The 56,830-nt window shown below is 65.9% G+C and carries 52 protein-coding genes (2 of these 52 only partly in view); 27 read left to right on the plus strand and 25 right to left on the minus strand.

Annotated elements, in window-relative coordinates; translation table 11 throughout:
* On the minus strand, positions 1-1,546 hold the 5' portion of the coding sequence (locus tag ABR323_RS19875; RefSeq protein WP_439450534.1) for an OPT family oligopeptide transporter. It extends 419 nt beyond the left edge of the window; 1,546 of the gene's 1,965 nt are visible here — the first part of the coding sequence; it begins with the start codon at positions 1,544-1,546; its stop codon lies off the left edge, out of view.
* Positions 1,547-1,746: 200 nt separating this feature from the next.
* On the opposite strand from ABR323_RS19875, the gene ABR323_RS19880 reads away from it, so the two are divergent.
* Positions 1,747-2,895: a DUF1624 domain-containing protein gene (locus tag ABR323_RS19880; protein ID WP_439450535.1), complete on the plus strand. Its 1,149-nt coding sequence runs from the start codon at positions 1,747-1,749 to the stop codon at positions 2,893-2,895.
* 71 nt (positions 2,896-2,966) lie between these two features.
* The gene (locus ABR323_RS19885) at positions 2,967-4,721 is read left to right on the plus strand and encodes a peptide MFS transporter (protein ID WP_439450536.1); all 1,755 of its coding nucleotides are present in this window, start codon (positions 2,967-2,969) and stop codon (positions 4,719-4,721) included.
* A gap of 56 nt (positions 4,722-4,777) precedes the next feature.
* Here the strand turns inward: ABR323_RS19885 and ABR323_RS19890 are convergent, their stop codons facing one another.
* Positions 4,778-6,766 (minus strand): alpha/beta hydrolase family protein, encoded by a 1,989-nt coding sequence (locus tag ABR323_RS19890; protein WP_439450537.1) that lies wholly within the window; start codon positions 6,764-6,766, stop codon positions 4,778-4,780.
* A 178-nt stretch (positions 6,767-6,944) separates the two neighbouring features.
* On the minus strand, positions 6,945-7,580 hold the full coding sequence (locus ABR323_RS19895; protein ID WP_308309163.1) for a LysE/ArgO family amino acid transporter: 636 nt from the start codon (positions 7,578-7,580) through the stop codon (positions 6,945-6,947).
* A gap of 137 nt (positions 7,581-7,717) precedes the next feature.
* Between ABR323_RS19895 and ABR323_RS19900 the strand changes: the two genes are divergently transcribed.
* From ABR323_RS19900 to ABR323_RS19960, 13 genes are all read left to right on the plus strand, one after another.
* Positions 7,718-8,623: a LysR family transcriptional regulator ArgP gene (locus ABR323_RS19900; protein ID WP_135272702.1), complete on the plus strand. Its 906-nt coding sequence runs from the start codon at positions 7,718-7,720 to the stop codon at positions 8,621-8,623.
* A gap of 169 nt (positions 8,624-8,792) precedes the next feature.
* Positions 8,793-9,239, plus strand: coding sequence for a GNAT family N-acetyltransferase (locus ABR323_RS19905; RefSeq protein ID WP_439450538.1), 447 nt, complete (start codon positions 8,793-8,795; stop codon positions 9,237-9,239).
* A gap of 267 nt (positions 9,240-9,506) precedes the next feature.
* Complete coding sequence (gene mqo, locus ABR323_RS19910) at positions 9,507-11,207, plus strand: malate dehydrogenase (quinone) (RefSeq protein WP_439450539.1); 1,701 nt, start codon at positions 9,507-9,509, stop codon at positions 11,205-11,207.
* 356 nt (positions 11,208-11,563) lie between these two features.
* Positions 11,564-13,756 (plus strand): TonB-dependent siderophore receptor, encoded by a 2,193-nt coding sequence (locus tag ABR323_RS19915; protein WP_439450540.1) that lies wholly within the window; start codon positions 11,564-11,566, stop codon positions 13,754-13,756.
* A gap of 258 nt (positions 13,757-14,014) precedes the next feature.
* The gene (gene mdcA, locus ABR323_RS19920) at positions 14,015-15,658 is read left to right on the plus strand and encodes a malonate decarboxylase subunit alpha (RefSeq protein WP_439450541.1); all 1,644 of its coding nucleotides are present in this window, start codon (positions 14,015-14,017) and stop codon (positions 15,656-15,658) included.
* A gap of 10 nt (positions 15,659-15,668) precedes the next feature.
* Entirely contained in the window at positions 15,669-15,989 is a 321-nt protein-coding gene (gene mdcC, locus ABR323_RS19925) for a malonate decarboxylase acyl carrier protein (RefSeq protein ID WP_439450542.1), read from the plus strand.
* Positions 15,986-16,894, plus strand: coding sequence for a biotin-independent malonate decarboxylase subunit beta (locus ABR323_RS19930; protein WP_135272696.1), 909 nt, complete (start codon positions 15,986-15,988; stop codon positions 16,892-16,894). Before mdcC ends, ABR323_RS19930 begins: the two co-directional genes overlap by 4 nt.
* Entirely contained in the window at positions 16,891-17,601 is a 711-nt protein-coding gene (gene mdcE / locus ABR323_RS19935; protein WP_135272695.1) for a biotin-independent malonate decarboxylase subunit gamma, read from the plus strand. Before ABR323_RS19930 ends, mdcE begins: the two co-directional genes overlap by 4 nt.
* Positions 17,594-18,244: a malonate decarboxylase holo-[acyl-carrier-protein] synthase gene (gene mdcG / locus ABR323_RS19940; RefSeq protein ID WP_135272694.1), complete on the plus strand. Its 651-nt coding sequence runs from the start codon at positions 17,594-17,596 to the stop codon at positions 18,242-18,244. Before mdcE ends, mdcG begins: the two co-directional genes overlap by 8 nt.
* Positions 18,241-19,098, plus strand: coding sequence for a triphosphoribosyl-dephospho-CoA synthase MdcB (gene mdcB, locus ABR323_RS19945; protein ID WP_135272693.1), 858 nt, complete (start codon positions 18,241-18,243; stop codon positions 19,096-19,098). The genes mdcG and mdcB overlap by 4 nt, the downstream gene beginning before the upstream one ends.
* On the plus strand, positions 19,095-20,015 hold the full coding sequence (mdcH, locus tag ABR323_RS19950; RefSeq protein WP_439450543.1) for a malonate decarboxylase subunit epsilon: 921 nt from the start codon (positions 19,095-19,097) through the stop codon (positions 20,013-20,015). The genes mdcB and mdcH overlap by 4 nt, the downstream gene beginning before the upstream one ends.
* Before the next feature lie 101 nt (positions 20,016-20,116).
* On the plus strand, positions 20,117-21,484 hold the full coding sequence (locus ABR323_RS19955; RefSeq protein ID WP_439450544.1) for an SLC13 family permease: 1,368 nt from the start codon (positions 20,117-20,119) through the stop codon (positions 21,482-21,484).
* A 56-nt stretch (positions 21,485-21,540) separates the two neighbouring features.
* Positions 21,541-22,260, plus strand: coding sequence for a GntR family transcriptional regulator (locus ABR323_RS19960; RefSeq protein WP_439450545.1), 720 nt, complete (start codon positions 21,541-21,543; stop codon positions 22,258-22,260).
* A gap of 70 nt (positions 22,261-22,330) precedes the next feature.
* Here ABR323_RS19960 and ABR323_RS19965 read toward each other — a convergent pair whose 3' ends face one another.
* Both ABR323_RS19965 and ABR323_RS19970 read right to left on the minus strand, forming a co-directional pair.
* Entirely contained in the window at positions 22,331-22,666 is a 336-nt protein-coding gene (locus ABR323_RS19965; RefSeq protein ID WP_439450546.1) for a hypothetical protein, read from the minus strand.
* Between the two features lie 408 nt (positions 22,667-23,074).
* Positions 23,075-23,473, minus strand: a complete 399-nt coding sequence (locus tag ABR323_RS19970; protein WP_439450547.1) for an SMI1/KNR4 family protein — start codon at positions 23,471-23,473, stop codon at positions 23,075-23,077.
* A gap of 342 nt (positions 23,474-23,815) precedes the next feature.
* On the opposite strand from ABR323_RS19970, the gene ABR323_RS19975 reads away from it, so the two are divergent.
* Positions 23,816-24,763 carry a nucleoside hydrolase gene (locus ABR323_RS19975; protein WP_439450548.1) on the plus strand — a complete coding sequence of 316 codons (948 nt, stop codon included), beginning with the start codon at positions 23,816-23,818 and terminating at the stop codon, positions 24,761-24,763.
* 4 nt (positions 24,764-24,767) lie between these two features.
* On the opposite strand, the gene ABR323_RS19980 is transcribed toward ABR323_RS19975, so the two are convergent.
* From ABR323_RS19980 to ABR323_RS20005, 6 genes are all read right to left on the minus strand, one after another.
* A complete protein-coding gene (locus ABR323_RS19980) occupies positions 24,768-26,027 on the minus strand; it encodes an MFS transporter (protein WP_439450549.1) in 1,260 nt (419 codons plus the stop codon).
* A 177-nt stretch (positions 26,028-26,204) separates the two neighbouring features.
* On the minus strand, positions 26,205-27,341 hold the full coding sequence (locus tag ABR323_RS19985; protein WP_439450550.1) for a metallophosphoesterase: 1,137 nt from the start codon (positions 27,339-27,341) through the stop codon (positions 26,205-26,207).
* A gap of 121 nt (positions 27,342-27,462) precedes the next feature.
* On the minus strand, positions 27,463-29,004 hold the full coding sequence (locus ABR323_RS19990; protein WP_439450551.1) for a TerC family protein: 1,542 nt from the start codon (positions 29,002-29,004) through the stop codon (positions 27,463-27,465).
* A gap of 43 nt (positions 29,005-29,047) precedes the next feature.
* Complete coding sequence (locus ABR323_RS19995) at positions 29,048-29,272, minus strand: helix-turn-helix domain-containing protein (RefSeq protein ID WP_094002110.1); 225 nt, start codon at positions 29,270-29,272, stop codon at positions 29,048-29,050.
* Positions 29,273-29,285: 13 nt separating this feature from the next.
* Positions 29,286-29,753 carry a DUF2975 domain-containing protein gene (locus tag ABR323_RS20000; protein ID WP_439450584.1) on the minus strand — a complete coding sequence of 156 codons (468 nt, stop codon included), beginning with the start codon at positions 29,751-29,753 and terminating at the stop codon, positions 29,286-29,288.
* Positions 29,754-29,937: 184 nt separating this feature from the next.
* Complete coding sequence (locus ABR323_RS20005) at positions 29,938-30,519, minus strand: NMCC_0638 family (lipo)protein (protein ID WP_439450552.1); 582 nt, start codon at positions 30,517-30,519, stop codon at positions 29,938-29,940.
* A 122-nt stretch (positions 30,520-30,641) separates the two neighbouring features.
* Here ABR323_RS20005 and ABR323_RS20010 point away from each other — a divergent pair, with 122 nt between their 5' ends.
* Both ABR323_RS20010 and ABR323_RS20015 read left to right on the plus strand, forming a co-directional pair.
* A complete protein-coding gene (locus ABR323_RS20010) occupies positions 30,642-30,959 on the plus strand; it encodes a metalloregulator ArsR/SmtB family transcription factor (protein ID WP_204373517.1) in 318 nt (105 codons plus the stop codon).
* A gap of 24 nt (positions 30,960-30,983) precedes the next feature.
* Complete coding sequence (locus ABR323_RS20015) at positions 30,984-32,378, plus strand: DUF2867 domain-containing protein (protein WP_439450553.1); 1,395 nt, start codon at positions 30,984-30,986, stop codon at positions 32,376-32,378.
* Between the two features lie 19 nt (positions 32,379-32,397).
* Here the strand turns inward: ABR323_RS20015 and ABR323_RS20020 are convergent, their stop codons facing one another.
* From ABR323_RS20020 to ABR323_RS20040, 5 genes are all read right to left on the minus strand, one after another.
* A complete protein-coding gene (locus tag ABR323_RS20020) occupies positions 32,398-32,901 on the minus strand; it encodes a GNAT family N-acetyltransferase (protein WP_439450554.1) in 504 nt (167 codons plus the stop codon).
* A 12-nt stretch (positions 32,902-32,913) separates the two neighbouring features.
* The gene (locus ABR323_RS20025; protein ID WP_439450555.1) at positions 32,914-33,351 is read right to left on the minus strand and encodes a hypothetical protein; all 438 of its coding nucleotides are present in this window, start codon (positions 33,349-33,351) and stop codon (positions 32,914-32,916) included.
* Between the two features lie 69 nt (positions 33,352-33,420).
* Positions 33,421-35,163, minus strand: a complete 1,743-nt coding sequence (locus ABR323_RS20030) for a diguanylate cyclase (RefSeq protein WP_439450556.1) — start codon at positions 35,161-35,163, stop codon at positions 33,421-33,423.
* A gap of 162 nt (positions 35,164-35,325) precedes the next feature.
* Positions 35,326-36,351 (minus strand): AI-2E family transporter, encoded by a 1,026-nt coding sequence (locus tag ABR323_RS20035; RefSeq protein WP_135272676.1) that lies wholly within the window; start codon positions 36,349-36,351, stop codon positions 35,326-35,328.
* A 126-nt stretch (positions 36,352-36,477) separates the two neighbouring features.
* Positions 36,478-37,326 (minus strand): isocitrate lyase/PEP mutase family protein, encoded by an 849-nt coding sequence (locus ABR323_RS20040; protein WP_439450557.1) that lies wholly within the window; start codon positions 37,324-37,326, stop codon positions 36,478-36,480.
* A gap of 108 nt (positions 37,327-37,434) precedes the next feature.
* Between ABR323_RS20040 and ABR323_RS20045 the strand changes: the two genes are divergently transcribed.
* Both ABR323_RS20045 and ABR323_RS20050 read left to right on the plus strand, forming a co-directional pair.
* Entirely contained in the window at positions 37,435-38,328 is an 894-nt protein-coding gene (locus tag ABR323_RS20045; protein WP_439450558.1) for a LysR family transcriptional regulator, read from the plus strand.
* Positions 38,329-38,381: 53 nt separating this feature from the next.
* Positions 38,382-39,302, plus strand: a complete 921-nt coding sequence (locus ABR323_RS20050) for a bifunctional helix-turn-helix transcriptional regulator/GNAT family N-acetyltransferase (RefSeq protein ID WP_135272673.1) — start codon at positions 38,382-38,384, stop codon at positions 39,300-39,302.
* Between the two features lie 36 nt (positions 39,303-39,338).
* On the opposite strand, the gene ABR323_RS20055 is transcribed toward ABR323_RS20050, so the two are convergent.
* Together ABR323_RS20055 and ABR323_RS20060 are read right to left on the minus strand one after the other, a co-directional pair.
* Positions 39,339-40,391, minus strand: a complete 1,053-nt coding sequence (locus tag ABR323_RS20055; protein ID WP_135272672.1) for a sensor domain-containing diguanylate cyclase — start codon at positions 40,389-40,391, stop codon at positions 39,339-39,341.
* 147 nt (positions 40,392-40,538) lie between these two features.
* Entirely contained in the window at positions 40,539-41,546 is a 1,008-nt protein-coding gene (locus tag ABR323_RS20060; RefSeq protein WP_439450585.1) for a LacI family DNA-binding transcriptional regulator, read from the minus strand.
* Positions 41,547-41,641: 95 nt separating this feature from the next.
* Between ABR323_RS20060 and ABR323_RS20065 the strand changes: the two genes are divergently transcribed.
* The 5 genes from ABR323_RS20065 to ABR323_RS20085 are packed head-to-tail and all read left to right on the plus strand — an operon-like array spanning position 41,642 to position 46,289.
* The gene (locus ABR323_RS20065; RefSeq protein ID WP_439450559.1) at positions 41,642-42,694 is read left to right on the plus strand and encodes a sugar phosphate isomerase/epimerase family protein; all 1,053 of its coding nucleotides are present in this window, start codon (positions 41,642-41,644) and stop codon (positions 42,692-42,694) included.
* Positions 42,695-42,721: 27 nt separating this feature from the next.
* Positions 42,722-43,939 (plus strand): nucleoside permease, encoded by a 1,218-nt coding sequence (locus ABR323_RS20070; protein WP_439450560.1) that lies wholly within the window; start codon positions 42,722-42,724, stop codon positions 43,937-43,939.
* Positions 43,940-43,951: 12 nt separating this feature from the next.
* Complete coding sequence (locus ABR323_RS20075; protein WP_439450561.1) at positions 43,952-45,076, plus strand: Gfo/Idh/MocA family protein; 1,125 nt, start codon at positions 43,952-43,954, stop codon at positions 45,074-45,076.
* Between the two features lie 19 nt (positions 45,077-45,095).
* Complete coding sequence (locus tag ABR323_RS20080; RefSeq protein WP_439450562.1) at positions 45,096-45,962, plus strand: sugar phosphate isomerase/epimerase family protein; 867 nt, start codon at positions 45,096-45,098, stop codon at positions 45,960-45,962.
* An 18-nt stretch (positions 45,963-45,980) separates the two neighbouring features.
* Complete coding sequence (locus ABR323_RS20085) at positions 45,981-46,289, plus strand: c-type cytochrome (RefSeq protein ID WP_439450563.1); 309 nt, start codon at positions 45,981-45,983, stop codon at positions 46,287-46,289.
* 30 nt (positions 46,290-46,319) lie between these two features.
* Here ABR323_RS20085 and ABR323_RS20090 read toward each other — a convergent pair whose 3' ends face one another.
* The 5 genes from ABR323_RS20090 to ABR323_RS20110 form a co-directional block, all read right to left on the minus strand.
* Complete coding sequence (locus ABR323_RS20090; RefSeq protein ID WP_439450564.1) at positions 46,320-47,078, minus strand: 3-keto-disaccharide hydrolase; 759 nt, start codon at positions 47,076-47,078, stop codon at positions 46,320-46,322.
* Entirely contained in the window at positions 47,078-47,653 is a 576-nt protein-coding gene (locus tag ABR323_RS20095; RefSeq protein WP_439450565.1) for a gluconate 2-dehydrogenase subunit 3 family protein, read from the minus strand. Before ABR323_RS20095 ends, ABR323_RS20090 begins: the two co-directional genes overlap by 1 nt.
* Positions 47,653-49,338 carry a GMC oxidoreductase gene (locus tag ABR323_RS20100; RefSeq protein WP_439450566.1) on the minus strand — a complete coding sequence of 562 codons (1,686 nt, stop codon included), beginning with the start codon at positions 49,336-49,338 and terminating at the stop codon, positions 47,653-47,655. The genes ABR323_RS20095 and ABR323_RS20100 overlap by 1 nt, the downstream gene beginning before the upstream one ends.
* Positions 49,339-49,365: 27 nt before the next feature.
* On the minus strand, positions 49,366-50,271 hold the full coding sequence (locus ABR323_RS20105; protein ID WP_439450567.1) for a hydroxypyruvate isomerase family protein: 906 nt from the start codon (positions 50,269-50,271) through the stop codon (positions 49,366-49,368).
* Positions 50,272-50,472: 201 nt separating this feature from the next.
* Positions 50,473-51,024 (minus strand): single-stranded DNA-binding protein, encoded by a 552-nt coding sequence (locus ABR323_RS20110; RefSeq protein ID WP_439450568.1) that lies wholly within the window; start codon positions 51,022-51,024, stop codon positions 50,473-50,475.
* A gap of 294 nt (positions 51,025-51,318) precedes the next feature.
* Between ABR323_RS20110 and ABR323_RS20115 the strand changes: the two genes are divergently transcribed.
* On the plus strand, positions 51,319-52,350 hold the full coding sequence (locus ABR323_RS20115; protein WP_439450569.1) for a LacI family DNA-binding transcriptional regulator: 1,032 nt from the start codon (positions 51,319-51,321) through the stop codon (positions 52,348-52,350).
* 93 nt (positions 52,351-52,443) lie between these two features.
* Here the strand turns inward: ABR323_RS20115 and ABR323_RS20120 are convergent, their stop codons facing one another.
* Positions 52,444-54,501: a PAS domain-containing protein gene (locus ABR323_RS20120; RefSeq protein ID WP_439450570.1), complete on the minus strand. Its 2,058-nt coding sequence runs from the start codon at positions 54,499-54,501 to the stop codon at positions 52,444-52,446.
* Complete coding sequence (locus ABR323_RS20125; RefSeq protein WP_439450571.1) at positions 54,491-55,987, minus strand: ATPase domain-containing protein; 1,497 nt, start codon at positions 55,985-55,987, stop codon at positions 54,491-54,493. The genes ABR323_RS20120 and ABR323_RS20125 overlap by 11 nt, the downstream gene beginning before the upstream one ends.
* Before the next feature lie 207 nt (positions 55,988-56,194).
* Here ABR323_RS20125 and ABR323_RS20130 point away from each other — a divergent pair, with 207 nt between their 5' ends.
* Positions 56,195-56,830, plus strand: the 5' portion of a protein-coding gene (locus ABR323_RS20130) for an ABC transporter ATP-binding protein (RefSeq protein WP_439450572.1). 267 nt of this gene lie beyond the right edge of the window; 636 of the gene's 903 nt are visible here — the first part of the coding sequence; it begins with the start codon at positions 56,195-56,197; its stop codon lies off the right edge, out of view.

Genomic DNA, 56,830 nt, shown 5'->3' on the forward strand with positions numbered 1-56,830 from the left:
TGCCGATGAAGGTCCACGGCAGTTCGCCACCGAACAGGCCCTTGGCGACCGAGGCCATCAGGTTGGCCTGCGGTGCGGCCAGCGCGTTCGGGTGCAGCTCGGACTTCACGCCGATGCCGTAGGCGGTAGCCAGCAGGTTCAGCACCGGGGCCATGATCAGCGCGCACGAGAACGCACCGATGCCCAGCATCAGCTGCTGCTTCCACGGGGTGGCACCAACGATGTAACCGGCCTTGAGGTCCTGCAGGTTGTCACCGCCGACCGCGGCAGCACAGCACACCACCGCGCCGATCATGATCGCCGCCACCGCACCCAGCGGTGCGCCGCCGGCACCGACCGGCTTGAGGCCGTCGGCACCCAGCAGCACGACCAGCACGGCCGAGGCGAACAGGATGGTGGAGATGGTGATGCCCGATACCGGGTTGTTGGACGAGCCGATCAGGCCGGCCAGATAGGCCGAGACCGACACGAACAGGAAGCCGGCGACGATCATGATGATGGTCATCGGGATCGACACGTGCCACTGGCCAACGATGGCCTGGTACAGGGCCAGCAGCGGCAGCACGAAGACCACCAGGGCCACCAGCATCCACTTCATCGGCAGGTCGCGCTCGGTGTGCGCCAGCACCGGGCCACCGCTCTTGCGGGCGGCGGCAAAGCCGCTCTTGACGCCGTTGAGCAACGACTTGCGCAACGAGATCAGGGTCCAGATGCCGCCGATCAGCATCGCGCCGACGCCCAGGTAACGCATTTTCACGTTCCAGATGGCTCCCGCGGCGTCGGTGGCCGAGGCCGTGGCGATCGACGCGGCCAGGCCCGGATCGGTATTCATGAAGAACGCCTGGTACACCGGAATGGCGATGTGCCAGGTCAGGATCGAGCCGGATACCACCACGATGCCGACGTTGAGGCCGACGATGTAACCCACGCCCAGCAGCGCCGGCGACAGATTGGTGCCGATGAAGGCTGTGACCTTGGAACTGCCGATGTAGGCCGAGGTCGACCACGCATCCGGAATCAGGTTCATGCCGCTTTTCGCGGCCAGCTTGACGAAGGCACCGATCACCGCCGACAGGCCGAGGATCTTCAGGCCCGGGCCGGGGTTTTCACCGGCCTTGAGCACTTCGGCCGCGGCCTTGCCTTCCGGGAACGGAAGCGGATCTTCGACGATCATCGAACGGCGCAGCGGCACCGAGAACAGCACGCCCAGCAGGCCGCCGAGACCGGCGATGCCCAGTACCCACCAGTACTTGAAGTCCGGCCAGTAGCCCATGATCACCAGCGCCGGGATGGTGAAGATGACACCGGCGGCGATCGAGGAGCCGGCCGAAGCGCCGGTCTGCACGATGTTGTTTTCAAGGATGGAGCCACCGCCCAGCAGGCGCAGCACGCCCATGGATATCACCGCGGCGGGAATGGCGGTGGCGATGGTCAGGCCTGCGAACAGACCGAGGTAGGCGTTTGCGGCCGACAGCACCACCGCCAGCACGATGGCAAGGACCACCGCGCGGAAAGTGAGCTGCTTGGGCGCAGCGTCATGGTTCATGAAAGCCCCTGCTGGCAAAAAATCCCTGCCACGCTAGCGTTCAGGGCAGATCAAGTCCAGCGTGCCAAAGGATGGGGGCGTGTGCTGCAGCGCAATGGACCCGTCCGCGAACCGGCAACCGACCGACCCGGCAAAGTCCGGCTGGGCGCACCGCAAATGATATGTTATATCTTAATGCTACCTTGTTGTTACTGCATCGCATGCCTTCTTCCCCCTCCCCCCGCCTGGCCTCCATCGACCAGCTGCGCGGCACTGTGATGCTGTTGATGTTGCTCGACCACGTGCGCGAGACGTTCTTCCTGCAGTACCAGGTGAGCGACCCGATGGATGCATCCACGGTCTCGCCGGCCCTGTTCGCCTGCCGCCTGCTGGCGCATCTGTGCGCGCCGGCCTTCGTGCTGCTCACCGGTCTGTCGGCCTGGCTGTACGGTCAGCGCCAGGCGGATCCGCGCCGGGCCACCGCCGCGTTCCTGCTCAAGCGCGGCCTGTTCCTGGTCGTGCTGGAACTGACCCTGGTGAACTTCGCCTGGACCTTCCAGTTTCCACCGGACACGGTGTACCTGCAGGTGATCTGGGCCATCGGCCTGAGCATGATCGCGCTGGCCGGCCTGCTGTGGCTGCCGCGCCCGGCGCTGGCAGTGCTGGCGGTGCTGCTGGTGGCCGGCCACAACCTGTTCGACGGCGTTCGCGTGGAAGGCAATGGCCTGTTGGCGGTGCTGTGGAAGGTGCTGCACCAGCGCGACTGGATCGAGGCCGGCGTGCTGCGCCTGCGCACCTCCTACCCGGTGCTGCCGTGGATAGGGGTGATCGCCCTGGGCTACCTGATGGGACCGTGGTTCGCCCGCGAGCGCGACCCGGCGCAGCGCCAGCGTTGGCTGCTGTGGGCAGGCGTCGGCGCGCTGGTCCTGTTCGCCCTGCTGCGCTTCGCCAACCAGTATGGCGACGCACCCTGGCAGTACCAGCAGACCACGCTGCGCACCTGGATGAGCGTGTTCAACATCACCAAGTACCCGCCGTCGCTGCAGTTCCTGCTGTTGACCCTGGGCGTGGGCCTGCTGTTGTTGCGCCTGTACGAATGGCCGCCCCTGGCGCGTGCGCTGCGACCGTTGGCCGATATCGGTGCGGCGCCGATGTTCTTCTACCTGCTGCATCTGTACGTGTTGAAGGGGCTGTACCTGGGCGCGCTGGCGATCTGGGGGCCGACGCACGGCGACCTGTACGCACTGGATTCGGTGGCCGGCCTGCTGCTGGTGGCCTGTGCGCTGGCGGTGGTGCTGTACCCGCCGACGCGGGCGTTTGCGCGGTTCAAGGCACGGCGACGCGATCTTGCGTGGTTGCGGTATCTGTAGGAGGCCATCTGGGCGGCCATCCACGCACGACGTGGATCTACTGAAAGCGGGCGCGCGCCTATAATTCCGCGATGAATTCCACCGCTATCGCTTCCGACGACTTCCTGGGCCATCCCAAGGGCGTCTACGTCTGCTTCTTCACCGAAATGTGGGAGCGCTTCTCCTTCTACGGCATGAAGGCGCTGCTGCTGCTCTATCTCACCAAGTACCACCTGTTCGGCGACAAGGCCGGGCTCGACCTGCTCGGTGCCTATGGCGGCCTGGTGTACTGCATCCCCGTGTTCGGCGGCATGTTGGCAGACCGCTGGCTGGGCATGCGCCGGGCGGTGCTGTTCGGCGGCATCCTGCTGGTGCTCGGCCATCTGGGCATGGCCTTCGAGGGGCACGCCGCGTACCGGGTGAACGGCGAAGTGGTGCGCGACACCTCCGCACTGGCGGTGACCTACCTGTCACTGGCGCTGATCATCATGGGCGTCGGTTTCCTGAAGCCGAACATCTCCACCATCGTCGGCAAGCTCTACCCCAAGGACGACCCGCGCCGCGACTCGGGCTTCTCGCTGTTCTACGCCGGCATCAACCTCGGCGCGCTGTTCTCTTCGCTGGTGTGCGGCTTCCTCGGCGAGGCCTATGGCTGGAAGTACGGTTTCGGCGCCGCCGGTATCGGCATGCTGGCCGGCCTGGCGATGTTCCTGTGGGGCCAGAAGTACCTGCAGGGCCACGCCGAAGCGCCGCAACCGGCGGCGTTGAAGCAGAAGGTGCTGGGCCTGCCGCGCGAATGGCTCATCTATCTGTGCGCGGTGCTCGGTGTGCTGCCGGTGGCGTGGCTGATGTGGGCCGCAGGCAATGGTGCGTTCGCGCTGGGCGGTGAAATCAGCCTGGCACTGATGCTGATGCTGCTGGTGCTGGGTGGCGTGCTGGTCTGGTTCGCCTGGTTCACCGGCAGCAAGTGCACGCCGGTGCAGCGCCAGCAGATGATCGCGCTGATGGTGTTGATCTTCATGGCGCTGGTGTTCTTCACCATGTACGAGCAGTCCTACGGCTCGTGGGTGACCTTCACCGACCGCCTGCTGACCAAGGACATCGTGCCCTCGCTGGTGATCACCGGCGGTACCCCGCTGCCGTGGTCGATCATCTCGCTGCTGCTGGCGCCGCTGGGCTTCGTGGTCAGCGCGCGACTGTCCGAACGCCGCCCCGGATCGAACGCACCGCGTGCGTTCTTCATCGCCATCGTCGCGCTGATGCTGGTGCTGCTGGTACGCGATTGCCTGGTGATCCCGCAGACCGCCGGTTCGCTGACCTACCTGGGCGGCCTGTTCCTGGTGCTGCTGGCGCCGGCCTTCGCCGCGCTTTGGACGTGGATGGACCGCCGTGGCTGGGAGCCGGGCAAGCCGGTGAAGTCGGCCTGGGGCCTGGTGATCGGCGCGCTGTCGTTCGTGCCGCTGGCGCTGGCCGCACAGCAGGTGGGCGCCACCGGCGAGATGGCCAGCGTGTGGTGGCTGGTGCTGGCCTACTTCCTGCTGGCCAGCGGCGAGATGTGCCTGTCGCCGGTCGGCCTGTCGGCAGTGACCCAGCTGGCCGTGCCACGGGTGATGAGCCTGATGATGGGCACCTGGTTCCTGGCCACGGCATTCTCGGAAACGTTGGCGGCCCTGTTCGGCAAGTTGGCCGCGATCGAGGTGCCGGAAGGCGAATCGCTGGACATGGTGGCCGCCGCTGGTGCCTATGCGCACCTGTTCTGGCTGCTGATGTGGATCGGCCTGGGCTGTGCGGTGCTGGCCTTCATTGCCGCACCGCTGCTGAAGCGGATGATGCACGGGGTGAAGTAGCCCGCCCCGCAGGCGGATATCGAGGGCGGCGGACAGAGCATCCGCCGCCCTTCACGTCAGGGCGCCTTGTCCTTGCCGGCCGCAGGTGCGGTCGTCGCGGTCTTGCCACCCAGGCTGCGCGAGAGGAACGCCAGCAGCTTGCCGTAGTACTCGCTGCGATGTGCCTCGGTGTAGAAACCGTGGCCTTCGGTCTTGTAGTACAGGCTTTCCACCGGCGTACCGGCACGCTTGAGTGCCGCTTCCATGCGCTCGGTGTGCAGGATCGGTGCGCGCTTGTCTTCGCCACCCGCTGCGAGGAACACCGGCACCTTGATCCGTTCGGCCAGGTTCACCGGCGACACCGCACCCAGCTTGGCCGGATCACCCAGCCATTCGCGCAGGTAGGTCACGCCTGAACCGCGGTCCTGGATATCACCACGGGTGTACATCATCGGCAGGTCGTAGACACCGACATAGCCGGCCGCGCACTGGTACAACCCTGGCTCGCGGGCGGCGCCCATCATCGCCGAGTAGGCCCCGTAGCTGGCGCCGTAAATGCAGATGCGACGGCCATCGGCAATGCCTTCTGCGATGGCCCAGCGGGTGGCATCGGTGACATCGTCCTGCATCGCCGCGCCCCACTGCTGCGCACCGGCCTGGGTGTGCGCGCGGCCGTAGTTGCCAGAGCCACGGAAGTTGACCTGCAGCACGGCGTAACCGGCGGCGGCCAGCATCTGCGTCTCGCGGTCGTACTCGCCCGAATCGAAGATGTCGAAGGGCCCGCCGTGCGGCATCACCACCATCGGCAGGTTGCGCCCGTCGCTGCCGGCCGGCACGGTCAGGAAACCATGCAGCGGCAGCCCGTCGCGAGCCTTCAATGCAACCGGGCGCACGCTGGCACTACGGTCTACATCGATCCACTCACTGCGGCTGATCAGGTGCTCGGCCTTGCGTGCCACCGTGTCGTACAGATAGAAGTCGCCAGGGTTCGTGCCCGACCAGGTCTCCACCAGGACAACGCGACCGTCGCGGGTACTGGATGTGATGTAGACCGCGCTGCCGAACGCCGCCTCCAGGCTGCGGTACAGGCGCGCATCGGCTGAACTGTCGTCGAAGAAGCGGGTCCGCGGCTTGTCCCCCAGGTACAGCGCGCCCACGGGCACATGGGTCCCGGGTCGGTGGATGATCCGGTACGGATTGACCACCTCGTCGCGCAGCAGGGTGGCGCGCTCGCCGGTCTGCGGATTCCAGCTGACGATCGCGTTGGGCCCTTGCGCTTGCTCGACATTGAGATAGGCCAGGCCGTCACCAGCGGAGAAGCCAATGGCCGTTTCGATGCGCTTGCTGACCGCTTCGTCGTTGATCAGCTTCCAGTTGTCGCCGGAGCGCTCACGGAAGTAGAGCTTGTTGACGTTGTCACTGCCGGCGCCGTGCACGAAGCGGACTTCGCCGGCACCGTCAGTGGTGAACTCCCCACGCCGTACCGGCGACGACGCCACCCTCGAGCGGCGGCCGCTGGTCACATCCATCCGATCGACGCGGGTGAAAGGGTCTTCGGCAAGTGGCCACACGGTCACCAGCACATTGCGCTCGTCGCCCGGCAGATCGTCAGCAAGGAAGGCGGCGACAGCCTCCACCTTCTTCGGCTGGATCAGGGTGCCTGGGCCCTTGCTCTCCACCCGGTAGCCCACCAGCAGCTCACCGCGGTTGCCGTTGGCGTTGATCGCGTAGAGCTCTCCAGTGGGATTGGGCTGATCAAGCGAACCCCACTTCTGCGCCAGGCCGATCAGCAGTCGTTCGTCGCTGACCCAGTCGAACTGGTAGGCGTGATTCTTGTCCGGCGGCCGGAAATTGCCGACCATCTGCTTGTCCTTCAGGCGCAGCACCACGATCGCGGTGGCGTCCTCCAGCGGCACGGTCGCCGCTACGTATTCGCCTGCCGGTGAAATTTTGATGTCGGTGAAGGCCTCCTGCCGCACGTACTGCGACAGATCCACCGCACCTACGTTGCCCATGGCAACGCACCCCAGAGCGGCCAGTGCGGCCGCCAACGTCGTCCTGCGCATCCTTCCCCCTGCTCCTCGGACACCTTGTCCTGATTGCCGATTCTAGGCAGGCCTCCGCATTTCCCGCCAGAGGCCAATGGGCCAGATCCAGAAAAGACAACGGCACCGTTGCCGGTGCCGTTGTTGCCACTACCTTGGAGAGAGAGTCAGGACGTGGGTTCGGGGGGCGTGCGCCGGGTCAATGGACCCCGCGCACCGCCAGAGTGAGGGCCAGGATGCTGAGGATCACGGCGATGGTGCCATCGAGCACGCGCCAGGTACTGGGCTTGGTGAACAGCGGCGCCAGCAGGCGTGCGCCCAGGCCCTGCGCGGTCAGCCACATGCAGCTGGCGGTAACCACGCCGGCGGCGAAGGCCATGCGGGCGTTGCCGAAGTTTTCGGCAATCGAGCCGATCACCATCATGTCCAGCCAGAAGTGCGGGTTGATCAGCGAGAAGCCGACCGCGGCCATCAGCACCGCACGGCGGCTGCCGTCGTCGCTGTCAGCCTCGCCCATGCCGCCGCCACCGGCGATCGCCCGACGTGCCGACTTCATCGCGTACCAGGCCAGGAACGCCACGCCGGTCCAGAGGACGGCGGTGGTCAGCCACGGCAGCGCCGAGGTGAGCGTGCGCAGGCCGGCCACGCTGGCGAAGATGAAGATCGCATCGATGGCCGCGCAGGTGGCGACCACCGGCACGATGTGCTTGCGCAGGATGCCCTGGCGCAGAATGAAGGCGCTCTGGGCCCCGACCACGGCGAACAGGCCGATGCCGGTGGCTGCACCAGAGAACCAGGCACCGAGGCCGGTGCTGGCGGAGATGACCGAGAACATGGGATTCACTGCCTTTACTTGCTTGGGGGACGGTGCCTCGCGAAGGCGGACAGCACCGGAACAGGCGCCATTGTCGCGCCGCAACATGAAAAAGACGAGCTAAACTTACTAAACCAACATTAGCGGAACTTAATTCGATGCGCATCGACCATGCCCAGCTGCGCGCCTTGGCTGCGGTGATCCGCGAAGGCAGCTTCGACCGCGCCGCGCAGTCGCTCAATGTCACGCCCTCGGCTATCTCGCAGCGGGTCAAGGCGCTGGAGGATCGGGTGGGCCGCCTGCTGGTCAAGCGCGGCACCCCGGCCACCGCCACTGCCGAGGGCCAGGTACTGGTCCAGCTGGCCGAGCAGACCGCCCTGCTCGAACACGACGCGCTGCACCGGATGGGCCTGGCCGACGAGGACCTGCCCCAGGCCAGTATTCCGGTGGCGGTGAACCACGACAGCCTGGAAACGTGGTTCCCGCAGGCCGCCTCGCAGTTCGCACAGAGCACCGGCACCACGCTGGACCTGCGCGTGGAGGACCAGGACCACACCGTCGAACTGCTGCGCCAGGGCACCGTGCTGGGCGCGGTGACCACGCTGGACGAGCCTGTGCAGGGCTGCCAGATCCATGCGCTGGGCAGCATCCGCTACGCCGCCACCTGCACCCCGGAGTTCCGCGAGCGCCACTTTGCCAAGGGTGTAACCGCGCAGGCGCTGGCACTTGCGCCGGTGCTGGTGTTCAACCGCAAGGACGAAATGCAGTCGCGCTTCGCCCGGCGCATGGCCGGCGACGACCTGCCCAGCACCGCGCCGACCTGGTGGATTCCCTCCACCCGCGCGTTCGTGCAGGCCAACCTGGGTGGCATGGGCTGGACCATGAACCCGCTGCCGCTGGTCAAGCGGCATCTGGATGCTGGCCGCCTGGTCTATGTGCGGCAGCGCGCGTGGGAAGACGTGCCGCTGTACTGGCAGCACTGGAAGGGCGACGTGCAGACCATGGCGCTGCTGACCCGCGCGGTGCTGGATGCCTCCTCGGCGCTGATCCGGCGCAAGCGCTGAAAGGGGGACGGAGGGGATTAAGTCGTTTAAGGCCCAAACGACATCCGGGGCAAAGACGACTTAATCCCCTCCGTCCCCTTTTTGCTCCATCGGATCTCCACGCAACCTCCACACCGGGTCCATGCGTGATGCGGATACTGGCGGGCCAATCACTACAAGGATGTCCGGTATGCCGATAGCCGTGCGGGATGCCCGCCCCGAGGATGCCGCCGCCTGCATCGACCTGCGCGGACGCACCCGTGAGAACGCCTTCAGTGCCGCGCAGTTGGCGGAACTGGGCATTACCGGGGACAGTTGGGCGGCCGGCATCGCCCGGGGCGATTCGATCGGTCGCATCGCCTGGGAAGGCGAACGCATGGCCGGCTACTGCTTCGCCGACCGCGACGGTGGCGAGATACTGGTGCTGGCCCTGTTGCCGGACTACGAAGGCCGCGGCATCGGTCGCCAGCTGCTGCAGGAGGTGGTCAGCCTGACCCGCGATGCCGGCCACCAACGGCTGTTCCTGGCCTGTTCGGCCGATCCGCGTTCTCGCTCCCATGGCTTCTACCGGCGCCTGGGCTGGCGCCCGACCGGCGAAATTGATGAGGCCGGCGACGAGATTCTTGAGCTGGTCTGATTGAAGGCGTCGCCAGGCATGGCCTGGCGCTACTGGAGCTGAGGTCGCCGGGTATGGCTGGCGCTACTACAGCTGCGATCGCCAGAGCGGACCCGGGCCCGCCGCCCCGGTGACGGGGCCGCGAAACGTCGGATGCTGCGTTGCATCAAAAACGGACCAGATCCGGTTAGAATCGCGGATGGATGGCGCAAGGCGTTGTTTCTTCACGCCCTTTCCCTGCCCCACGCGCATCCTGACCCCCTCCCCTCCGCCAACGATCCCGCCCCCATGAAGAAATTTGGCAAGGTTCTGCTCGCCCTGCTCGTGCTGCTGTTGCTGGCCGCCGCACTGTTCCTGTACTGGCCGCTGACCAAGCGCTCGGTGCCCGCCGCCAGCAATGACAAGCCTGTCGACGTTGTGCTGGTCGGCGCCGGCATCATGAGCATCACCCTGGCCACCTACCTGCAGGAACTGCAGCCGGACTGGAACATCCAGGTCTATGAACGCCTCGACGGCGTGGCCGGTGAAAGCTCCGACGGCTGGAACAATGCCGGTACCGGCCACTCGGCCTTTGCCGAACTGAACTACACCCCGGAACTGCCCGATGGCAGCATCGAGACCAAGCGCGCGGTCGGCATCGCCGAATCGTTCGAGGTCTCGCGCCAGTTCTGGTCGCACCAGGTAAAGGAAGGCCGGCTGAGCCAGCCCAGCGATTTCATCAACCCGACGCCGCACATGAGCTTCGTCTGGGGTGATGACAACATCGCCTACCTGCACAAGCGCCAGCAGGCCCTGGTCAAGAACCCGCTGTTCTACGGCATGCAGTACTCCGAGGATCCCAAGCAGATCCAGCAGTGGGCACCACTGCTGATGGAAGGCCGTGATCCGAAGCAGAAGGTCGCCGCGACCTGGATGCCGCTCGGCACCGACGTCAACTTCGGTGTGATCACCCGCCAGCTGACCACCGGCCTGCAGCGCAGCCCGAACTTCAACCTGCACCTGAACCATGAAGTGAGCGCGCTGCGGCAGAACGCCGACAAGAGCTGGAACGTGACGGTGAAGGACCTGAAGGCCGGCACCGAGACCACTACCCACACCCGCTTCGTGTTCATCGGTGCCGGTGGCGCCGCGCTGAAGCTGCTGCAGATGTCCGGCATTCCGGAATCGAAGGACTACGCCGGCTTCCCGGTCGGTGGCCAGTTCCTCGCCTTCCAGGGCCCGGACGTGACCTCGCGCCACAGCGTGAAGGCTTACGGCATGGCCGAGACCGGTTCGCCGCCGATGTCGGTGCCGCACCTGGATGCGCGCAAGCTGGACGGCAAGCCGGTGGTCCTGTTTGGACCGTTCGCGCTGTACAGCACCAAGTTCCTCAAGCACGGCTCGTGGTGGGACCTGTACTCGTCGGTGAACCACAACAACGTCGGCCCGATGCTGGAAGTGGGCAAGGACAACCTGGACCTGGTGCAGTACCTGATGGGCCAGGCGCGCCTGAACGATGCCGACCGCCAGGCCGAGCTGGTCAAGTACTTCCCCAATGCCAAGCCGGGTGACTGGAAGCTGGTCACCGCCGGCCAGCGCGTGCAGATCATCAAGCGCGATCCGCTGAAGGGCCCGGTGCTGCAGTTCGGTACCGAGATCGTGACCGACAAGGACCACACCATTGCCGCCCTGCTCGGTGCCTCGCCGGGTGCGTCGACCTCGCCGCCGATCATGCTGGACCTGATGGCCAAGGCCTTCCCGGACCAGATGAAGGCCGGCTGGGAAACCCGCCTGCGCGAGATCGTGCCGTCGTACGGGCGCAAGCTCAACGACAACGCCGCGCTGGTCAACGAGATCCGTACGCTGACCAGTCAGACCCTGCGCCTGCCGTACCTGGAGGTACCGGTGGATGCGAACGCGACGTCGCCCGCTCCGGCTGCGGTTCCGGCAGCGGTGCCGGCACCGGCCAAGGAGAAGCGCAACGCCAACGAGGAACTGCAGGCGCTGTAAGCCTGCGCGCTCCTTGCGATGCAGATGGACGGCCACCTTCGGGTGGCCGTTTGTTTTTGTGGGGGGGCGGGTCGGATCCCTCCCGCACGAGAGGGCTCTGACCCGCTCTCAGGAGGCCGCAACGGGGTCAGAGCCCATTGTCCAGGGCAATGGGATCCGGCCCCGCTCAACCACTCCTCAGCGCCGGAAAGCCGATGCCCAGTGACGCGAATTGTAATGTTGTTAAGAATTATTTACATTTGCGTCCTGCGCAGTGACCGCGCGCCTACCAGATGGACCTGATGTGCCCGAAGCCGCCGCCCCGGGTGCTGGACGACTGTTGCCGCCCTTCCCCGCTTACAAGCCTCGAGCCCACCATGTCCCTGCCCCTCCGTAATCGCCTGCCCCGCCGCGCGCTGCTGCCGGCTGCCCTGCTTTCGTCACTGACCCTGCTGGCCACGCCCAGCGCCTTCGCTGCCGCTGATGGCGCTGCCGATGCCAAGACCCTGGACCGGGTGAGCGTGCGCGCCGAGCAGTCGGCACCGCCGGCCAGCACCACGCGCCTGCCGATCACCCTGCAGGAAACCCCGCAGTCCGCCACCGCGATCAGTCTGAAGCGCCTGCAGGACGAATCGCTGTTCAGCATCAACGATGTGTTGCGCAACGTCACCGGCGTCAGCGTGTCCTTCTATGACACGCAGCGCCCGCTGTACTACGCGCGCGGCTTTGCCATCACCGACTTCCAGGTCGATGGCATCCCGACCTACAGCGGCTCCACCAACCAGGAATACGACACCGCCTTCTACGACCGCATCGAAGTGATCCGCGGCGCCAACGGCCTGCTCAGCGGCGCCGGCGTGCCCTCGGCCACGGTCAACCTGCTGCGCAAGCGTCCGGGCAAGGAGTTCGATGCATCGTTCTCGGTCAGTGCCGGCAGCTGGGACTACCGCCGCATGGAAGCCGACGTGACCGCACCGCTGACTGCCGACGGTCGCTTCCGTAGCCGCGTGGTCGCTGCCTATACCGATCGTGGGCTCTATTACGACCGCTACGACGAGAACAAGATGGCCGGCATGGCGGTGCTGGAAGGCGATGTCACCGACAGCACCACCGTCACCCTCGGCTACCAGAGCCAGGACAACAACCCGACCGGCTCAACCTGGGGTACGGTGCCGTTCTTCGACAACCAAGGCAATTTCGCGCACCTGCCGCGCTCGACCAACCTGTCGCCGAAGTGGAGCTACTGGAAGCGCGAGAGCAATACCGCCTTCGCCAACCTGGAACAGCGCTTCGGTGACAACTGGCTGCTGAAGATCAACACGGCCTATACCCGCGGCAACGTGCAGAACGTACGTCTGTACGGCACCGGCAACCCGGACCCGGTCACCGGTTCGGGCATCTACCTGCGTGCCGCCGCCGGTGACTCGAAGGACACCCGTCGCAACGTCGATGCCTATCTGACCGGCAGCTTCCCTCTGTTCGGCCGTGACCACGACGTGACCCTCGGCGCACAGTGGTCGGACCTGGAAGGCACCACCAACACCCTGGCGCTGAACTACCCGAACGACTGGGCACGCTGCGGCGGCGATCGCTGCTACTACATCCCCAACGTGCACGCCTGGAACGGCGACATTTCCGAGGTGACCTACCGCCGTACCGGCGCGCGCCGCGTCGCCAAGACCACGCAGAGCGGCGTCTACCTGGCGACCCGCCTGCGCCTGGCCGATCCGCTGTCGTTGATTGCCGGCGCGCGCCTGAGCCGCTGGGAAACCCTCAGCCGTTCGTACAACGCGGCAGGTGCCTACACCGCTACCAGTGGCGCATACAAGGTGAGCGATGAAATCACCCCGTATGTGGGCCTGGTCTACGACATCACCCCGAACGTGTCCGCCTACGCCAGCTACACCGAGATCTTCAATCCGCAGAACTTCAAGGACCGCAACGAGAACCTGCTGGCACCGGTGCAGGGTTCGAACCTGGAAGCGGGCATCAAGACGCAGTGGCTGGATGGCCGCCTGACCGCCAATGCCGCCGTGTTCGAGGCCAAGCAGGACAACTACGCGGTGCGCGACATGGGCGTGCCGGAAGGTTCGCTGAGCGATGGCACCTCCGCCTACGTCGGCGTCAACGGCACCAAGGCGCGTGGCTGGGAAATGGACGTCAACGGCGAGATCCTGCCGGGCTGGACGGTCAATGCCGGCTACACCCACGTCAAGGTGACCCGCGCGGCGACCGACCTGCTGTACGCCAATCCGCCCAAGGATCTGTTGCAGCTCAACACGCAGCTGCAGCTGCGCGGCGCGCTGGAACGCCTGAGCATTGGCGGTGGCGTGCAGTGGCAGAGCAAGGTGCAGGGTTACAACATCGAGTACCCGTTGGGGGGCACGGTGACGGTGAACCAGCCGGCCTACATGCTGGTGCAGTTCAACGCCAACTACCGCATCAGCGACAGCTGGACCGCAACGTTGAGCGTGCGCAACGCGCTGGACAAGACCTACTGGGCGAACCTGGACTACAACAACTACGGCGAGCCGCGCTTCGTGTCGGCCAGCCTACGCTGGAAGTTCTGAGCAACTGGAAACGGTCATGACCGGGGTCGGATCCCTTTCCGCAGGGAAGGGCTCCGACCCCAGGCACTGAGAAAGGGCCCGCCTCTGCGCGGGCCCTTCTTTTGGGTGGGTGCAGACCGTTGGTCGGCACGCCAGGCACCATCCACGCATGGCGTGGCTCTACTGAATGCGCAGGGCGGCCAGATTTGCTGCACTGCAGGTTGCAACCCCCTTCATAATTATGCCGTAATTATTTCAACGCCAATCGGAAGCAGGTTGATGAACCCGAGCTGGGACACGTTGGAACGCGACCGCCGGGCGCGCTTGGAGCGCGCCGCGCCCTGGGCCCGCAGCCACGAGGTCGCCGCCGCCGATGTCGGCGCGCTTCTGCACGCACTGCTGGAGCCAGGCGACAAGGTCTGCCTGGAAGGCAACAACCAGAAGCAGGCCGACTTCCTCGCCCAGGCACTGGCCGACCTCGACCCGGCCCGGGTCCACGACCTGCACATGGTGCAGTCGGTGCTGTCCCTGCCCTCGCACCTGGATGTGTTCGAGCGTGGCATCGCCTCGAAGCTGGATTTCTCGTTCTCAGGCCCGCAATCGGTGCGGCTGGCCAATCTGGTGGCCGAAGGGCGCATCCAGATCGGTGCCATCCACACCTACCTGGAACTGTTCGGCCGCTACTTCATCGACCTGACCCCGCGCGTCGCACTGGTTGCCGCGCAGGCCGCCGACCGAAACGGCAACCTCTATACCGGCCCCAACACCGAAGACACCCCGGTGATCGTCGAGGCCACCGCCTTCGGTGGCGGCATCGTCATCGCCCAGGTCAACGAAATCGTCGACACCCTCCCCCGCGTCGATATCCCCGCTGACTGGGTCAACTTCGTGGTACAGGCGCCGAAGCCGAACCACATCGAACCACTGTTCACCCGCGACCCGGCGCAGATCTCAGAGATCCAGGTGCTGATGGCGATGATGGCCATCAAGGGCATCTACGCCGAGTACGGCGTGAACCGCCTCAACCATGGCATCGGCTTCGATACAGCGGCCATCGAACTGCTGCTGCCGACCTACGCTGAATCGCTGGGGCTGAAGGGAAAGATCTGCCAGCACTGGGCGCTCAATCCGCACCCGGCGCTGATTCCGGCGATCGAATCGGGCTTCGTCAAATCGGTGCATTCGTTCGGTTCGGAACTGGGCATGGAGAAGTACATCGCCGCACGAAGCGATGTGTTCTTCACCGGCGCCGATGGTTCGATGCGCTCCAACCGTGCGTTCTCGCAGACCGCCGGCCTGTATGCGTGCGACATGTTCATCGGCTCCACGCTGCAGATCGACCTGCAGGGCAACAGCTCCACCGCCACCCGCGACCGCATCGCCGGCTTCGGTGGCGCGCCGAACATGGGTTCCGATGCACGCGGCCGCCGCCACGCCAGCGACGCCTGGATCAAGGCCGGGCAGCAGGCCGCACGCCCCGGCGAAATGCCGCGCGGACGCAAGCTGGTGGTGCAGATGGTGGAAACCTTTCGCGAACACATGGCGCCGGCCTTCGTCGATCGCCTCGATGCCTGGGACCTGGCCGAGCGCGCGGACATGCCGCTGCCGCCGGTGATGATCTACGGCGACGATGTCAGCCATGTGCTGACCGAAGAAGGCATCGCCAACCTGCTTTTGTGCCGCAGCCCTGAGGAGCGCGAACAGGCGATCCGCGGCGTGGCCGGCTATACCGCCGTGGGCATGGGCCGCGACCGCGCGGTGGTGGAAAACCTGCGCGACCGCGGCGTGATCCGCCGTCCCGATGACCTTGGTATCTCCGTGCGCGATGCCAGCCGTGACCTGCTGGCAGCGCGTTCGGTGAAGGACCTGGTGCGCTGGTCAGGTGGCCTGTACGACCCACCCAAACGCTTCCGCAACTGGTAAGGGGCAGAGCATGGAAACCCTCGACTATCGATTCGAAGGACACACCGCAGTGCAGTTCCCGCGCGATGCGGTGCTGGTCGGCGTGCTGGCCTCGGGCAACCTGGAAATCCTGCTGGAACCGGCCGCGCTGGACGGTGCGATGAGCGTGCGCATCATCACTGCCGCACGCGGCTTCGGCACGGTGTGGCAGGCGGTGATTGCCGATTTCGCCCGCCGCCATCCCCTGCGCGATGTACGCGTGTCGATCAACGATGCCGGCGCCACCCCGGCGGTGGTCAGCCTGCGCCTGGACCAGGCCGTGGAAACTCTGCGTGCTGGAGGCCAGCCATGAGCCTTGCCCCGCGCCACAGCTATTACGAAGCCGATGCGCGCGCGCGTCTGGCCGGACTGCTCGATGCGGGCTCCTTCCACGAATTCCTCGGTCCGGCCCGACGCGTCATCAGCCCCCACCTGGCACAGTTGGACCAACCCGCCGCCTTCGACGATGGCATCGTTGTTGGCGAGGCAACAGTGCGCGGCAAACGCGTGCTGGTGGCGGCGCAGCAGGGCGAATTCATGGGCGGCGGCGTAGGCGAGGTGCACGGCGCCAAGCTGACCGGCCTGCTGCGTCGCGCCGCGCAGACCCGGCCCGATGGCGTGCTGCTGCTGCTCGATACCGGCGGCGTGCGCCTGCATGAGGCCAATGCCGGGCTGATCGCCATTTCCGAGATCATGCGTGCCACGTTGGCTGCGCGCGCGGCAGGCGTGCCGGTGCTGGCATTGATCGGCAGTGGCAACGGCGCCTTCGGCGGCATGGGCATCGTCGCCCGCTGCTGCAGTACGGTCATCATGTCCGAAGAGGGCCGGCTGTCGCTGTCCGGCCCGGAGGTGATCGAAACCGTACGCGGCGTAGAAGAGTTCGACTCGCGCGACCGCGCGCTGGTGTGGCGGGTGACCGGTGGCAAGCACCGCTACCTGATTGACCAGGCCCAGGTGCTGGTACCCGATGCGATCAGCGCGTTCGCCCAGGCTGCGTTCGAGGCGCTGCAGGCAGACATCCAAAGCGCCGATCCTGATGCCGCGCTCGCGGCCCTGCAGGCACGCCACGCGGCGCTGAAGGCGCGCGTGGATGCCTGGGGTGACTGCACCGATGGCCTGCAGATCTGGGCGCGCCAGGGCATTGCCGACCCGGAGCGCTTGCCGCTGCTGGAAACCGATGCCTTCCTTGCCGCCACCGCGCACCGGAGCCTGCCATGACTGCGCCCCTGCACACCCTGCTGGACGCGTTGTTCCCGCAGGGGCACACCATCGCCGTGGAGGATTCGGTGCTGACCGGTACGGCCACCACCGCTGACGGCGTAGTGACCGTTATCGGCACCACCGACAAGATCGAAGTAGGTGTGGACCATGCGTGGGCCTTGGCAGATACGGTGCTGGCCAGCACCACCGCCTACCCGCAACGCGCGATCGTGATGCTGGTCGATACCGCGGGCCAGCGCCTGGCCCGCCGCGATGAACTGCTGGGCATCAACGGCTACTTCGCGCACCTGGCGCAGACGCTGGATCTTGCCCGCCGTCGCGGCGCGCGCCTGATCACCCTGGTCTACGGCGAATCGGTCAGTGGCGGCTTCCTCTCGTTCGGGCTGATGGCCGACCACATCCATGCCCTGCCCGATGCACAGGTGCGGGTGATGGACCTGCGCGCGATGGCACGGGTGACCAAGCAGCCGCTGGAAAAACTGCAGGCGTTGAGCCAGACCTCGCCGGTATTTGCACCGGGCGTGGAGAACTATGTGGCGATGGGTGCAGTGGAGTCGCTGTGGGACGGCGACCTTGCGCAGCATCTGCTGCAGGCGCTGCGCGCACCTGCCGACTGCGACCGGCGTGCCATTCTGGGTGCCGAACGCGGTGGACGCCTGCTGGCCGCGCAGGTCGTGGAAGCGGTGAGCCACGGCAATGCCTGAGCATCCCGCCCGCCACATGCTGGTCTGGCTGTCGGCCCACGCCGATTGGCGCGCCGACGTGGCTACGCAGGAGCCGCGCCTTGCCGCGTGGTTCGCGCAGGGCCTGCCGGCGATGGTGGCGCGGCGCGCGGCCGATGACCCCGATCCGCGCCTGCGGTTGGGCGTGCCGCTGCCACCGGCCGACGGCAAGCAGCGATTGGCCCTGCGCGTTGCCCTGCAGGATGTTGAGCGTGTGCAGGAACCGCCGACCTTAGCAGAGCTGCTTTCGGTGACTGATCCCATCATTGCCCCCGGCTGGCATGCGCCGCTGCAGGCACTTGCGGCCATCGCACCAGCGCGCGTTTTTGGTGCATTCGCCTGGCAGCATCTGACCGGCCTTGCCTATGTGCATGACCACTCCGACATCGATCTGCTGTGGCAGGTTGCCGATGCCGCGCAGGTTGATGCGCTGATTGCGCAACTGCGCCACTGGGAGAGCCAGCATCCCCATCGGGTGGACGGCGAACTGTGCCTGCCCGATGGCGGTGCGGTGAACTGGCGCGAATACGCCGGCCCCACCCGCGAAGTGCTGGTGAAGCGCCTTGAAGGCGCCGCGCTGGAACCTCGTATATCGCTGTTCACTGCGGCAAGAGCGGCGGCATGAACGCCGTCGTGCGCCTATCGACGCCCACAACCGCGCAGGTCGACAGCGCGCGTCTGGGCCGCTTGGCGGTCGCCAGCCTGCACACCGAACTGGCCTGTGCGCCCAAGCCCGGCCTGGTCACACCGTTCGACAGCGGCAGCCATGACGATATGGATGCAGGCACGTTCCTGCGCAGCCTATTTGCGCTGCGCCACTATTTCACTGCGGTGGCGCGGGAGGGCGCGGCAGGCGCACCGTTCGCGGTGCTGCGCGCACACGGCATCGCCGCCGAAGCAGCGATGCTGCGCGCCACCGGCGGCATCAACACCCATCGCGGCGCGATCTTCAGCCTTGGCCTGCTGGTGGCTGCCTCGGCAGCGTGCCGACGTAAGCAGGGCCACGCCCCGTCCGGTGCCCAGGTATGCCTGGCAGTACGGCAGTGGAACGATGCACTGGCAGCAGCACCATTGAATGCAGACAGCCCCGGCCAGCGCGCGCGAACGTTGCATGGCGTGGCCGGTGTGCGCGAGCAGGCCGCTGCCGGCTACCCCATCCTGCGCGAACTGGCATTGCCCACCCTGCGCCACGCGCTGGGCAGTGGCCTGCCTGCCCATGCCGCGCTGTGCCACACGTTGATGCAGCTCATCGCGCAGGTGGATGACCTCAACCTGCTGCACCGTGGCGGCGCCGATGGCCTGCGCTGGGCGCAGCAGCAGGCCGCCGCCTTCCTTTCCTGCGGCGGCGCATTCGCACCGGATTGGCACACGCGTCTGCACGGCATCGGCGATGCCTTCGCCGCACGCCGGCTCAGCCCGGGCGGCAGTGCAGACCTGCTGGCCTGCGCATGGTTTCTGCTGCAGCAGGAGGGCGCATGAGCCTGGCCCTGCTCTGCCCCGGACAAGGTGCACAGCATCCGGCGATGTTCGACCGCGTGCGCGATGTTGCCGCCGCGCGCCCCGTGCTGGAGGCGGCCAGCGCCGTGCTGGGCCACGACGTGATCGCTGCCGCAGCACGCGACAACCGCTTTGACAATGCGCAGGCCCAGCCGCTGCTGTGTGCGGCAATCCTGGCGCACTGGCAGGGCCTGCGTGACGCCCTGCCCGCTCCGCTGCTGGTGGCCGGTTACAGCATCGGCGAGCTGGCCGCGCATTCGATCGCTGGCAGTTTTGATGCAGGCACCTGCCTGGCCCTGGCAGTACAGCGTGCACGGCTGATGGACGCTGCAAGCCCGGCCGATGCGGGCATGCAGGCGGTGCTGGGGCTGGATCGCCGTGCGCTGCAGCCGTTGTGCGATGCCCGGGGTGCGCACGTGGCCATCGCCAACGGCCACGACCATTTCATCGTGGGCGGCAGGCTGCCCGCGCTGCATGCGCTGGCTACCGCAGCGCTTGCGCAGGGCGCCGAAGTAAAGCCCCTGCCGGTGCATGTGCCGGCGCACACGCCGCTGTTGTCGGCGGCCGTTGCATCGTTTGCCGATGCGCTGCGGGCGGCCGCGCTGCAACCGCCCCGCCTGCCGCTGCTGGCCGGCATCGACGCCCGCCCGGTACGCGATACCGCTGCTGTGGTGCACACCCTGTCAGCGCAGCTGGCGCAGACCATCGAGTGGGCGCAGGTGATGCGCCAGGCCTTCGAGCGCGGCGCGCGGGTGTTCCTGCAGTTGGGTCCGGGCAACGCACTGGCGCGCATGGTTGCACCGGCCTATCCGTGCTGCGAAGTCCGTGCGGTGGAAGAGTTCCAGAGCCTGGAAGGGGCGGCGGCGTGGGTCCGCAGCGCGCTGCAGCGGCAGCAGTAACGGGTTTGAGCAGTACGTAACGCGCAGTACGTAACAGGCCATACCCGTGGATGGCGGGCTTCCATCCGTGCAGTACGCGAATCAGGTGTCTGGGAGGGCGCATGAGTCCACAAATTGCAACGATCATCGGTCTGGTGATCATGTTCATCGTCGCCACCGCCATGCCGATCAACATGGGCGCGGTTGCCTTCGCGCTGGCCTTCATCATCGGCGGCCTGTGGGTCGACATGGGCGGCAAGGAGGTCCTTGCCGGGTTCCCGGGTGACCTGTTCCTGACCCTGGTCGGCATCACCTACCTGTTCGCCATTGCGCAGAAGAACGGCACCATCGACCTGCTGGTGCATTGGGCGGTGAAAGCGGTGCGCGGCCATATCGTGGCCATTCCGTGGGTGATGTTCATCATCACCGCCGTGCTTACCGCCTTTGGTGCGCTCGGCCCGGCAGCGGTAGCGATCATCGGCCCGGTCGCGTTGCGCTTTGCCAAGCAGTACAACATCAACCCGCTGATGATGGGCCTGCTGGTGATCCACGGTGCGCAGGCGGGTGGTTTTTCGCCGATCAGCGTGTACGGCAGCATCACCAACGGCGTGGTGCAGAAGGCCGGCCTGGAAGTGACCGAGATGGCGGTGTTCCTCACCAGCCTCGGTTTCAACTTCATGATGGCCACGATCTGCTTCTTCGCCTTCGGCGGCATCGCGCTGCTGCGGCGTGGTTCGATCACCGCTGCAGGTGCGGTGGGTGGCGGCGAGCTGGCAATGGCCGGTGGTCCGCTGGCGTCGTCGCGGCAGTTCGCCATCGAAGGCCACGGCGCACTGGTCGCCGCTGGCGGCGGCACGTTGTCCAACGATCCGGCCGCGCTGGATGCAGTGGGCCTGACCCGCGAGCGACTGTTCACCTTCATCGGTCTGCTCGGCCTGGGCGTGGCGGCGTTGATCTACAACCTCAACGTCGGCCTGGTGTCGATCACCGTGGCAGTGGTGCTGGCGCTGCTGTCGCCGCAGAGCCAGAAGGGCGCGGTGGATGGCATCAGCTGGTCCACAGTGCTGCTGATCTGCGGAGTGGTCACCTACATCGGCGTGCTGGAACACGCTGGTGCGGTGGACTTCATCGGCCACGGTGTTTCCAGCATCGGCATTCCGCTGCTGGGCGCGCTGCTGGTCTGCTACGTGGGCGGCATCGTCTCTGCGTTTGCCTCGTCGGCGGCGGTACTGGGCGCCACGATTCCGCTGGCGGTGCCGTTCCTGATGCAGGGGCACCTGAGTGCGGCGGGTGTGATCTGCGCGCTGGCGGTGTCTTCCACCATCGTCGATGTCAGCCCGTTCTCGACCAACGGCGCGCTGGTGGTGGCCTCGGCCGCGAAGGAAGAGCGTGAAACGCTGTTCCGCCGCTTCCTGATCTACAGCGGCCTGGTGGTGGCATTTGGCCCGCTGCTGGCCTGGCTGGTGTTCGTGGTGCCGGGCTGGATGTAACCACCCAACGGTAGTGCCGGCCGCTGGCCGGCCCTACCTGGCGGTACACTTCCTCCATGGCCATTGCTCCCGCCCCGCGTTCACCGAAAAAGCGTGCCCCTCTGTACGAAGAGGTGGCCGAACACGTGCGCGAGCGGATCTACGACTATCGCCTGCCGCCGGGCGAGTGGATCGACGAGCCCGCGCTGTGCGAGGAACTGGCCATCAGCCGCACGCCTTTGCGCGAAGCGCTGAAACTGCTGGCCGCCGAGGGCCTGGTGCAGATCGACGCCGGCCGTGGCAGCCGCGTCACCCGCCTTACCCTGGAAGACCTCAACCAGCTGTTCCCGGTGATGGCGATGCTGGAAGGCCGCTGCGCCCATGAAGCGGTCAAGCACATCGACGATGCCGGTGTGCAACTGCTGGAAGATCTGCATGCGGCAATGGAAGCGGCCGCTGCCAGCGGCAACATTGCCGAGTACTACCGCAACAACTATCTGATCCACGAGACGGTGCAGCACTACGCCGGCAACCCCTGGCTGATCCGCATCACCCACGACCTGCACCGCATCCTGAAGATGCACCGTGGCCGCCAGTTGCTGACACCGGGGCGCACCGCGCAATCGCTGGCCGAACACCAGGAACTGATGGACTGCTTCCGTCGCCGCGATGCGGCCGGCGCCGAGCGCACCATGGAGCGGCACCTGCTGAGCCAGGGCCAGGCATTGGCTGCTTACGTGGCCGGTGGCGGGTTGTTGAACGTGCCGGCGCCGTTGCCGACCGCGGGCGGCGGCTGAGTTCATGGGGTTGCCGGCCAGCGGCCGGCACTACCGGGGCATGACCTGGCACACAACCCGGAACGCCACCTCAATCGCTGCCGCAGCTTCCACCGTCACCACCACCGCCATCGCTGCTGCAGTCCGCGCTGCTGAAGCTGTGGCTATGACTGTTGTGGCTGTCGCCAGAGGAGGCGCCTGCGGAATCGTAGGCACCGACCGCGCTTCCGTCGGCTCGCCCCGTTGATCCGTCTGCAGTGGCCATCGCCATGCACACGATCGCCCCTACCAGCGGCAGCAGCCAGACCACCAGCAGCTGACCGGCACGGCTGCCACCGCCCAGGTCGTCGCGGCGCAGCACCACGAACGAGGCCACCAGATTCAGCCCCAGCACCAGGGCGATCAATACGAGGGTCACCACCAGCATGGCGCAGCTCCTTGAGCGAGTGGGCATACCTACCGCGACTGATCCATTGGTTGCAGCGCGGGCTTTTCATCGAATTTCAGTTCGAAGAAATATTCTGCAGGGCTAGGGAGAACTGTTGACCAGAAACCATCTTGCGCCAGCCGGATATCCTCCGGTTCGCTTGGCAAGTCAAGATGTCCGATATAGCAGCTGATAGCTTCTGACCTGCCTCTTGTGCACCTTTCCACCTCTAGCTACTTCGACCCATCACGCAGACTTCTGACAATCCTATTCCAGTAGCGCACCGCCTCAAAATGCTGCTCTCTCGTCAACCAAATTTTATTCTCAGGGCTGACCGGATCACCGCCGACGATAGCGGGTTTAAGCTCGAACAGCTCCATGCCTTTAGGGCGTAAGTGCTTACCCAGGTCAATCACTCTGCTCTGCCAATTGAGCAAATAAACCGGGAAGGTCGGCTGCTACCAAGATGGCATATTGACGTTCCATTCCTATAAACGGAATCTTAACCACCGGAATCGTCGCATCCCATATGTCAAATCCATACGCTTCCCCTCCGCCGTTGGAGCCGAACAAAAATACACCGGGCGCATCTGTCTCGACCTCATATTCACGATTGAAATCAACCAGCTCTTCTGCTTTCCAGAAAATGGTGTAGTTATCGCCAATGAATCCTTCGCCGCCGTCGTGAATCTTAAGGAATTCAATGTAGCTCTCAGGGAGTGCCGCTCCCAATTCTTTTGACAGGCCATCAATAGTCGAAAGTTGAGCTGGACCATTGAGTTGCCCTTCTGTTAGTTGATATTTCATAGCTATTTTCCTAAATCTCTCTGCAATTGCTTCCACCAAGGAGTTACCTGCTGCCGATGAGCCAGGTGCGCTCTTCAAATACGGAACTGCTGCCGTTCTCTGCATAGTAGGTGTCGGCAATGCAAAGTGGCACTGGCTCGTCATCAATGAAGATGGTTCGGAGTCTGCCAGGACAGCCCTCAAACGGTTCCGGTCGATACCCTGCCTTGAAGGCGATGATATGCCCCACCGGCGCCCCAGTTCGCCCTGCCTGTCATGAAGATGGGACAATGTAGGGCGCGCCGGCCTGCCCCCAGGGGCCGCCGGCCCCCCTGCATCACACGGAAGAAGAAGAACAACAACATGTTGAAAGTCATTTTTGATACCGATCCGGGCGTCGACGACGCGCTGGCTCTGCTGTACCTGCACAAGCACCCGCAGATCGACCTGATCGGCGTCACCACCACCTTCGGCAACGCCTCGGTGGAATCGACCACCCACAACGCGCTGTACCTGAAGCAGGCCTGGGGCTTCACCGCGCCGGTCGCGCGCGGTGCCGAAGGCCCGCTGCAGCCCGACGCCACCCCGGAAACCTGGCCGGTGCACATCCACGGGCACAACGGCCTGGGCAACCACCCGGTGCCGGAAACCCTGGACGTGGCGGTGGACCCGCGCACGGCCGCGCAGCTGATCATCGACCTGGTCCGCGCCCATCCGGGCGAAGTGACCCTGGTCGCGGTCGGCCGCATGACCAATCTGGCCCTGGCCCTGCAGCAGGCACCGGACATCGCCGGCCTGGTGCGCGGCGTGGTACTGATGGGCGGCGCCTTCCACGTCAACGGCAACATCACCCCGGCCGCCGAGGCCAACATCTGGGGTGACGCCGAAGCGGCCGACATCGTGTTCACCGCGCAGTGGCCGGTCACCGCCATCGGCCTGGACGTGACCACCCGCGTGGAAATGAACCGTGATGGCCTGGACAAGCTTGCTGCGATCGGTGGTGCCGATGCCGAGCTGGTGCGTGCGCTGTCGCAGGATTACGTGGACTTCTACCTGCAGGCCGGCCACAAGGGCATGGTCGTGCACGACTGCTGCGCCTGCATCGCGCTGACCCGCCCGGAGCTGTTCCAGTTCGAGCGCGCCAGCGTGCGCGTGGCCACCGACGGCGTCGCCCGCGGCATGACCATTCCGAAGCCGGAAGGCATGGGCTTCGGCCCCAGCGTGTGGGATGGCCACGTACTGCAGTCGATTGCCATTGGCGTCGATGCGGCCGCGGTACTGGCCGACATCGAGCAGACCCTGAAGGTCTGACCGGTTAGCGCTTGGCCCTGCCCGGGACCGTCTCGGGCAGGGTCCACAACACCGGCAGCACCAGTACCGCCACCAGCGCGATCATCGCGCCCGGCGCCGCCGCCCAGCCGCTGCGTTCCACCCACCATTGCGCCAGCCAGGGTGTTGCACCGCCAAAGAATGCAGTGGCCATGGTCACACCCAGTGCCAGCCCGCTTACGCGGCCTTCGCCGGGAAATTGCTCGGCGGTGGCCGGCGCCGCCACCGCGCTCACTCCACCGGCTACGCACGCCAGCAGCACCGCGGCCAGTGCGATGCCCACCGCCGTCGCCTGCGCCATCCACGCAAACAGGGACAGCGGCAACAGCGCTGCCAGCACGGTCAGACCCAACAGCATCGGCCGACGCCCGAAGCGGTCGGACAACGCCCCACACAGCGGCGTGATCGCGATCACCGCCACCGCTGCAATCGTCGACAACCACAGTGCGTCCCCCTCGTCGTGGCCCCGTGCATGCAGGAATGCGGGTACATAGGTGATGCCCACGTAGTAGGTGATCGAGCCCAGCGCCGAGATCGCGAACGTGCGCGCCACCGCCAGCGGATGGTTGCGCAGGACATGGCGAAGCGGCGTGGCCGGAATGCTGCCCTCGCGTCGCTGACGCTCGAACTCCGGCGACTCGTGCATGCCCGAGCGTGCAATCAGGATCACCAGTGCGAGCGCGGCACCGAAGAAGAACGGAATACGCCAGCCCCAGCTGTCCAGCTGCGCGATGGGCAGCAGCGCAACCGTCAGTGCGGAGATCGCCACCGCCAGCAGCGCGCCCACCTCACTGGCCGCCGAGGCCAGTGAGGTCACCAGGCCACGCCGCCGCGCTGGCGCGCTTTCCAGCAGGTACGCCACCACGCCGGTGTATTCACCGCCCACCGAGAACGCCATCACGCAGCGCAGTATCAGCAGCAGCACGCCCGCCGTGGTGCCTGCCATGGCCGCGGTCGGCAGCAGCGCAGTGGCCAGCATTGCCGCTGCCATCAACGCCATCGAGGCCAGCAGCATCCAGCGTCGGCCCAGGCGATCGCCCAGGTGACCAAAGCACAGTGCGCCCAGTGGACGCATCAGATAGGACACCGCAAACCCGGCAAGGGTGACCAGCATCGCCTCTTTGCCGCCGCCGAAGAACACCCGCGACAGCACCGTGGCGAAGTACAGGTACAGGGTGAAGTCGTACCACTCCACTACCGTGGACAGGCCCGCCACCCACATCGAGCGCTGCCGCGCCGCGGTCATTGCGTGCTTTCCTTCATCGCCGCAGGGTGTCATGCCGCCAGTGACGATGCAGTAGATCCACGCCATGCGTGGATGCCCCGGAGGGGAAGCAGTAGATCCACGCCATGCGTGGATGTCCCCCTGGGCAAACGGGGTCAGAGCCCTTTGCCGCTGGCAAAGGGATCCGACCCCACTCTGTCACGGCGCGCGACGCAGCGTGATCAACGTGATCTCCGACGGCACCCCGATGCGCGCCGGGAAACCGGCCCAGAGGCCAGCCCCGTTGCTTACGTACAGCGTCATCCCATCCACGTCGTAGCGGCCGGACACAAAACCGCCATTGGCTCGCTTCACCAGCTGGGCCATGCCGATGATCTGCCCGCCGTGGGTATGCCCGGACAACTGCAGCTTCACCCCACGCGCGGCTGCGTCGCGCGCATTGCGCGGGCGATGATCCAGCAGGATCACCGGCGCAGCGGCATCGGCGCCCTTCAGTGCCGCCTCCAGATCCGGCAGCGGCAGGCCATAACGCGCCGCCACCGGGTCGGTCACCCCAGCGATGGTCAGCGCCGCATCGCCGCGCCGCACCTGCATGTGGCTGTTCTCCAGCACCTGCATGTGCAGCGCGCGGAACGCCTGCATCCACTCCTGATACTGCGCGTAGTACTCGTGGTTGCCGGTGATGGCAATGACACCGTCCGGTGCATGCAGGTCAGCCAACGGGCGCGCGTCCTCGCGACGCGCCTCGACGCTGCCGTCGATCAGATCGCCGGTGATCACGATCAGGTCCGGCGTCAGTGCGTTGCTCTCGTCCACTACCTTGCGCACCCAGTCGCCGGTCAGCAGGCGGCTGGCATGGATGTCGGTCAGCTGCAGCACGCGATAGCCGTCGAACGCAGCCGGCAATCCGGCGATGCTCACCTCGATCTGCCGGGGCTTGGGTACCGCCATGCCCTGGCTGACGCCATAGCCACTGACCAACAGGGCGAGCATGCCGGCCGCCGGTCGCAGAGTCCGCGTGCGCAATGCGGCTACCGCGCGTGGCCAGCGCAGCAGGCGGGAAGCGAGCAGGCTCACGTCCAGCGCCAGCATCAGCAACGCGAGCAGCAACACCGCCGTGGAGCCGGTGGCCAGCGTGGCGATGGCCAGCTTCGGTATCTCCGGCGAGGCCATCGTGCCCCAGAACATGGCGACGATGCGCAGCTGCACGGCCACGCCCACCAGCAGCAGCGACAGCACGACCTTCATCCAGATGGGCATGCGCAGTGGCCAGAACAGGCGCCAGGCCACATACAGGCCCATCAACAAGCCGATCGTACTCAGCACTGCAACCATCCGGGAAAGAAAGCGGGCCCGCCATGGTGACGGTTGCGGGAGGTGTTGTGTAGAGCCGAGCCTGCGCTCGGCTTCTCAAAATGCAGCCGAGCATGGGCTCGGCTCTACAACGAGGCGTTGGTCAAGCCGTTCCGTCGATGCGTTCCACGCGCAGGCGGGCGATACGACGCTTCTCCATCGCCAGTACGGTGATGCGTACATCCGCAATTTCCACCGCATCACCAATGTCCGGCAGGCGCCCCAGACGCTCCAGTACCAACCCGGAGATGGTCATGTAGTCGGCACTGCGCGGCAGCGATACACCGGCCAGGCGCTGCAGATCGTCCAGGGTCAACGCGCCATCGGCCTCCCAGCAACTTTCGCCCTGCGCGACCACGCCATAGCGTTCGTCCTGGGTGTCGACCAGGTCACCGGCAATGGCCGCCAGCAGATCGTTGGCGGTCACCAGGCCTTCCACGCTGCCGTACTCGTCCACCGCCACCGCCAGCGGCACCGGGTGCTGGCGGATCAGTTCCAGCGCCTGCAGCGCACTGGCGCTGGACAGCACGTACTGCGGCTCGCGCAGATTGCCTTCCAGCTGCAGCGGCTTGCCCTGCAGCAGATCGGCCAGCAGATCGCGGCTCTGTACCACGCCGCGCAGGCTGTCCAGATCGCCGTCGCCCACCAGCAGCCGGGTGTGCGGTGACGCCACCAGGCGTGCCACCACATCCTCCTCGCCGCGCGCCAAGTCGATCCACTGCACGTCTGCGCGCACGGTCATCACACTCGACACCGGTCGATCGGCCAGGCCCAGCACACTGCGGATCATCTCGTGCTCGGCCGGCTGCAGGCGTTCTTCAGCGTCTACGTGTTCGTCGGCGTTTTCGTCATCATGGCCGTTGGCCGGACGCGCGCCGAGCATCCGCAGCACCGCGTCAGCGGTGCGCTGGCGGAACGGCTGGCGACGCTCATTGCGCTCGCGATTGAAGCGCACCCACTGGTTGAACGCCTCGACCAGGATCGAGAAGGCAATGGCCGCGTACAGGTAGCCCTTCGGAATCTTGTAGCCCAGGCCCTCGGCCACCAGGCTGAAACCGATCATCAGCAGGAAGCCCAGGCACAGCACCACCACCGTGGGATGCTTGTTGACGAAGCGGGTCAACGGCTTGCTGGCCACCAGCATCAGCGCCATCGCAATGGTCACTGCGGCGTACATCACGCCGAGGTTGTCGACCATGCCGACCGCGGTGATCACCGAGTCCAGCGAGAACACCGCATCAAGCACCACGATCTGTGCCACCACCATCGCGAAGCTGGCGTAGACCTTCTTGCCATCCTCGTGATGCTCGCGGCCTTCCAGACGCTCGTGCAGTTCCATCGTGCCCTTGAACAGCAGGAACAGGCCACCGCCCAGCAGGATCAGGTCACGCCCGGAGAAGCTGTGGTCGAACAAGGTGACCAAGGGTTCGGTCAGTTTCATGATCCAGGCCAGCGCGGCCAGCAGCACCAGCCGCATCAGCAGGGCCAGTGCCAGGCCGATCACCCGCGCGCGGTCACGCTGGTGCGGCGGCAGTTTGTCGGCAAGGATCGCGATGAACACCAGGTTGTCGATGCCGAGAACGATCTCCAGCACGACCAGGGTTGCAAGGCCCATCCATATCGAGGGGTCAGCCAACCATTCCATTTCAGGTCCGTTTCGTCAGTAGGTAAGGGAAAAGGGAAACCACTCAGTCAGCGTCCTGCGCCTGCATCGGGTCATGCCCGAGCAGGTCGCCGGGCGTGCACTGCAGCTCACGGCAGATCGCATCCAGCGTGGAAAAGCGGATGGCGCGCGCCTTGCCGGTCTTCAGGATGGACAGGTTGGCCAGGGTGATGTCGATGCGCCCGGCCAGCTCGGACAGTGTCATGCCCCGCTCCTGCAGCATGCGGTCCAGGGTAATGACGATCGCCATCAGTGCAGGCTCATCAGATCAGACCATCCAGGTCATCACGCATCGCCGCACCCACCGCGAACACGCGTGCCAGCACGAACAGCATCAGCACCGCGACCAGGCCAGTGATCGACATGCCGCCGCCAACCTCCATCCAGGTGAAGTCCGGCCCCATCCACGCCGCGTAGGCACCGATCAGGATCGACAGCAGTTCCATCGCCAGCATCAACCACGCCATGCGCTGCAGGCGCTGCGCATTGGCGTGGGTGAACGGGCGCTCGCGCGCCGCCGATTGCAGCAACCGCAGCAGGTGGCGCAGGAACACCAGGCACAGCACCAGCAGCGCGACAATCGCACCCAGGCCCAGGCAGAAATGCAGGAACAGGTCGTTGCCATGCGCGGCCGCGGCATTGGCGTCGTGGACGCTGTCGAGCAGCCAGCGGCGGTCGTGGGCGACCAGCGGTACCGCCAGCAGTGCGGCCAGGATGCCCAGCCAGCACATCGCCCGCACGGCCTGTACGGCGGCCTGGGCCAGGGTGAACAAGCCTCGCGCGGGTCTGGCGCGGGCGGGACGAGCGGTCAAGCGGCCTCCGGCATTGGGGTGGCCTCGCCGCCCCGGGGTGGATTTATCGATAAACGATATACCACATGCCGTGTGAAAGGCTGAATCGCGAGCGTGGCCCCAGTCAGGACCCAGGCACGCCCTGCTCCAGCATCGCCTCGCCCGGGGTTGCCGATGCCATCGCCTGCACCCCGGCTTCGGCGGCCTGCCGCGTGACCAGACGGAAACGCACCTGCAGCCTGCCCTGCCCCGGCATGGCCCAGCCGTACTGGATGGCCACCTGATCGGCCGACAGTGGCCCGCGCCCTGGCAGCGACCGCACCTGCAACGGCTTCGGTGCGGCCTGCACCAACCGTGCGAATCCCTTCTGCACCAATGCCGCGTCGGCTTTCTCCGCATACACCGTGCAGGTGCCATCGTCGGCCCAGCTCACTGCATAGCGGCCACTGGCCAACGGCACCATCCAGGCCACACCCGGCTGCCCCTGCAACAGCGTGGCCGCTTCGGCAGGCTGCAACGGCGACAGTCCATTGGATTCCATCAGCGACTGCAGCCGCGCCGGGGCACCGATGTGCTGCATGCAGGCGGTATCGAACAGTTCGCTGAAGGGGTCCTGTGCAGTGACTTTGGCCTTGGGCGCGCGCGCAGGCTGTGCCACTGCCAGGGTAGGCAGCAGGGCCAGGGCCAGCCAGAACGCAGGGCGCATCGGAACTCCAGGGACGGGAAGCAGCAGGGAGGATGGCAAAGGGCATGCAGGCCATGCAACTGGCCGATGCTTGACAGCCGGAGGCGGCGGGAGGACTATTAATTAACGAATTAGTTAATTAGATCGCCATGGACCGTATCTTCGAAGCCCTCGCCTCCACCGCCCGCCGGCAGATCCTGGCCTACCTCAGCGCCGGTGAGCTCAGTGCGGGCGAACTGGCCGAGCGCTTCGATTTCAGCAAGCCAGCATTGTCCAGCCATCTGCGCATCCTCGAGGAAGCCGGGTTGATCGAACGCGAGAAGCGCGGCCAGTTCGTGTACTTCCGGCAGGTGCCCGACCGCCTGGCCAATACGCTGTTCTCCTGGGCCGCTGAAGTCTGCCCGGTCGGCGGCCCGCTCAAGCGCGAAGCGCGTGCCCGCCGCAAGTCCCCTGCCCGCTGAGCATCCCTGCCAAGGAGCGCGACCATGCCTGGCTCGACCCGTGACCGCCGTTCGTTTCCAGCTGTCCAGCTTCCCGCCCGGGAAGGAGCCAGTCCGACCGAAGTCACGTTGATCGCGCAATTGGGCATCGGCGCTGGTGATGCGCTGATCGGCGACGCCAGCCAGCGCCAACGCCACCACCCGGCCTTCATCGATGCGCTGGATGAACCCTCCGCGCGGCTGGGCGGCATGCATCTGCAACAGGACGACCCATCCTCGCTGTACAGCTTCTCTGTCGGAGCCGGTGGCCATCCGTTCCATCGCCATGCCGGCCCCCGCATGTTCACCGCCATTGCCGGCAGCGCCGGCGCCGAGCTGCGCTTCGCCAGCGCTTCCGACGCACAGCTGGCGAGCGACCCTGGCGTCTTCGCACGCACGCTGCGGCGTATCCGTATACCGCCGGACTGCCTGTTCACCGTGCGCTTCGGTGGCGGGACGTGGCACCAGTTCGCATCGAACCATCGCGCACACCCCGCGCTGTTCGCGTTGTCGTGCCACAGCAATGAACTGGCCGGTGCGATGAGCGAGCACACCCGTGCGCAGGTACGGTGCAATGCCGCCGACATTCCCAGCCTGACCGATGTGCTGCCGGAAGCATGTTGGCCGACGGCCGCCGCACTGGCGGCCACGCCGCTGGTACAGCTGTCACTGCAGGCGGCGCCCCCCAGCCTGCGCGCTCGACTGTGCGCGCGCACCCGTGCAATGTTCGGCCCGCTGCGGCGGATCGCATTGCAGCCGCTGCGCGGATTCGTCGAACGCGCTACGCCGGCCTATCCCATCCAATCGCAGATGCCACCCAGCGACGGCCTGCTGGCCACCGCGCTGCCGCTCAGCCACTACCACGACCTGACGACGCTGCAGCTGGACCGCAGCCACGTACTCCACCGTTCTGCGTCGGCACTGCTGGCCGACGTACTGGAAGGCTTCCTGCGCAATCCACCCACCGGCGTGGGCCGTTTGATGGCGCTGCGCAACCGTCTGGTTGCGCCATTGCGACTACGCACCTCACCGCTGGGTTGCCCGATTTCGTCGCTGCTGTCCAATGACCGCAGCCGGCTGTTCGCCGCCCGCTACCCGGTGCTGGATTCGCGCGTCGATGCAGATGACCACTGCGCGGAAGTCCTGCTCGGTGCCGACGATCGCCATCTGCGCTTCCGCAGCAGCGTGCGCGTGCAGCTGCATGCCGAAGGCCGTATCGAGATCAGCCTCGGTTCGCGCGTGCAGACCCACAATGCGTTCGGTCGCGTCTACATGGCGCTGATCGACAGCACCCATCGCCGCTACGTCGCACCGGCACTATTGCGGCGTGCGGTCGAGCATGCACTGGCGCCGGAGCTGGCCGACATGGATGCGTGGGTAACACAGCCGGCGCAACGGTGATACCGGCCAACGGCCGGCACTACCCCACGCTGTAGCGGTACACCAGATCGTCCGCATCGCTGCGCACGGCCTGCGCATCGAGCACGCCGCCCAGCCGCCGTGCAACGGCCTGCGACGCCACATTGTCCGGCGCCATGTAGCTGACCAGTGTCGGCAGCTGCGCCACCACGAAGGCCCAGTCGCGCAGCGCGCCGGCCGCCTCGGTGGCAAACCCCTGCCCCTCATGGCCGTCATACAGCAACCAGCCCAGCTCCTTTTCCGGGAACAACGGACCGTGGTTGATACCGACCTGGCCGATGCAGGCACCGCTGTCGCCGCGCTCGATCATCAGCGCACCGTGACCAAACAACTGCCAGCTGGCCAGGTCATGGCAGAACTGTCCCCACGCGGCAACCTCGCCGAACGGACCGCCCATGCCGCCCGCGCGCGACGATGCCAGGAACGCCGCGTAGACCTCGAAGTCTTCGAGTCGTTGCGGACGCAGGCGCAAGCGCTCGGTGTAAAGCGTGGGAATCTCAAGCATGCCGCCGCAACCTCAATACACCGCCACGTGGCCGCAGCCACGGCGCTGGGGCTGCCCTTCCATCGTCACCTGCACGCTGGCCAGCGTGTCCACGCCTTCGGCATTGCGGCACGACTCATGCTTGATCTCGACGATGGCCGGCTGCTTGTCCAGCTCACCGTTGAGCACGATCAGCGAACTGGGTGCATCGGCCGGCTGGCCGAGGTAGCGCAGCACGCCCTTGTGGGTGCGGCCATCGGCACTGAGGCTGGCGTCGTGATTGCCTTTGCCCGTGGAGGCGATCTCGATGCTCCACCCCGCGCCACCGCCGGTAAAGGCCGGCACCGGACTCAGGTCGGCAGCGATGGAGGGATGGCGAGGCGCGTCGGCGCTCGTCTGGGACGCGGTCGAAGCACAGCCGGCCAACAACCCGGCCAGCAGTGCCGTGGCAACAACGGGACGAACGATCATGGAAGGCTCCTGCAACGATCGGAGGGCCAGTCTAGGCAGGACCACGTGCGCCGGCGATGAATGCCACGATCAGCGGGCGCCACGACCGCCCCCCGCCACTCGTACCCGATCACGCCCCTGTGCCTTGGCCCGGTACATCGCCGCATCGGCGGCACGCAGCAGGCTGCGCCAACCCAGCGCGTCGGTGCCGCCCTCGGCCACGCCGAAACTGGCGGTCACCCGCAGTACGGTGCCAGCGGCCAGCACGATGTCCAACCGCTGCAGGGCCAGTCGCAACGACTCGGCCAGCTGGCGGCCACCGGCCAGATCACCGTCGGCCAGCAGCACCAGGAACTCCTCGCCACCATAACGGGCGATGCTGTCGCTGCGGCGCAGGTGCTGCTGCAGCAACTGCGCGACCTGCACCAGCACTTCGTCGCCGGCTTCATGGCCATGGCCATCGTTGATCGCCTTGAAGCGATCCACGTCCAGCAGGATCACCACTGCGCTTGCGTCGCCCCCGGCGTGTCTCTGCTGCACCACCTCGTCCAGCGCGCGCCGGTTCAACAATCCGGTCAGTTCGTCGGTGCCAGCGAGCTGGCGCAGCTCGCTGGTCAACGCCGATCGCTCGCGTGACTTCTCGCGCAGCACTTCGATGGCATCGAACAGGCGCTGCATCTCGGCCAGCGGATGGGTGACGTGCTGCTCCGGTCCCGGCGCATCCGAGGCGATCTGGATCACCTGATTCTGCGCCTGCAGCAGTGGACGCAGGATCTGCAGATGGGCAATACGCAGCGCCACGCCCAGCACCACCAGCGTGCCCAGTGCGGTGGCCACCAGCACCGCCAGTCGTGTTGCTTCGCGATTTCGGGCATCTTCAAACCGCGCGATGGACACGCTCAGATAGCCATCCCGCAACGCCTCAAGCGACTGCAGGGTCGGCACGTAGCGCGTGGTGAATTCGGCCGCAGTCCACGGCGGTGGTACGCCACGGCGGCCATCCTCGATCAGCTGCTCGATCATCGGCAGCGATTCACCGAAGAACTGCCGACGCGCCATGTCCCAGTGCCATGACAATTCCGGGTCACTGCGGAACACCGACTCATGGCTTCCCGCCAACCGCCACAGCTCCAGCAGGCGGCCCTCGGTCTGCAGCGCCGCGCGTACCTGCTCCTCGCGCCAGGCACCGGGAACGGCCACGGGTGCCATGACGTTCGAGGCGAGGCGGCCGCCATGCTCACGCAGGTCGATCAGCACCTGGCCCTGCATCGCAGGAATCGCTGCTTCACGGTCGGCGCTGACCAGCAGGTTGATCTGCGCCGAGGTCAGCAGGTGCAGGCGATCGACCACTGCGAACATGCTGTTGATTGCACGCTCCACCTCTTCCACGCGGCGTGCGTCATGGGGTTGCGCCACGACCTGGTCCACCGCGGCACGCGCTGATTGCAGGCGACGTTGCGCGTCGACCAGCAGGCCATGCGCGTCGACCACGCCCGGGTCGGCCCTGAAGACCGTATCCAGCTGCGCAAGCGCGGTATCCACGCGCCTGCGCGCGACGGCCAGGTGCGCGGCCAGCCGCGCCTGTTCAACTTCATCGACCGGATCGGCGCCGAGCAGGCTGTTGGCAGGACCGCGTTCGGCCGACGCCAGATTGGCGAGGTCGAAGGTCTGCCGCAGCTGTCGCAGGCTGGCCAGATTGTCCTCGGCAGCGGTGTAACGCAGCGTGCCCTGCACCAGGGCGATGGCCATCAACGGCAGCGTACAGACCACGAACAGCCCAGCCAGGATCCAGACCCAGGTCCGCAACCTGATGGGCGATGCCTTGCCGGCCATGCAAATTTCCCCTGACGTGCGGATCACTGTACCGGCCGGTTCCGGCAGCGCCAAGCCAGCAACGTGCGAACCGCAGGCACCGGTGTACCGCAGGCGCCGCGAACACGAGGGCCAGGGCGCCCGGGCTACGCGACCGGTTCTGAAGCGTCACTTTCCGCCCTGCTAGATCCAGCGCTGATCGACCAGTTCGCGCTTCACATAGGCGTAGAACACCGGCGCGGCCACCAGGCCCGGCAGGCCGAAGGCGGCTTCCATTACCAGCATCGCCAGCAGCAGCTCCCAGGCACGGGCCTGGATCTCGCCGCCAACGATGCGCGCGTTGAGGAAATACTCCAGCTTGTGGATCACGATCAGGTACAGCAGCGCCGCCACCGCCACATAGAACGAGACCGACAGCGCGACGATGCTGATGATGGTGTTGGAGATGATGTTGCCCACCACCGGCAGCAGGCCGGCGATGAAGGTGATCAGCACCAGGGTCTTGGACAGCGGCAGGTGCACGCCGAACAACGGCAGGACGCCCAGCAGGAAGATGGCGGTGAACACAGTATTGAGCAGCGAGATCTTCACCTGCGCGAACACCACCTGGCGGAACGCGGTGGCCAGGCGGCTGGTGCGGCCGATCAGCTCCTGCGCCAGCGGCCCCATCTTCGGCAGCGGCAGTTCGTCATACAGCGCGATCATCGCGCCCAGCACCATACCGATCAGTACGCGCACGCCCACCTGTACCACCGAAGTACCGGCGACGCCGAGCTGGCGCTGATGTTCGGCGGCCCAGTCGTTCAGTGCCGTGCGCAGCGCCGGCATGTCTTCGGGAATATAGGGCTGCAACAGCGCCGGTACCTGATGCCGCGAAGAATTGAGAATGTCCATCAGCCTGGCCAGCAGCGCGTCCGGGCCACCGGTTTCATTGCGGAAGAACGAAGCCACGCCGATCCCGGCCAGTACCAGTGCACTGATGATGACTGCCGACAGGACGATCACCGCGATCGCCCGCGCCCGTCCCGGCGGCAGCTTGCCTTCCACGGTGGAGGCCAGCAGGTGGGTCAGCTGGAACACCAGCAGGCCCGACAGCAGGGTCACCACCAGGCCCAGCTTCAACGCCAGCCACATGCCCAGCAGCATCATCAGCCAGGCCGCGATCCTCGGGACAGGGGGCTTGGGCTGGGCAACGAGCGCGTCTTGCATCAGGGCAGGTCCGGACGGGGTGGCCCATGGTAGAGGATTGCCGTGGTGATGCCGCGTGCAGGATGAATGGCCGTTACGCCGCGATTGCAGAGGCAGCCGGCCCGCATCGGGCCGCCCCCCCTCGGCTCAGGCTCGATCCAGGGCCAGGTAACGACCGGTACGCACGATCGCCTCGCGCTCGCTGAAGCTGGCCAGTGCATTGGCGATGCGTCCGCTGTCCCCCGTCGCGGCGATCTCCTGCAACGTGCGCTGCATGGCACGGATCGCGGCCCGCTGCAGGTCCGAGGGAATGATCACCAGCCGGTAGTCGAGTTCGGCCAGCCGTTGGACCGGCACCAGCGGCGTTCTGCCACTGTGGAACATGTTGATCAGCTTGGGCCCCGGCACGTGCAGCGAGATCGCCTCGATCTGCGCCAGGGTTTCCGGTGCCTCGACGAAGATCATGTCCGCACCCGCGTCCACATAGGCCTGTGCACGTTCGATGGCCGCGTCCAGGCCCTCGCAGGCGATGGCGTCGGTGCGCGCGATGATCATCAGCTCCGGATCGTTCCGTGACTGGCAGGCCACCCTGATCTTCGTGCACATCTCGCGTGCATCGATCAGCGTCTTGTCATCCAGGTGACCACAGCGCTTGGGGAAGGCCTGGTCCTCGATATGCAGCGCGGCAACCCCCGCCTTTTCGAACGCGCGCACCGTACGCTCCACATTGGCGGTGCCGCCAAAGCCGGTGTCGGCGTCGGCGATCACCGGCAGGTCGCAGGCATCGACGATCCGCTCGACCTGCGCCAGCACTTCGGTGATCCCGAGCAGTCCAATGTCTGGCACGCCGGCCGAACGCGCGATGGCGCCGCCACTGGCATACACCGCTTCGAACCCGGCCAGTTCCACCAGCCGCGCCGACAACCCGTCGAATGCGCCGGGTGCAATCACGCTGCCCTGCTGCAGCAGCGCACGCAACCGATGTGTCTTCTTCATATGATCTCCCTTCCAGGTGGACATCTGCGGTGGGATACCGATGATGTTGCCGCCACCGGCGACCGTCCAATACCGTGTTCGTACAGCATCAGAACGTCTGAGGTTTCAATGGAACTGCGCCACCTGCGCTACTTCGTCATGACCGCCCAGCTGCAGAGTTTCACCAAGGCTGCAGAGGCCCTGCACATTGCCCAGCCGCCGCTGGGGCAGCAGATCCGTGCGCTGGAGGAAGAGATCGGTACGCCGCTGTTCCATCGCCAGGGACGCGGCATTGTGCTCAGCGATGCCGGGCGGGTGTTCTGGGCGGCGGCAGTGGAGATCCTCGCCCGCGTCGACCAGGCCAAGGAACAGGCGCTGAGCGCTGCACGCGGTGAAGTCGGCACGCTGACCCTGGGACTGACCGAATCAGCCTCATACAACGAAGCGGTGACCGCGCTGCTGCGCAGGTTCCGGCAAGCGTATCCGGCTGTGCAGCTGCAACTGGTCGAAGATGGCAGTGAATCCCTGATCCGGCGCCTGGACAACGGCGAAGTGGACGCGGTGATCGTCCGTCCACCGTACTCGCATCCTGGGGAGTTGGTGATCCAGCAGCTCAGTGCCGAAGCACTGGTGGCCGTGCTGCCAGCCGAACACCCCCTGGCCGGCCGGGCCAGCATCGCACTGACCGAGCTGCGCGATGAGCGCTTCATCCTGTTCTCGCGGAAATCCGGCTATGGCCTGAGCGCCGATGTCGTCGCCGCCTGCCGCAGCCACGGCTTCACACCCACCATCCAGCAGGAAGCACCGCAGGTGGCCTCGGCCATCAATCTGGCTGCAGCGGGCCTGGGCATCGCCATCGTGCCTGCCTCGATGCAGACCCTGCATCGGCCGGGGCTGGCCTTCGTTGCCCTGCAACTGGGCATGCCGATCACCGCCCTGCAGCTGGCCGTGCGCTGCCAGCCTCCCGCACTGGCAGCGGCGCTCCTTCACTGTGCATCCGGCAGCACCGAAGTGCGCTCTTGATTATTTGACCGAGGCAAGTAATTATCTGCCTCAGTCAATTATTTCTCACTACCATGACAACGGGCACGCTTTCCGAACGCGCCGATGCGGTGCGACGCTTCAACCGCTTCTACACCCGGCAGATCGGCGTACTGCAGGAATCGCTGCTGCGCAGTGGCCTGTCCCTCACCGAAGTCCGCATCCTGTATGAACTGGCCCACCACGCACCGTTGTCGCCGTCTGACCTGTGCCGCGAGCTGGGCCTGGATGCCGGTTATGTGAGCCGGGTAGTGGCCAGGTTCGAGCGGCAGGGCTATCTCATCAAGGGCCGCTCGGCCGAGGATGCGCGCGTGGTCGTTCTGACCCTGGCGCCGCTTGGGCACAGCGTGTTCGCGCCACTGGAAGAGACCTCTCGGCAGGAAATGGTCGAACTGCTGGCAACGTTGCCCGAAATGGCGCAGCTGAAGCTGCTTTCGGCCATGGGCCAGATCGAAAGCGTGCTGGGCCACAAACCGCCCTCCTACCTGCTGCGGGATCCGCGGCCGGGAGACATGGGACTGGTGGTCTCGCGGCAGGCCGCACTGTACGCCCGCGAATTCGGTTGGAATGCGGAGTATGAAGCGCTGGTGTCGGAGATCGTTGCCCGGTACCTGCGCGAGCTGGATCCAGCGCGCGAACGCTGCTGGATCGCCGAAAAGGACGGCGACATGGTGGGCTCGGTCTTCGTGGTCAGGCAGGACGACACGACCGCCAAGCTGCGCCTGCTCTATGTGGACGCCACTGCGCGTGGCATGGGCATCGGTGCCCGGCTGGTCGAGGAGTGCATCGCATTCGCAGCGTCCGTCGGCTACACGCGGATCACGCTCTGGACCAACAGCGTACTGGCCGATGCCCGGCGGCTTTACGAGCGCGCGGGCTTCCAGCTGGTACAGGAAGAACCTCACCACAGCTTTGGCCATGATCTGCTGGGCCAGGTCTGGGAACGGATGCTCTGATACCCACCTCATGCGCATGGCCTGCGATGCCGTGCATCAATCTGCCCAGCTCGCCGTGTTCTTGCCGTGGCGCTTGGCGTGATAGAGGGCCTTGTCGGCCGTGGCCAGCCAGTCTTCCACGGTCCCCTGGCCCGGCGTCGCTGCGATACCGATACTGACACTGACCTCTACGCCCGGTGCTACCTGCCTTGCCGCTTCAAGCAGATGCAGCCGGATTCGCTCGGCCACCTGCATCGCGTCACGCGTCGTGCAGTCACGCAGCAGCACCACGAATTCGTCACCTCCCAACCGTGCCGGTATGTCGCCCGGGCGCGCGAATTCACGCAGGGTGGCCGCGATCTGCCGCAACACCTCATCCCCCGCCCGATGCCCATGCGAATCGTTGATGCGCTTGAAGTCGTCGACGTCGAGCATCAGCAGGCAGGCGAAACCGCCCTGACCCTGCGCCTTGTCCAGCACCTGCTGCGCGCGAAGGATCAGAAAGCCGCGGTTGGCCAGCTCAACCAGCGGATCCATCCGGCTCAGCCGTTGCAACTGGCGGTTCTGTGATTTGACCCGGCGCGCCAGCTGCCAGCTGAGGATGCTGAGGCCAATGCCATAGACGAACAGGAACGGCACGCTGAGCACGATCGTGCGCTGCGAGGAAACCGGTTGATACGGGAATCCGAGCACCCACCAGATGGACATGAAACCCACCACCAGTGCCAGCGTCGCCCGTACTGCCAGACGTACCCCGCCGGCGGCGATCTTGTCGGCGACCAGCAGCGCGGCGAACAACGCACTGGGCACCACGCTCAACCCCATGAAGGCGATCCAGCCGCCGCCGAAGAAGGAATCGACCACCATGCAACGGAACTGGACCACCGCGGGTTGCCGCGAGCGATGGATCAGCAGCAGCGCGAGCGCCGGCCAGACCAGTGCATTGAACAACAGCAGGGCCCACGCCAGCGGGCCATCCTGGCGTTCAAGAATGATCGAAGCGATGGGAATCGCCCCCAACCCATTGCCAACGAAGCGCATCCAGCCGATGCGCCGTGCCGCGCCGATGCCCTCGACTGCGACTTCCGTCGCGTCAATCAAGAACGGCATGGCCGGCCTCCTTGAGCGATCGCACGTTCCCCCCTGGCAGCCTGGCGGGCTGCCTGTGGCGAGTCTGACAGCTTCGCGTCAATTCCGGATCAAGGGCTCCAGCCTGCAATGGCGCCGGCCGGCGGCGGCAAGCCCACCGCACTGCCGTCAGCCGCGCTTTGGCACAGCCGTCGAGGCCCGCAGCATCAGGCTGAAATCCAGCGTCTGCTGAAGCGGCACATCGACCTGTTCGATGATGGCCAGCAGCAGGTTGACCGCACGCTCGCCAATCTCGCGCATGGGCTGCCTGATGGTGGTCAGCGGCGGCGTGAGGTAGCGCGACGACGCCAGATCGTCGAAGCCGACGATGGACAGATCATCCGGTACGCGGATGCCCAGTTCCCGGCAGGCCGACAAGGCACCCAGCGCCATCTGGTCACTGAAGCAGAAGATCGCGGTGGGCGCGGTGGCCGAGGCCAACAGCGCCTGCGCGGCCGCATGACCGGATTGCAGGGAAAAGTCCCCCGGCACGATGCTCAGGTGGCGCAGGCGGCCGCGCGCCCTGCCGGCAGCCCGGACCCCTTCCATGCGTTGCTGGTGCAGCGGATTGTCCGGCGGCCCGCCCACCACGGCAATGCGCTCGTGTCCCAGTCCATACAGATGGTCCATCACCGCGCGCGCGGCAGCCGCGTTGTCGATGTGGACACTGGGGATGCCCAGCGCGGGATCGAATTCGCAGCCATTGACCACCGGCGCAGCAGCACCCCGCTGCTGCACGATGTCGCGCGCCGTCGGCGGCAGCCGATGCCCCAGCACGATCAGGCCGTCGGCCTCGTTGCGCCGGAGCATCTGCGCGTAGCGCTCCTCGCGCTCGGGCAGGTTCTGGGTATCGCCGAGCAGGACGGCGTAGCCGACGGCCTGTGCAGCGTCCTCCGCACCCTGCAGGATCTGTGCAAAGAAGGGATTGGCGATGTCCGGAACGGTGACCAGGATCTTGCCGCTGCGCTGGGTCTTGAGCGTGCGGGCTACCGTGTTGGGAACATAGCCCAGCGCGGCGGCGGCCTGCTCGATACGCGCGCGGGTGGCTGGCAGGACTTTGTCCGGTCGCGAAAGCGCCCGCGACACCGTGCCTGCGGAGACGCCGACGCGCTTTGCGATGTCGTAGATGGTGGCGATGGCGTTAGTTCTCCTGCCCGCTGTGCAGTGCACAACAGGTCCTGCGTGAGCCCCTGCTAGGATAATGCAATCGATTGCATCGAGGGCGAATCACGTTGAAGACGCTCAAGGGTCCAGCGCTGTTCCTGGCGCAGTTCATCGGCGACACAGCTCCTTTTGATCGGCTGGACACGCTGGCCGGGTGGGCCGCGGGTCTGGGCTATTCTGGCGTACAAGTGCCGACCAGCGCGCCCCACCTGTTCGATCTGGCCGAGGCCGCGCGCAGCCAGGCGTACTGCGACGACATTGCCGGCATGCTGGCCGGCCATGGCCTGCAGATCACCGAGCTATCCACCCATCTGCAGGGGCAGCTGGTCGCCGTCCATCCCGCCTATGACAGTCTGTTCGACGGATTCGCACCCGCGGACAAGCGCGGCGACCCGGCCGCCCGCCAGGCCTGGGCAGTGGAGCAGCTTCTGTTGGCCGCCAAAGCGAGCCAGCACCTGGGGCTGACCGCGCACGCTACCTTCTCCGGCGCGCTGGCCTGGCCCTACTTCTATCCCTGGCCACAACGACCGCCGGGTCTTGTGGAAGAAGCCTTCGCCGAACTCGGCCGCCGCTGGCGCCCCATCCTGGATGCGTTCGACGCGTGCGGTGTGGACCTGTGCTTCGAGATCCATCCGGGTGAGGACCTGCACGACGGCGCGACCTTCGAGCGCTTCCTCGATGTAGTGGATCACCATCCCCGCGCGAAGATCCTGTACGACCCCAGCCACCTGTTGCTGCAGCAGATGGACTACCTCGGTTTCATCGACCGCTACCACGCGCGCATCGGCGTCTTCCACGTGAAGGATGCGGAGTACCACGCGAGCGCCAGCAGCGGCGTGTACGGCGGCTACCAGGACTGGATCGATCGTCCGGGGCGGTTCCGTTCACCCGGTGATGGCCAGATCGACTTCAAGGCGATTTTCTCGAAGTTCGCCCAGTACGACTTCCCCGGGTGGGCGGTGCTGGAATGGGAGTGCTGCCTGAAGCACCCGGAGGATGGCGCACGCGAGGGGGCCGCCTTCATCCGCGACCACATCATCCGCGTGACCGAACGCGCCTTCGACGACTTTGCCGACAGCGGCACCGACGCCGCTTCATTGCACCGCATGCTGGGAATCTGAGCCGATACCGCCCCGGGAGGGCAAGCCATGACGCACGCCATGTCGCGCTTGGGCGCGATGATGTTTCTGCAGTTCTTCATCTGGGGGGCGTGGTTCGTCACCCTGGGTACCTATCTGGTGCAGGGCCCGCTGCAGGCCAGCGCGAGCCAGGTGGCGACAGCCTTCCTCAGCCAGTCCGTCGGTGCCATCGTCGCCCCCTTCCTGGTCGGCCTGATCGCCGATCGCTACTTCGCGGCACAGCGCATCCTTGCCGTATTGCACCTGGCCGGCGCGGTACTTCTGTGGCTGGCCTCCACTGCAACGGACTTCGGTAGTTTCTCCGCCTATGTCATGGGCTACATGCTGCTGTTCATGCCCACGCTGGCACTGGCCAACAGCGTGGCGATGCGCCACATGCAGTCGCCCGAGAAACAGTTCCCACTGGTGCGGGTGGCGGGCAGCATCGGCTGGATCGTGGCGGGCGTGCTGATCGGTTGGCTGGGCTGGGAACAAGCACATCGGCTCGCGCTCACCTTCCAGATGGCGGCAGTGGCATCGCTGGTGCTGGGCCTGTATGCGTTCACCCTGCCGCATACGCCGCCCCTGGCGCAGCAGCGCGACGCCGGGCTCGGCCAGATCCTGGGGCTGGATTCACTGCGGCTGCTGAAGTCGCGCGCCTATCTGGTGTTCTTCCTGGCTTCCATCGCCATCTGCATCCCGCTGTCGTTCTACTACAACTTCACCAATCCGTATCTCAACGACCTGGGCGTGCGCGGTGCCGCCGGCCTGCAGTCGCTGGGCCAGGTTTCCGAAGTGCTGCTGATGCTGGCCATGCCGTTCCTGTTCGTGCGGCTGGGGGTGAAGACGATGCTGGCAGTCGGCATGGCCGCGTGGGTGGTGCGCTACGTCATGTTCGCTTTTGGTGATGCGGGCAGCGGCTTCTCCCTGCTGGTGATCGGCATCGTGCTGCACGGCATCTGCTACGACTTCTTCTTCGTCACCGGCCAGATCTACACCGATGCACATGCCGGCCCCGCCGCGCGCAGCAGCGCGCAGGGGTTCATCACCCTGGCCACCTATGGCGTAGGCATGTTGATCGGCACCTTCCTGTCCGGCGCGGTGGTGGAGCACTTCACCACCGAGGCCGGCCCCGACTGGCAGCAGATCTGGTTGTTCCCCGCCGGCGTTGCACTGGTGGTGCTGATCGCCTTCCTGCTGTTGTTCCGCGACCGGCCGGTGGCCGCCGTCGCGCCCTCCACACCCTGAGGACCTGAGCCGATGCCCACGCTTGGAATCGCCATCATCGGCGCCGGCATGATCGGCGCCGTGCATCGTCGTGCGGCACTGCTGGCCGGTGCCGAAATCCGTGGCGTGGCCGCCTCGTCTCCGCAGCGCGCGCATGAGGCCGCGCAGTCCTGGAATGTCCCACGCGCCTACCGGGACATCGACGAGGTGATCGCCGATCCGCAGGTGCAGGTGGTGCACGTCTGCACGCCCAACCACCTGCACCGTGCCATGGCGCAGGCCGCGCTGGAAGCCGGCAAGCATGTGATCTGCGAGAAACCGCTGGCGACGACGCTGGACGATGCGCAGGCACTGGCGGCGTTGGCGGCATCGACCGGATTGATTACCACGGTGCCCTTCGTTTACCGCTACCACCCGGTGGTCCGCGAGGCCCGTGCACGCATCGCGCAGGGCGACCTGGGGCCGTTGCACCTGATCCACGGCAGCTACCTGCAGGACTGGCTGCTGGACCCGGCCAGCAACAACTGGCGCGTAGACCCGGCGCTGGGCGGCGTATCACGCGTGTTCGCCGACATCGGTTCGCACTGGTGTGACCTGGTGGAATGGGTCAGCGGCGAGCGCTTCACCGAAGTCAGCGCGGCGTTCGCCACCGTGATCGCTGAGCGCGGCGCCGTCAGTGCGCAGAGCTTCAGTACGCCAACCACAGCCAGTGCGATGCAGGCGGTCGCGAGCGAAGACGTTGCCGCGGCGATGTTCAGGACCGGCGCCGGCACACTGGCGTCACTGACGGTCAGCCAGGTCTCGGCCGGACGCCACAACCGCCTCTGGTTCGAGATCGATGGCGCCAAGGCCAGTGTGGCCTTCAACCAGGAGGATGCCGAACGACTCTGGATCGGACATCCCGACCAGCGCGAGGAAATCTTCGTTCGAGGCCCCGCTGCCGGCAGTGCCGATCAACGCCGCCTTTCCGTGCTGCCGGCCGGACACGCACAGGGCTACGCCCAGTGTTTCGAAGCATTTGTCGCCGACACCTATCGCGCCATTGAAAGCGAGCGGCCGCAGGGCCTACCCACCTTCGAAGACGGCCTGCGCTCGGCGCAGATCGTCGATCGTGTCATTGCATCGGCCAGGTCACACGCCTGGACCCCCATCGGTTGAATCCCGGGAGGATCTGTTGATGAAAACCCCTGCTCGCAGAACCACAACGCTCGCCTTGCTGCTCCTTGCTACCCTGCCCGCCTTTGCACGTGATGCCGCCGGTCCGCAGAAGCCCATCGCCGTGCAGATGTACACACTGCGCGACGCTGGCCCACTCGACCAGCAGCTGAAGATCGTCCACGACGCGGGTGTGCGCGCGGTGGAGACGGTCGGCACGCAGAACGCCAGCGCTGCGGAGCTCAAGCAGCTGCTGGACAGGTATTCGATCAAGGCGGTTTCGTCGCACGTGCCGCTGGCCGAGCTGCGCGACAACCTGGACGGCGTGGTGGCGTTCAACCGGTCAATCGGCAACACCACCCTGGTCGTGCCTTACCTGGATGCAAAGGATCGGCCGACAGACGCCGCGGGCTGGACCGCACTGGGCCAGGAGCTGGGCAGGATCGCGAAACAGGTACGAGCCAAGGGCATGCGCCTGGCCTATCACAACCACGACTTCGAGCTGGTCGACTTCGATGGCAGGACCGGGCTGGAGCTGCTGTTCGCAGCGGCCGGGCCCGACCTGCAGACCGAGCTGGACCTGGCCTGGGTCGCGCGCGCCGGCCTGGACCCGGTGGTGATGCTGGGAAAACTCCGCGGCCGCCTGTTCGCGGTGCACGCCAAGGACAATGCGCCCAAGGGCCAGGCCCAGGACGAAGGCGGATTCGCCGCCGTGGGCCAGGGCGTGCTGGACTGGAACGCGATCCTGCCCGCCGCTGCAGCCGCCAACGTGCAGTGGTACATCGTCGAACACGACCAGCCACGCGATCCGGCCAAGGTCATCCGGACCGGCGCGGACTATCTGCGTCAACACCTGACCGTCAGCCTGCCGGCCAGCGCACAGCGCTAGCGCGCGAAGGAGCCCTGCTTGGACACTCGCTTGAAACTGAGCTTCACCCTGGCCCTGGTTCTGTGCGGCACGGCGCTGGCGACCACGGCCTGGTGCAAGGATGACCCCGCCGCCGGTGCGAAGCTCTACACCGCGAACTGCACGGCTTGCCATGGTGCGGATCGCGCGGGCATGCCGGGCGCGTTCCCTGCGCTCACCGACGTCAGCAAGCGCCTGGACGCCGCGCAGATCAAGGACAAGATCAGGAAGGGCGGCGGTTTGATGCCGCCCTTCCCGCAGCTGTCGCAACAGGAAATCGATGACATCGCCAGCTATCTGGCGAAGTAAGCGGCCGGCGACCACGCCGGCCGTGTGCCGTTACAGCTCGCGCACCCAGATGTTGCGGTAGCTGACCTTGGAGTCATGCTCCTGTAGATAGAGCGGCGCGCACGCATGGGGCGCGTACGAAGGCGCACCGATGTACTCGGTCCTGCCTGCCAGCACGGTATCGTCCTGTACCAGCACACCGTTGTGCAGCACAGTAATGCGCGCGGGTGACGCCAGCCCGCCGCCCTGCGAGAAGCGTGGGGCCTTCCAGAGGATGTCGTAGGCCTGCCACTGCCCCGGTGCGCGCGAGACGTTCACCAACGGCATCGCCTGCTTGTAGATGGAACCCGCCTGGCCATTGGCATAGGTCGGGTTGTTGTAGCTGTCGAGCACCTGCAGTTCATACAGTTCCTGCAGGAAGATGCCGCTGTTGCCCCGGTTCTGGCCGTCGAAGCCTTTGGTGTCGGTGGGTGTGCGCCACTCGACATGCAGCTGGACATCGCAGAACCGCTGTCGGGTGCGGATGCCCTTGCTGCCCTGAACGACGGTCATCGCGCCATCGGCAACCGTCCAGGGCACACGCCCGCCCTGCTCCGCCTCCCACGCGGAGACATCCTTGCCATCGAACAGCACGATGGCGTCGGACGGCGCCTTGCCCGCTGGCGTTGCCACGACTGCAGGCACCGGCGTCCACACCTCGGTCTTCTTCGGATCGCGTGCAGCGTCGACACTGTCCTGCGCGAATGCAGGCACTGCGGCCAGCAGGCCGGTGGCAATCAACAGTGAGCGGATCATCAGGGTGTCGTCCATCAGCTGGTCCCCCACGCCGGCGTACCGGGGACATAGGCCAAGTCGCCGTCGTAGCGACCCGGCACGGCGACGTACTGCAGCACCCCTGTTGCGCCGACCTTGGAGGTGAAGAAGCCGAAGATGGCCAACTGCTTGATCATCGTGAAGTAATGCGGCATCGCCTCGCCCTCTTCTGGTGTGCCGGTCTCGGTCACGTCGGCATGGCGTGCCTTGGCTTCGGCGTCCAGCGTGCGCAGCAAGCCGGTGCGGGCTTCCGGCGTGAGCGACACGAAGCGGCCGCCGGCGCGCTTGTCGATGTCGGCCAGGCCGGCGCGGAACGTCGCCTGCTGCCGGGCGGTGTAGCAGTCGCTGACGAACGTCGCCATGAACAGGCCGGCGCCAGCATCCTTCGCGCCAGGTGTCCGGGTCCGCGGCAGGATGGTCTCGGCGATCTCGTCCAGCGTGCCGACATCGGCATCGGAGAAATGGATCTTCGTGGCGCCCGCCGGTGCCTGCCCGTGCACAAGCGCAGGCAGGCCGACCATGGCCGCGCCAGTGGCGGCGACGATCATCTTCAACAGTTCGCGGCGATCCATCAGAGGTTCCCCGCTTTCAGTTCGCGTACCGCGTGGTCGGCGGCACGGGCCGTCAATGCCATGTAGGTCAGCGAGGGATTTACGCAGGCGCTGGAGGTCATGCAGGCACCGTCGGTGACGTACACGTTGGGCGCATCCCAGACCTGGTTGTGCTGGTTCAATACCGAGCTCTTCCGGTCACGTCCCATGCGCGCGGTCCCCATCTCGTGGATGCCCTTGCCCGGGGCGTAGTCGTTGTCGTGCATCTTCACGTCCTTGACGCCGGCCGCCTCCAGCATCTCAGCGGCATCGGCGGCCATGTCCTTGCGCATCGCCAGTTCGTTGGCACGCATGGCAACGTCCATCGCCAGCACCGGCAGGCCCCACTTGTCCTTGCGGTCGTGGTCCAGGCGGATCGTATTGTCGTGGTGCGGCAGCATTTCACCGAACCCGGTCATGCCGATGCGCCAGTCACCCGGCACGGTCAGCGCCTCCTTCAGATCGGCACCGATGTTCAGCTCGGCGATCTCGCGCGACCAGCCCGTGCGGCTGGCACCGCCCTGGTAGCCGAATCCGCGCAGGTAGCCGCGCTTGTCGGCGGCGACGTTGCGGAACCGTGGAATGTAGAAGCCGCACGGACGGCGGCCGAAGTAGTACTTGTCCTCGTAGCCCTCGACCCGACCGGAGGCACCCGCACCGAAATGGTGGTCCATCACGTTGTGCCCGAGCTCGCCCGACGAAGAGCCCAGCCCGCCGTCCCAGACATCGGTAGCCGAATTCATCAGCAGCCACGTCGAGTTGAACGACGACGCGTTGAGGAAGATCACCTTGGCTGTGTACTGGTAGGTCTGGCCGGTCTCGGCGTCGATGACCTCCACGCCACGCGCACGCTTGCGATCCTTGTCGTAGAGCACTTCCTTGACGATCGAGAACGGCCGCAAGGTCAGGTTGCCGGTTTTCATCGCCGCTGGCAGCGTCGCCGCCTGGGTCGAGAAGTAGGCACCGAAGGGACAGCCCAGGATGCACTTGTTGCGGTACTGGCAGTTGACGCGCCCCTGCTCGGGCATCGGCTTGGTGATGTTGGCGGTGCGCGAGTGGATCATATGGCGCGTTCCGCCGAAGGCCTTCTTGATACGCGCGGCCACATCCTTCTCGACGATGTTCAAGGGAATCGGCGGCAGGAACTCGCCGTCCGGCAGCACGTCCAGTCCTTCGCGCGTGCCGGCGATGCCGGCGAACTTTTCCACGTAGTCGTACCACGGCGCGATGTCGGCGTAGCGGATCGGCCAGTCAGCGGCGATCCCGTCCTTGAGGTTCGCCTCGAAATCCAGATCAGAGAAGCGATAGCTCTGCCGCCCCCACAGCAGCGAGCGGCCGCCGACGTGGTAGCCACGGAACCAGTCGAAGCGCTTGGTCTCGATATAGGGCGAGTCCTGTTCGTTGGCCCACATCCCTTCCAGATTCTCGGCCAGCCCATAGTCGCGCATCAGCACCGGGAAGTCGGCCTTCATCGCCTGCGTTGGCCGGTTCCGGTGCGGGAAGTCCCACGCCTCCTTCATCGCGTTGACGTAGTCCTTGACGTGCTCGATGTTGCGACCACGTTCCAGCATCAGGACCTTCAGGCCCTTCTCGGTCAGCTCCTTTGCTGCCCAACCGCCACTGATTCCCGAGCCAACAACAATGGCGTCGTAGTGATTATCTGCCATGGGTTTCTCACCTGGGTGGATATCGTTTCAGACGTCGCAGAGGCGGATCGCCTCGCGCAATGAGGCAACGGGATCGGGCGCTGCAGGCGTGAACTCCTGCGCCAGATACCCCTTGAAACCGATGTCGCGGATCGCGCGACAGATGGCCGGATAGTGGAGCTCCTGCTGGTCTCCGATCTCGTTCCGGCCGGGCACGCCTGCGGTGTGGTAGTGCTTGAAGCAGGCGTGATGCTTGCCGATGGTGGCGATGATGTCGCCCTCCATGATCTGCATGTGGTAGATGTCGTAGAGCAAGCCGAAATTATCTGAGCCCAGCCGCTGGCACAGCTCTACGCCCCACGCAGAGTGGTCGCACAGGTAGTCGCGATGATCGACCTTGGAGTTGAGCAATTCCATCACCAGCACCACGCCGCGTTTCTCGGCATGCCCGAGGATGCGCTTGAGCCCGGCTTCGGCGTTGGCCATGCCCTCTCTGGGGTCCATGCCGTTGCGGTTGCCGGAGAAGCAGATCAGGTTTCGATAACCGGCATCGGCGACCAGATCGATGTGCCGCGTGTAGCGCTCCACCAGTTGGTCGTGGAACTCGCGTCCGGCAAAACCCTTGGTGAGACCCAGTTCTGCGCCGTTGCACATCGAACTGTAGATGCCATGAGCCTTCAGCGTGGGCCAGTCTTCCGGGCCGACCAGGTCGATCGCGGCAAAGCCAATGTCTTTCACCGTCGCGCAGAGCTGGGCGACCGACAGCTGCGGGAAGGTCCAGCGCGCGACGGAGTGCTTCAGGTTGCCTTTGAGCGGCGCCGTGGCGGCGAATGCGGGCAACGTGCCCGCGATTGTCGCGGCCCCCAGGCCAATGCTGCCGGCAACTGCGAGGCGCAGCGCATCGCGCCGCGTGAGCCCCGTCGCCGGGGCCGGTCTGATCGAATGGATGGACATCCACCTGCCGGCCTCCCAACCGGTATCAAACGCAACGATTCACAGCAATGCAATCGATTGCACCATAGGGGAGGAAATTGTCTGTTTGCAAGTCGCGGTGCACGAAAAACTGATGCTGCGAGGCACAACGTCGATGACATCGCACAAAAAGAAAAGCCCCGCATCAGCGGGGCTTTCTTTTTGCTGCGAACGAGCGTCCGATCAGAACGGAATATCGTCGTCAGCGAAGTCGTCCATCGGCGGAGCCTGCTGCGGCTGCGGGCGCTGGTTGCCGCCCTGGTTGCCATAGCCACCGCTCTGGCCGCCACGCTGGCCACCACCGCCACCGCCACCGTACTCCTGGCGCGGAGCCTGCTGGCGCTGCGGGCGCTCGCCGCCGCCGTAGTTGCCACCACCACCACCACCGCCGCCGCCTTCACCACGGCCGCCCAGCATCTGCATTTCATCGGCGATGATATCGGTGGAGTACTTCTCCACGCCGTCCTGGCCGGTGTACTTGTCGTAACGCAGGCTGCCTTCGACGTAGACCGAGCTGCCCTTGCGCAGGTACTCGCCAGCGATTTCGCCGAGCTTGCCGAAGAACACCACACGGTGCCATTCGGTACGTTCCTGCTGGTTGCCATCCTTGTCCTTGCGGACGCTGGTGGTGGCCAGGCTGATGCGGGTGATCGCCATGCCGCCCTGGGTGTACTTCACGTCCGGGTCGTTGCCGAGATTGCCGACCAGGATGACTTTGTTGATGCCGCGCGCCATAGGTGTGTTCGTCCGTTGTACAGGGCAGGCCGCCAGTGATAGCACAGCCCCGGTCGGGGGTGCAGTACGCTGGGCCGCCCCTGTTGAAATTTGGGGGAATGCGAGAACGATGCATCTTAGCATTGCCGCCGCCGTCCGCCCGGTCAGAAGACCCCGGCCGCACCCGAGGATTGAACCGATTTCCTTGTCCGGCAATGACTTACCTTCGCCTCGGCAGACATCCGGAGGGGCATTCGCGTCTGCCCATGGCATCATGGCCCGAGCACCCTCCACCCTGCCCCCTTCCGCGTGCCCATGACGATCAAAGGCAAAGCCACCTCCCTGGACATCGCCCACCTGGCCGGGGTCTCCCAGCCGACCGTGTCGCGGGCCCTGCGTGGCAGCCCGATGGTCAACGCCGAGACCCGCGAGCGCATCCTGCGCATCGCCCGTGAGCTGAACTACAAGGTCGACAAGAACGCCTCCAGCCTGCGCCTGCGCAATGCCGGCACGCTGGCCCTGCTGTTCTTCGAGGACCCGACCAACGACGACTCGCTGATCAACCCGTTCTTCCATTCGATGCTCGGCTCGATCACCCGCGCCTGCGCCCTGCACGGGCAGGACCTGCTGGTCTCGTTCCAGCAGCTGTCCACCGACTGGCAGGCCGATTACGAGGACAGCAACAAGGCCGACGGCATCATCCTGCTCGGCTACGGCGACTACCACGAATCACGCGATCGCCTGCAGCGGTTGGTCGAACAGGGCACGCACTTCGTGCGCTGGGGCGCCGCCCTGCCCGGCCAGCCCGGCGTCTCGATCGGCAGCGACAACTTCCAGGGCGGGCACGACATCACCACCCACCTGCTGCAGCAGGGTTGCCGCCGCATCGCCTTCCTCGGCCATGCCTCCAGCCACTACCCCGAATTCCAGGAGCGCTACCGTGGCCATGTCGCGGCCCTGCAGGAACACGGCCTGGCCGCCGATCCGGCGCTGCAGCACGATGCGATCACCACCGAGGCCTCCGGCCAGGAGGCCTGCCAGGCGCTGCTGGCGCGCGGCGAGCCGATTGATGCGATCTGTGCCGCCAGCGACCTGATCGCCATTGGCGCCATGCGTGCCCTGCGCGAAGCCGGCCTGCGCGTGCCACAGGACGTGGCGGTGACCGGCTTCGACGACATCCCGCTGGCGGCGTCGGTATCCCCGGCGCTGACCACGGTGCAGCAGGACACCAAGCAGGCCGGGCAGCTGCTGGTGGAGCGCCTGCTGGCGTTGATCGGCCGGCAGCCGGTGGACAGCCAGAGCATCCCGGTGAAACTGGTGGTGCGGGAATCGTCGCTGCGCACGTAGCCTTCCGTAGTACCGAGCCATGCTCGGCGGAATGCATGAGACGCAACGCCATCCGCAGCCGAGCATGGGCTCGGCTCTACAGGACCTACGCCACTACGCGCCGCCCGGCATCGCGGTGCGGACCGCTGCACTGAACTCATCCAGCAGAAACGGCTTGGCGATCATCGCCATGCCCGTATCAAGGAAGGACGAGCGCTCCTGCGCCTTCTCCGCGTAGCCGGTCATGAACAGGATCGGGAGTGCCGGCCGCGACTGGCGCGCGATTTCCGCCAGCTGGCGACCGTTGAGCCCCGGCAGCCCGACATCGGTCACCAGCAGGTCGATGGTCGCAGCTGAGGCCAGAATCGGGATGGCCGCGTCGGCATCGCCAACCACCTGGGCGTGGTACCCCAGATCTTCAAGAACGACCGTAACCAGCATCCGCACCTGCTCGTCGTCCTCCACCACCAGGATCGACTGCCCCGCACCACGCCGGATCGCCTGCGCGGGTGCGGCCTCCTGCGATACCTCAGCCTCCTGTGCCAAGGGAATGAACAACAACACCGCAGTGCCTTCACCCACGTTCGATTCAATGGCGATATGGCCGCCGGACTGCTGCATGAAACCGTAGACCATCGACATGCCCAGGCCCGTGCCCTTGCCGATGGGTTTGGTGGTGAAGAACGGCTCGAACGCGCGCTCGACCACCTCCGGTGCCATGCCGGCGCCGGTGTCGGCCACCGTCACCATCGCGTAGTCGCCAACCGGTACCGCGCGATACTGCCCCTCACCGACGCTCACCTGCGCCGTGCGCAGGGTGAGTTCACCGCCGTGGGGCATCGCGTCACGCGCATTGATCGCCAGGTTCAGGATCGCACTTTCGAACTGGTTGGCGTCCAGCGTGGCATGCAGCGGCACCGGGCAGGTCTCGGTACGCAGGCGCACCGTTTCCCCGATCGTGCTGTGCAGCAGCTGCTGTACCGATACCATCAGCGTGTTTATCTCCACCGGCCGTGCGTCCAGCGACTGCCTGCGCGAGAACGCGAGCAGGCGCTGGGTCAATGCAGCGGCACGCTGTGCGGAAGTGGTGGCGGTATCCAGGAAACGCTCCAGATCGTCCACCCGCCCCATGTCCAGGCGCAGGCGCACGATGTCCAGCGCCGACAGTATCCCGGTGAGCATGTTGTTGAAGTCGTGGGCGATGCCACCTGTCAGCTGGCCGATCGCCTCCATCTTCTGCGATTGCCGCAATGCCGCCTCACTGGCTTCGCGCGCAGCCATCTGCGCTTCCAGCTCCCGCGTGCGCTCGGCCACCATCGCCTCCAGCGCATGGGCGTGCTGCTGGCTGCTGGCCAGTGCCAGCTTGGCTGTGGTGATGTCGGTGACGAAAACATGGAATCCGTCGACCCTGCCCTCGGTATCGGTACGTGGCGAGTAGCGCACTTCGCAGTCGCGCCGGCCCCGTTGCGGATGTGGCCAGGTGATCTCGAAGACCGCCGCTTGCCCCTCCAGAGCGCGCTCCATCGCCGTTCTGCGCTGCTGCCATACAGATTTGCCGATCACCTCACGAACATGCCTCCCGATCACTTCGCCGGCGGCGAGATCGAACCAGGTCTCATAGGCCCGGTTGGCAAAACGGAAGCACATCGAACGGTCGATGAAGGCGATCAGGACCGGCATCGCATCGGCGATCACGCGCAGCTCGGCCTCACTGCGGGTCAGCGCGGCACGGCCGTCTGCCAACGCCGTCATCTGGTCACGAACAAGAAACTGTTTGTCGCGAGCCCGCAGTGCACCCTGGACGGCACTGATCAGCGACATGCTGCCAAGCGGCCTGTCCATCTCAACGACGTTGATCGAAACAGGCAACAATGCCTCGCGGGTGGAACGGCGGTGCGATCGCGCCGAGCGCAGCAGGATGAACGGGATATCCGACCAGGCCGGCTGCTGCTGCAATGCCGGAAGCATGCCGTCCGCACCACGCACCAATGCTTCCTGGGTCACCACCACCAGCCCGGTGCGATCATCCAGATGCTCGGCCAGCTCCTCCAGGTTGCCTGCGATGCGCGTTGCCAGCCCTGCCCCTTCCAGTACCGCAGCAATGCTGTCGGCATCGCGTCCAAAGGGAGCCACGATGCGGACAACCGTGAAGCCCTCGCCGCTATCGAGCATCGGACTGGCCCAGCAGCGCCGCGCTGTCACCTACGAATTCGGGCGTTCCGGTAAGGATGCCCTGGAAGTCTGCCAACGGCGCACTGACGGTGATGCCCCGCCCGTCGATCTTCAGTTCACGGATGGTGTCTTCGTGCGCACCGCCGCGGTTCTTGATCACCGAAATCGCCTTGCGGATGCGCCCCTTGGCCTCGAAGAAGCGGAACAGCACGACCGCATCAGCGATGTAGGAAACGTTGAGGCTGCCGGTGGACATGGTGCCGACCAGGCCGTGTTGCGGATTGATCAGGAACGTCGCTACACCCTTCTGGTTGAGATAGGACAGCATTTCGTGGAGCTGCAGCATCAACTGCTTTTCCTGCGGCATGGCGGTCACGTAACCATTCAGGCTGTCGATCACCAATACGCTGCAGTTGCGCTCCTCCACCGCCTTGCGCAGGTTCCAGGAGAACTCGCCCGGCGATACCTCGGCCGGATCCATCTGCAGGATCTCCAGCAGGCCCGATTGAAGATGTTTCTCCAGGTCGATATCCAGTGCGGCGGCACGCTCCAGCAAGGTGCCGATGCGCTCATCGAATTCGAAGATGCAGCTGCGCTCGCCACGTTCGCAGGCCGCCCACACGTACTGCAGTGCCACGTTGGTTTTGCCGCTGCCGGCCGGGCCGGTCAGCAGGGTAGAGGTACCGCGCAGCGGCCCCCCGCCCAGCAAGCGATCGATCTCATCCACGCCACTGCTGACCGGCGAGCCCACGAAGCGGCCATGGTGTTCCGAGGCGATCAGGCGCGGGAAGATCTGCAGGCCGCCGCGACGGATCACCATGTCGTGGTAGCCAGCGATGAAATCGACACCGCGCAGCTTCTGCACCTGCATGCGACGGCGTGCAGGACCGAAATCCAGGGTCAGGCGCTCCAGCGACACTACGCCGTGGCACAGACTGTGCAGCTGGCCATCGCGCTCATCGCCGGTGGAGGTCAGGTCATCGACCAGGATGACCGTGGCGCTCTTGGGTGCGAAGAACTGCTTGAGTGCGAGGATCTGACGACGATAGCGCAATGAATCCTGCGCCAGCAGGCGAAGCTCCGACAGCGAATCGAACACCACCCGGGTCGGCCCGATACTGTCCACCTTGGACATGATCAGGTTGACCGTCTCATCCAGTTCCATTTCCCACGAGTGCAGCACCGATTGCAGGCGGCCATTGCCCATTGCGCCCTCGGCCGAGCCAAGCTCGAACAGGTGCAGGCCCTCCAATGACCAGCCATGGGCGGCAGCGACTTCGCGCAGCTCCTCGGCGGTTTCGGAAAGAGTGATATACAGGCAGCGCTCGCCACGCTGCAGGCCTTCCAGCAGGAACTGCAGCGACAACGTGGTCTTGCCGGAGCCGGGCGGACCCTCCAGCAGATACAGGCGTGCCTGCGGCAGCCCGCCGCCCAGGATGGTGTCCAGTCCCTCTACTCCGGTTACGGTCCGCATGTGCGCCTGCATGGCAATGACGAAAGAGGGTCCGAGCCTAGCGGTGGCGCTGTGGAGGCATTGTGTGATCCCGAGCACCGATACCAACGCATTCAGGAATGCTTCACGGCGTGGCCACGGCGGGGAGACTGGCCAAAGACACCGTGACCAACGGCGCATGACGTAGCCCCCGTTCAGCGCGATAAACGGCAGATCACTACAGGGAAAGGTGTACGTCGCATGCTGAAGATCGACTCGCTGTCCAAGACGTACGCCAACGGCGTGCATGCCCTCAACAACGTTACCCTGGACATCCCGCGCGGCATGTTCGGCCTGCTCGGTCCGAACGGTGCCGGCAAATCCTCGCTGATGCGCACGCTGTCCACCCTGCAGGAGGCCGACAGCGGCACCGCCACCCTCAGCATTCCGGGCGAGGCACCGATCGACGTGCTGCGCGACAAGGACGCGGTGCGCCGCCGGTTGGGCTACCTTCCGCAGGATTTCGGCGTGTACCCGAAAGTCAGCGCGCTGGACCTGCTGGAACATTTCGCGGTGCTCAAGGGCCTGACCCAGCGCGCACAGCGCCGCGAGGTGGTCGATGGGCTGCTGCAGCAGGTGAACCTGTGGGACGCGCGCAAACGCAAGCTGGGCACCTACTCCGGCGGCATGTGCCAGCGCTTCGGCATTGCCCAGGCGTTGCTGGGTGACCCGCGGCTGGTGATCGTCGATGAACCCACCGCCGGCCTCGACCCGGAGGAACGCAACCGCTTCCTCAACCTGCTGGCGGCCATTGGTGAGAACGTGGCGGTGATCCTGTCCACCCACATCGTCGAGGACGTGACCGACCTGTGCCCGACGATGGCGATCATGAACAAG

The organism is Stenotrophomonas sp. ATs4 (assembly GCF_051861585.1).
GTDB classification, from domain to species: Bacteria; Pseudomonadota; Gammaproteobacteria; order Xanthomonadales; family Xanthomonadaceae; genus Stenotrophomonas; species Stenotrophomonas maltophilia_AS.

Excerpts from the sequence above, each read along its gene's own strand:
- ABR323_RS19880 (WP_439450535.1), top strand. The coding sequence starts at position 1,747 with ATGCCTTCTTCCCCCTCCCCCCGCCTGGCCTCCATCGACCAGCTGCGC.
- ABR323_RS19885 (WP_439450536.1), top strand. The coding sequence starts at position 2,967 with ATGAATTCCACCGCTATCGCTTCCGACGACTTCCTGGGCCATCCCAAG.
- ABR323_RS19890 (WP_439450537.1), bottom strand. The coding sequence starts at position 6,766 with ATGCGCAGGACGACGTTGGCGGCCGCACTGGCCGCTCTGGGGTGCGTT.
- ABR323_RS19895 (WP_308309163.1), bottom strand. The coding sequence starts at position 7,580 with ATGTTCTCGGTCATCTCCGCCAGCACCGGCCTCGGTGCCTGGTTCTCT.
- ABR323_RS19900 (WP_135272702.1), top strand. The coding sequence starts at position 7,718 with ATGCGCATCGACCATGCCCAGCTGCGCGCCTTGGCTGCGGTGATCCGC.
- ABR323_RS19905 (WP_439450538.1), top strand. The coding sequence starts at position 8,793 with ATGCCGATAGCCGTGCGGGATGCCCGCCCCGAGGATGCCGCCGCCTGC.
- mqo (WP_439450539.1), top strand. The coding sequence starts at position 9,507 with ATGAAGAAATTTGGCAAGGTTCTGCTCGCCCTGCTCGTGCTGCTGTTG.
- ABR323_RS19915 (WP_439450540.1), top strand. The coding sequence starts at position 11,564 with ATGTCCCTGCCCCTCCGTAATCGCCTGCCCCGCCGCGCGCTGCTGCCG.
- mdcA (WP_439450541.1), top strand. The coding sequence starts at position 14,015 with ATGAACCCGAGCTGGGACACGTTGGAACGCGACCGCCGGGCGCGCTTG.
- mdcC (WP_439450542.1), top strand. The coding sequence starts at position 15,669 with ATGGAAACCCTCGACTATCGATTCGAAGGACACACCGCAGTGCAGTTC.
- ABR323_RS19930 (WP_135272696.1), top strand. The coding sequence starts at position 15,986 with ATGAGCCTTGCCCCGCGCCACAGCTATTACGAAGCCGATGCGCGCGCG.
- mdcE (WP_135272695.1), top strand. The coding sequence starts at position 16,891 with ATGACTGCGCCCCTGCACACCCTGCTGGACGCGTTGTTCCCGCAGGGG.
- mdcG (WP_135272694.1), top strand. The coding sequence starts at position 17,594 with ATGCCTGAGCATCCCGCCCGCCACATGCTGGTCTGGCTGTCGGCCCAC.
- mdcB (WP_135272693.1), top strand. The coding sequence starts at position 18,241 with ATGAACGCCGTCGTGCGCCTATCGACGCCCACAACCGCGCAGGTCGAC.
- mdcH (WP_439450543.1), top strand. The coding sequence starts at position 19,095 with ATGAGCCTGGCCCTGCTCTGCCCCGGACAAGGTGCACAGCATCCGGCG.
- ABR323_RS19955 (WP_439450544.1), top strand. The coding sequence starts at position 20,117 with ATGAGTCCACAAATTGCAACGATCATCGGTCTGGTGATCATGTTCATC.
- ABR323_RS19960 (WP_439450545.1), top strand. The coding sequence starts at position 21,541 with ATGGCCATTGCTCCCGCCCCGCGTTCACCGAAAAAGCGTGCCCCTCTG.
- ABR323_RS19965 (WP_439450546.1), bottom strand. The coding sequence starts at position 22,666 with ATGCTGGTGGTGACCCTCGTATTGATCGCCCTGGTGCTGGGGCTGAAT.
- ABR323_RS19970 (WP_439450547.1), bottom strand. The coding sequence starts at position 23,473 with ATGAAATATCAACTAACAGAAGGGCAACTCAATGGTCCAGCTCAACTT.
- ABR323_RS19975 (WP_439450548.1), top strand. The coding sequence starts at position 23,816 with ATGTTGAAAGTCATTTTTGATACCGATCCGGGCGTCGACGACGCGCTG.
- ABR323_RS19980 (WP_439450549.1), bottom strand. The coding sequence starts at position 26,027 with ATGACCGCGGCGCGGCAGCGCTCGATGTGGGTGGCGGGCCTGTCCACG.
- ABR323_RS19985 (WP_439450550.1), bottom strand. The coding sequence starts at position 27,341 with ATGGTTGCAGTGCTGAGTACGATCGGCTTGTTGATGGGCCTGTATGTG.
- ABR323_RS19990 (WP_439450551.1), bottom strand. The coding sequence starts at position 29,004 with ATGGAATGGTTGGCTGACCCCTCGATATGGATGGGCCTTGCAACCCTG.
- ABR323_RS19995 (WP_094002110.1), bottom strand. The coding sequence starts at position 29,272 with ATGGCGATCGTCATTACCCTGGACCGCATGCTGCAGGAGCGGGGCATG.
- ABR323_RS20000 (WP_439450584.1), bottom strand. The coding sequence starts at position 29,753 with ATGTGCTGGCTGGGCATCCTGGCCGCACTGCTGGCGGTACCGCTGGTC.
- ABR323_RS20005 (WP_439450552.1), bottom strand. The coding sequence starts at position 30,519 with ATGCGCCCTGCGTTCTGGCTGGCCCTGGCCCTGCTGCCTACCCTGGCA.
- ABR323_RS20015 (WP_439450553.1), top strand. The coding sequence starts at position 30,984 with ATGCCTGGCTCGACCCGTGACCGCCGTTCGTTTCCAGCTGTCCAGCTT.
- ABR323_RS20020 (WP_439450554.1), bottom strand. The coding sequence starts at position 32,901 with ATGCTTGAGATTCCCACGCTTTACACCGAGCGCTTGCGCCTGCGTCCG.
- ABR323_RS20025 (WP_439450555.1), bottom strand. The coding sequence starts at position 33,351 with ATGATCGTTCGTCCCGTTGTTGCCACGGCACTGCTGGCCGGGTTGTTG.
- ABR323_RS20030 (WP_439450556.1), bottom strand. The coding sequence starts at position 35,163 with ATGGCCGGCAAGGCATCGCCCATCAGGTTGCGGACCTGGGTCTGGATC.
- ABR323_RS20035 (WP_135272676.1), bottom strand. The coding sequence starts at position 36,351 with ATGCAAGACGCGCTCGTTGCCCAGCCCAAGCCCCCTGTCCCGAGGATC.
- ABR323_RS20040 (WP_439450557.1), bottom strand. The coding sequence starts at position 37,326 with ATGAAGAAGACACATCGGTTGCGTGCGCTGCTGCAGCAGGGCAGCGTG.
- ABR323_RS20045 (WP_439450558.1), top strand. The coding sequence starts at position 37,435 with ATGGAACTGCGCCACCTGCGCTACTTCGTCATGACCGCCCAGCTGCAG.
- ABR323_RS20050 (WP_135272673.1), top strand. The coding sequence starts at position 38,382 with ATGACAACGGGCACGCTTTCCGAACGCGCCGATGCGGTGCGACGCTTC.
- ABR323_RS20055 (WP_135272672.1), bottom strand. The coding sequence starts at position 40,391 with ATGCCGTTCTTGATTGACGCGACGGAAGTCGCAGTCGAGGGCATCGGC.
- ABR323_RS20070 (WP_439450560.1), top strand. The coding sequence starts at position 42,722 with ATGACGCACGCCATGTCGCGCTTGGGCGCGATGATGTTTCTGCAGTTC.
- ABR323_RS20075 (WP_439450561.1), top strand. The coding sequence starts at position 43,952 with ATGCCCACGCTTGGAATCGCCATCATCGGCGCCGGCATGATCGGCGCC.
- ABR323_RS20080 (WP_439450562.1), top strand. The coding sequence starts at position 45,096 with ATGAAAACCCCTGCTCGCAGAACCACAACGCTCGCCTTGCTGCTCCTT.
- ABR323_RS20090 (WP_439450564.1), bottom strand. The coding sequence starts at position 47,078 with ATGGACGACACCCTGATGATCCGCTCACTGTTGATTGCCACCGGCCTG.
- ABR323_RS20095 (WP_439450565.1), bottom strand. The coding sequence starts at position 47,653 with ATGGATCGCCGCGAACTGTTGAAGATGATCGTCGCCGCCACTGGCGCG.
- ABR323_RS20100 (WP_439450566.1), bottom strand. The coding sequence starts at position 49,338 with ATGGCAGATAATCACTACGACGCCATTGTTGTTGGCTCGGGAATCAGT.
- ABR323_RS20105 (WP_439450567.1), bottom strand. The coding sequence starts at position 50,271 with ATGTCCATCCATTCGATCAGACCGGCCCCGGCGACGGGGCTCACGCGG.
- ABR323_RS20110 (WP_439450568.1), bottom strand. The coding sequence starts at position 51,024 with ATGGCGCGCGGCATCAACAAAGTCATCCTGGTCGGCAATCTCGGCAAC.
- ABR323_RS20115 (WP_439450569.1), top strand. The coding sequence starts at position 51,319 with ATGACGATCAAAGGCAAAGCCACCTCCCTGGACATCGCCCACCTGGCC.
- ABR323_RS20120 (WP_439450570.1), bottom strand. The coding sequence starts at position 54,501 with ATGCTCGATAGCGGCGAGGGCTTCACGGTTGTCCGCATCGTGGCTCCC.
- ABR323_RS20125 (WP_439450571.1), bottom strand. The coding sequence starts at position 55,987 with ATGCAGGCGCACATGCGGACCGTAACCGGAGTAGAGGGACTGGACACC.